This is a genomic window from Thalassospira australica (genome assembly GCF_000763295.1).
Taxonomy (GTDB): domain Bacteria; phylum Pseudomonadota; class Alphaproteobacteria; order Rhodospirillales; family Thalassospiraceae; genus Thalassospira; species Thalassospira australica.
The window spans coordinates 1-57,155 of sequence record NZ_JRJE01000030.1; the positions used below are offsets into that span (position 1 = coordinate 1).

A 57,155-nucleotide genomic window follows, 5' to 3' on the forward strand; every position below is an offset into this window, starting at 1 on the left:
GAACTTTGGTGCGACTTCGGTCGGCACGATGGCCATCCGCCGCTTCCTGCGTCCGGTATGCTATCAGAACATCCCGACGGATGTTCTGCCTGCTGATATCGCCTGATTGCAGCGCGACACAGCATCTGCATGAAAACGAAAAGCCGTCCTTTGGGGCGGCTTTTTGCGTTGGGTGGAGTGGCGGTAGATGCAGGTTACGAGGTGGTGGCCTTGAACATATTTTCATCATGGCGCAGCAGGCTTTGACCAATCGCACCTTGAAGCGCAAGGTCCTTATCCCACGCCAGATGGGTGATTTCAGGGCCGCGGCTAAGTTCCGGAACCTGGGCATCTGCAAGGCCGCGTTTCAGTTCAGGTTCCATCATGTCATAGGCGCGTGCACCAGAACCGGTGATGAAAATCTGCTTTGGGCCCAGAAGGGCGATCAGATTGGCAATGCCATATCCCAGAACCTTGCCAGCGTGTTTAAACAGATCCGTAAGGCCGGTATCTCCATCGCGGGCGCGCGCGACAAGATCCATCATCTGATCTTCGCTGGGATGCAGGCTGTTGGCATCGGGCAGGTCCATCAGGCCACGGGCATCGCGCAAAATGGCATAATCGCCGATATAGGCTTCAAGACAACCGCGTCGTCCGCAATTGCATAGAGGCCCATCGGGTTGGTACTTCATGTGACCAAATTCGGCGGCGGTTCCGAAATCACCATTATAGACATTACCATTCAGTACCAGTCCCATGCCGATGCCATAGCCCAGCATGATCACGGCAAAATCACCGCCGAGATGCAGATTGGTATTTTGCGAAATGGCCGTGGCAATACAGTTGGCATCATTTGACATCTGAACAATGCCGCCAAACCGTTCGCCAAGTGCCTTGTTCAGCGCGATGTTGCGGTGGCGCAGCGCCGGTGACCAGATAATTTCGCCACTGTTGCTGTCGGTCACACCTTGTACAGCGATGCTGATGCCAACCGGTGGATGGGTGGAGAAACCCTTGTGCTCGGCAATGAAATCTTCGATCAAGCTGATCAGAGTCGCGACAAGTTCGCCTTCATCAAGGTCACGGGTATTGATGCAATGTTCGGAGCTGCATTCAATTTCGCCCTTGAAGTTGCCAAGCGCAATTTCAATCAGGTTGATGGTGATCTTTACCCCTATGACGCAGGCCGCATTGGGGACAAGGTCCAACAGAACTTTTGGGCGTCCGCGTGTGGTGCCCTGGCTTGCGTTGGCATTTCCATTGATGCCTTGGCTTTCCTGAACCAGTCCCTGTGACATCAGGTCTGAGGTAAGCGAGGTGACGGTTGCCGGGCTGAGGCCGGTGGCCGTGCCAATATCAATACGCGCGGCAGGGCCATGGACGCGCAAATAACGCAGAATAGCAATCTGTGAGGGCTGGCGTGGGGTTTCGCTGTCGGTGCGGCGGCTCATGAAGTTGGTTTATATCCTTTGGGATGAACAAGGCGGCGGTGAGGCCGCCTTGTTGATATGGGCATTTTTTTTCCCGGCTTGGCAAGTCGATAGCACACCGCGCCTGCGCGCGATTTACAGAAGCCCGCGTGCAGCAAGGTTGGTCATAAGGGCGGTAATGCCAAACTGCCATGGATTGATCACATCAGACCGGTCAACCTGATTAACCAGTTTGCCAAGGGTTGGTGTTGAGATGGTCACAAGGTCGCCCATCTCATGGGTGAAGCCCTTGCCCGCACCGCCGCGATCATCGGTCGGGGCAAACATGGTGCCCAAAAATAGCATAAGGCCATCAGGATACTGGTGGTGTTTGCCAATGGCCTGGCTTACCAGACTTTCAGGAGTGCGGCTGATTTGGCTCATCGAGCTTACCGCATCAAGGTGATAGCCATCAGGCCCGTCAACGGCCATGGCGATATCGGCCGATTTGACTGTTTCCAGCGTGAAATGATCATCAAACAGGCGGATGAAGGGCCCGATTGCGCAGGATCCGTTGTTGTCTTTTGCCTTGCCAAGCAACAGTGCAGAACGACCTTCGACGTCACGCAGATTGACATCATTGCCAAGGGTCGCGCCGACAATCTTGCCTTTGGAGGTTGCGGCAAGAACCACTTCGGGTTCCGGATTGTTCCAGTTTGAAATCGGGTGCAGGCCAACATGGGCGCCGTGACCCATGGCCGACATCACCGGTGATTTTGTGAAAATCTCTGCATCCGGGCCGATACCGACTTCAAGATATTGCGACCATGCGCCTTTTTCGATCAGGATTTCTTTGATGTCGGCGGCTTTTTGCGATCCGGGTTCGATTTGTGACAGATCATCGCCAATAATGCCGGTGATTTCGGCGCGGATTTGATCTGCCTTTGATGCGTCCCCACGTGCCTGTTCTTCGATCACACGTTCCAGCAGGCTGGCGACAAAGGTCACACCACTTGCCTTGATCGCCTGAAGGTCATTGGGGCTTAAAAGGTGCGGGGTGCTATGGTCTGCACCGGGGCGTGACTGTTCAAGGATATCACCAAGCTGGCAAATCGTTGAGAAACGGCTGGGTTTAGACAGTTGTGCGACCAGATCATTGCGTTCAAGAAGCTGGCTGACTGTCGGGGCCAGTGGGCTGATGTCGCGCAGATTTTCACCATCGACCAGAACCGGGGTCGGGCCTGATACCCGTGGGTCCCAGATCCGGCCGATCAGAACGGCGCGATTGCTGTCATTAGGCAGAATGTCATGGATGTCGCTTGGAAAGCCGTTGGTCATGAGGGGGTCTCGCTTGTCTCGCTGTTGGTTGCATCTTCCGGAGCGGTTGGCGCATTGGTCGCACCGGGGCCTGCCAAATGTAAAAGATGTTCGGGCATTTTGCCCAGAATGATCATGCCAAGCACGTCGTCATGTGTGACGTCTTCGGTTCGAACGCTGCCGACCAGTTTGCCATTTTTCATCACATGCAAACGATCAGAAAGATCAAACACATCATGAAGATCGTGGCTGATCAACAAAATACCCAAACCGTCGCGTTTTAGCTGATCAATCAGTTCCCCGACCATTTTGGTTTCGTGCACACCCAGTGCGGCACAGGGTTCATCCATGATCAGGACGCGTGCTTCAAACAACAGAGCACGCGCAATGGCAACCGATTGGCGCTGGCCGCCGGACAATGCCGAAACGGGGGATGTGAACTTTTTGAAGTTCGGATTCAGGCGGTGAAGAACTTCACGCGCCTTATGTTCCATTGCGGCATCATCAAGAAAGCCAAACTTGTCGGTGACTTCACGACCCAGAAACAGGTTCTGGGCCGCATCAAGGTTATCGGCAAGGGCAAGGTTCTGATAGATCGTTTCGATATTATTGTCGCGTGCATCACGCGCATTTTCGATATTGGCATCCTTGCCATCGACAACGATCTGACCGCTATCGGCCTGATAGGCGCCCGAAAGAATCTTGATCAGGGTCGATTTGCCTGCACCGTTGTGGCCCAGAACGCCAACCACTTCGCCGGGATACAGATCGATTGATACGCCATCGACTGCCTTCACCCCGCCAAAGCTGATATGGATGTCGCGCATTTCGACCAGCGGGTTTTTCGTCATGTTGGGATCAGTCATGTCCGGTCTCCTTACGCGGTCGGGTCGCTGTAACGACGGTGGAAATACTTGTCGCTAAAGACGGCCAGAACAAGAACCAGTCCGATAACGATGCTTTGCAAGGATGTATCAACGCCGAGCAGCGCCATGCCACTTTGAAGGCTTTGCATCACAAGTGCACCAATAAGTGCCCCGTATATCGTGCCAACACCCCCTGCAAGCGACGTTCCGCCAATGACAACTGCGGCAATCACGCGCAATTCATCAAGTGTGCCCAGATCATTGCCCGCAGATTGCAGGCGGGCTGATGAAATCGCAGCACTGATGGCGCACAGAACCCCCATCAGGGCAAAAACGGCAACCGTCATGCGTTTGACGTTGATGCCGGCCAGTTCGGCTGCTTGCGGATTGCCACCAATGGCAAAGACATAGCGACCAAACCGGGTGCGTTTGACAACAATGGTCAGAACAATCGCAACCAAAGCCACAATCAGAAGCGGAATCGGAATGCCGTGCGAAATTTCAAGGTTCTCAGGGGTGACTGGAATGCCCTTGTTTTCAAGCAGGCGTTCAGCCGCCCGCGTTGGCAGGTGATAGGCGTTAAGTGTCGCGATTGCGATCAACACCAAACCGGCCTTGATGATGGTGTTGGTATATTCTGCCCAGACCGGTTTGACCGGGAATTCGAACGACAGGCGACGGCGACGGTCCATGATGGCGGCATAGATGATCGCGACAATGGCAATCAAAGCAACGATCCAGCTCCATGTGGCGCCAATTGTGCCTTCGATTCCACCGCCCAGAAGGATAAAGTTGTGATCAAGCGGGGCGACAGTGCGTCCCTGTGTCACCCACCATGCCGCGCCGCGCCAGACCAAAAGCCCGCCCAGCGTGACAATAAATGCGGGGACACCAAGATAACCAACCGCGGCCCCCTGTATTCCGCCGATGACAGCGCCGATCACGATGCCCGCGAGCAGGGTAAGTATCCAGGTCATCGGGTGATTGTAATCAAGGAACTGCGGCAGCAGGTCGGTTTGAACAACCCCCATCAGCATTGCCAGAACGCCAAGAATTGCGCCCACAGACAAGTCGATGTGACGTGTCACAATGATCAGAACCATGCCGCACGCCATAACAGCGACAGAGGCGGTCTGAACCGACAGGTTAAAGATGTTGCGCGGCGTGATAAACCGTCCACCAGAGGCAATATCAAAGCCGACCCAAATGATCAGCAGGACAACGGCAAGGCCAACCAGTCGGCGGTCGACTTCCATTTTCGAAAGCAGTCGTGACATGAAAAAGCTCATAAGGCAGCGGGGCCGACATGCAAACATCTGTGCAATACGGGTGTTGCAGTCGGCCCCGGGTTAAGCAAGGTCGGAGAAAGCAGAAAATGCCTTAGTTACAGGCACTAACCTTGCTGTTCGTCACGCCCTGACAGACAACGTCTTTCGAAACCCAACCCGCATCAATCACAAGATCAAGCTTGTCCTGGGTGATTGCGACCGGGTCGAGGAAGAAGGACTTCATGGTTACGCCGTTCGGGCTTTCCCAATCCTGCGTGCCGCCGACATCATCAAGCGCGGTGCCGTTTGCCAGTTCAACAGCGATCTCGGCTGCGCGTTGTCCCAGAAGACGGGCATCTTTCCAGACCGAAACCGTCTGGGTGCCAAGTGCGACACGGTTCAATGCGGCGTGGTCACCATCCTGACCCGATACCGGAATGCCCTGCATGCCCTGAGCGGAAAGGGCGGCAACAACACCGCCAGCCGTGCCGTCATTCGATGCGACAACCGCATCAACCTTGTTATCAGCAGCGGTCAGGAACTGTTCCATATTGCGCTGTGCGATGGCAGGCTGCCAGCTATCGGTATAAGCTTCGCCAACGACGTTGATGTCGCCAGAGTCGATTGCAGCCTGAAGGATTTCCAACTGGCCTTCATGCAGGATGTTTGCATTGGGATCGGTCGGTGCGCCCTTGATGAAGACATAGTTGCCTTTTGGCTGTTTGGCAAAAACGGCCTCTGCCTGAAGTCGACCGACTTCCTTGTTGTTGAACGTGATGTAATAAGCGTTCGGGTCTTCGATCAGGCGGTCATAACCAACCACCGGAATGCCTTCGTTAAGGGCAAGGCCAACCGCCGGGCCGATAGAAGCCGAATCCTGTGCCAGAACGATCAATGCGTCAGCACCGCGTGCAATCAGGCTTTCGATGTCAGAAAGCTGTTTGGATGGGTTGCTCTGTGCGTCGGCGCTGATGTATTCCGCGCCAGCAGCGTCAAGTGCTGCCTTGATGGCGGCTTCATCGGTTTTCCAGCGTTCTTCCTGGAAGTTCGACCAGCTGACGCCAACAGTCAGATCAGCAGCAAAGGCATTTGCAGACAGCAGAACGGTACCGGCCAACATGGCCGTGGATAGGAGTTTTTTCATAGGTTTCTTCCCTGAATGAGTTGTGTCTTGAGATGACATTTATTTTTGTTGTCGAAAAAATGTTGACGTGAAGAAGGCGTCCTGTCAAATTTTTTTTAGTAGGCGAATTAAAAAATGCGTTCTACACCGTCAATCTACTCTAAATCGCTGTGATTTTCGCTGTTTTGAGATGTTTTCGGTTGGTGCGCTGCAGCATTTAATTTGGTGCTGAAAAATAAGACAAAGAAATGACAGGGAACGTTATGACAGCGACTTATCACGACCTTGACGGGAAATCCGTTCTTGTGACCGGTGGTGCATCCGGGATTGGTGCATCTATTGTGCGTGCCTTTTGCGCGCAGGGGGCCCATGTCGGTTTTTTTGATATCGATGACGCTGCGGCGCAAAAACTGATCGATTCCATTCGCGACAGTCATGGGGTTGCGCCGGTGTACAAGTCGCTGGATCTGCGCAAACAATCGGAAATTCCCGGTGCCGTTCACGAAATTTCGGCCACCATCGGTGCCATTGACGTTCTGGTAAACAATGCCGCACGTGATGACCGCCATACTCCTGAGGAAATCGGGCCCCAACAATGGCGCGATGGCCTGGATGTGAACCTGAGCCACCATTTCTTTTGTGCCCAGGCCGTTGCCGAAGGCATGAAAGAAAAAAGAGCCGGCAGCATCATTAATTTCAGTTCAGTAAGTTATATGATGGGACTGCCGGACCTGGTGACGTATGAAACGGCCAAAGCGGGGATTATCGGTCTGACCCGTGCGCTTGCGCGGGACTGGGGGCAGGACGGTATTCGGGTGAATGCGGTTACGCCGGGCTGTATCATGACCCAGCGTCAGCTTGATCTGTGGATTTCGCCCGCCGATGAAGAACGCATTCAGGGCGAACAATGCGTCAAACGGCGTCTGGTCGGGGATGACGTTGCCCAGATGGTGCTGTTTTTGTCATCTGATGTGTCATCGGCCTGTTCGTCGCAGAACTTCATTGTCGATGGCGGAATTGTCTGATGACTGCCAGTCTGTCAGATTAGGTCTGCCTGTTCTGACAAGCGCCGCCCTGATACCGATGCTGACCCCATGAATTGAGTGCCAATAATATGTCGCCCACCAACCTGCCTGAAACCACCATCATCATTGATGAAAAAGCCAACCCTTATCGTGATTGTATTCAGGGACTTGCCAATCAGCCGATCACGGTGGTCCATTTGCTGCGCGATGCAGTAAATGAAAACCCGACGGTCGCGCGAGATCGTCATTTTTTGGTTCCCGAAGTAAAGGACGTTGTCAGGCGTTTGGTCGAAAACCGTCCACGCATAGCGATCATTGGCGGTGCGCCGGATCACCCGGCCCATCTTCTGGATCGGCCGCAGGCGCTGATGGCAGCACTTCGTATTTGGGAAATGGGCGGGGTGCCGTTTTTGTTTCATGTTCCGGTCATTTGCGATGGCACGGCACAAAACAATATCGGGCAAAGCTATTCGCTGGCATCGCGCAATCACACAGCTGCCGCAGTGAATATCACCTTTGAGGGGCACAGCTATCACGCGGCATATGTTATTGCCGGATGTGACAAGTCCCCCGCTGCGGTGGTTGCCGGACTGGCGGCTGCTGATCATGCGCGCGCCTATCGCGGTGATCAGGCACCGGTCTGGGCTGTGTTTGCCCCGTCGCATGTGCTTAAGGGGGGTGAAATTCCCGAAGGTACGAAACGTCTGCTCGAACAAATTGCGCGGGATGCCGATCAGGCCGGGCATGATGATCTGGGGGCGGATATTCGCGAGAACATGCGCTATATCCTGCAATGCACCTCCGACGAGGCCTTTGCAGGGTTGCTTGAACGCGCCAGATTGCTGGGCCTTATTGATGATGGTCTTGAACGTCGCGTGCTGGATCAATTGGCTGCGGCAACTTGTGATTCAAAAGGCGGCATTTGCGCATTTAACGGGACGGGCAATTCATCACGGACAATGCTGGCGGCCTTTGGCTTGACCCCGCCGGAGCTGGAGCTTTTGACCGATGTGCCGCCCTATGCGGCAGTGGCCGCAGGGATTGATGCCCTGTTTGGTGTCTTCAACAAGCCGGAATATGCCATTGGCAATCTGTTAAAGGCCAATTTTGCCAATTTCGTACGCATCCACAACGCCACCGGGTCAAGCAGCAATATGCTGCTGCATCTACCCTTCATGATGCGATATGCCGGTTTTGATGTGTCGATTGATGATTATCAGGACGTGCGCACCAAAACACCGGTTCCGGAAATCTTTGCCCACAGCCTGACGGAAAACCGCGATACCTTTGTGCTGGCCCAACAAATGGCCGAAGGCAAGAACCGTGGCATGGAAAGCATCTATCGTATTCTGGCTGATCTGGGTGTGGCGATGGATCTGGATGCGCCGACCGTTCTTGGCAAAACATGGGTGGAGAGGATTGAAGGGCTTGAAAACCCGGTTGATCTCTCGCTTGGCGATGCATCGGTTATTCGCGCAACCCCGGTGCGAAGCCGATCCGGCGTGGATGTAATAACCGGCAGTTTCTTTGAAAATTGTGCGGTAAAAACATCGGGCATGAGCGATCATTTGCTGTCGCACTTTGATGATCATGTCTTCATCGTGCGGTATTACGAGAACGAACATGTATGTAATGCTGATTTTGCGTCCCCGGACTTGATCACGCGTTTGATGGAAACAGACGGTGTTGATCCGGAATTGATCGCAGCCGTGGTCCGGAGAAATGGTGGCAATTCCGGTGATATCAAAGACCCCAAGAAGCTGCTTGAAGACGGATATCTGTCGTTTGCCTTTGTTATTGGCGGGCAGGGGCCGGAAGCCTATGGCATGCCCGAAATGTTTTCCCCGTCCCAGAACCTGCGCCATCACCGCATTCTTGAAGCATCGTCAATGCTGATCACCGATGGCCGGTATTCCGGAGTGACCAAAGGGGCGTGTATTGGTCATATGGTGCCCGAAGCCTTTACCGGTGGCGGGATTGGGTATTTACAAGATGGTGATGTGCTGCGGTTGAACCTGACGACGCTGACACTTGATTGGCTGGAACGCGATGCGTTTATAAAGGGTGAGGAAAGGCCATCTGACCCCAAAGACATTGCGGACCGGGCTGCTGTGTTTGAGGCCCGTTTTCAGCGCATGGATGCCCGGCAATGTGACATCGCCGCGAGCAACGTTTTGGATGGCATTGGCAATGCTGCACGGGGCATCGTACCGCGGGCTGTTGATCGACGTGCGGTAAAAGACTGGCGTTAAGCGCAATGTTGTTGTGCTTGCCCTGAAATGAAAACACCCCGGTCTGATCAAGGCCGGGGTGTTTTGTATTTGTTATCGCAGGTGCGGTGGGGTTAGCCCATCCGTTCGGATGCGTAGCTTCCCGGGCTTGGCGGGAAGACAATCGTGCGATTGCCGTTGATGAAGGAACGGTGATGGATATGGGCGTGAACTGCGCGCGCCAGAACCTGGCTTTCAACGTCGCGGCCAATTGACACATAATCCGCCGAATTCTGCGCATGGGTGATGCGCGCAATGTCCTGTTCGATGATCGGGCCTTCATCAAGGTCGGCGGTGACATAATGCGCGGTCGCACCGATCAGTTTCACGCCACGTTCATAGGCCTGGCGATAGGGGTTGGCCCCCTTGAAACTTGGCAGGAATGAATGGTGGATGTTGATTATTTTGCCGCTCATCTTCTTGCACAGGCTGTCTGACAGGACCTGCATGTAGCGCGCCAGAACAATCAGTTCGACGTCATAATCCGCAACAATATCAAGAAGTTTTTGCTCTGCTTCGGGTTTGTTGTCCTTGGTCACGCGAATGTGGTGGAACGGGATGTCGTGATTGACGACAACCTTCTGATAATCAAGGTGGTTGGAGACAACACCGACGATATCAATCGGCAAAGCACCGATTTTCCAGCGATAGAGCAAATCGTTCAGGCAGTGGCCAAAGCGCGACACCATCAGAAGAACTTTCATCTTCTCGGAACTGTCGCGAATTTCATAGGTCATGCCATGTTTGGCTGCCGGGGCTGCAAACCCGTTGATGAGGGTTTCCTGATCAACACCTTCTTCGCTGACGAATGCAACGCGCATGAAAAACAAACCTGTTTCCAGGTCATCGAACTGGGAACTGTCAGTGATGTTGCAACCGTGATCGGCCAAATACGTGGAAATGGCGGCAACGACCCCGCGCTGGGAGTCACACGAAACGGTCAGAACGTAGCTTTTCATCTCGTCTGGCTTTCAAGTTATCTGCACATAAGAATTGCCCGGCCCGTCAATCGAGGCGCGAAACAGGGCCGGGCGGATGGATTAGATATCAACTGTGTTCTCATGTTCCCAGTAGGAAAAATGAGAAACACAAGAATTTTACCCATAACCCCACGTTTGGCGCGGTGGGATGCCCACGAGGTTACTTGACCAACACGCCCACAAGCTTATCAAGAAACACCTCGCAGCGGCCCAATTGATCCAGTTCGATGAACTCGTCTGGTTTGTGGGCCTGTTCGATGCTTCCCGGGCCGCAAACGACGGTCGGGATATCGCCAAGGGCGGAAAAAACGCCTGCTTCTGTGCCGAAGCTGACTTTGCCGGTGGTGTTTGCGCCGGTCAGTGCCATAACAAGTTTGGTGACTTCTTCGTCATCACCGGTGGCAAGGCCGGGCATATCGGAAATAACTTCGATCTCGACCCCGACGTCGTCGTAATTTTCGCGCATCTCGGGCACAAGGGTGTTTTCGATATAATCGTAAATCTGCGCTTTCAGGGCGTCGCGGTCATCATTGGGCAGATTGCGGAACTCGAAATCGACAAAACAATCCTGCGGAATGATATTAAGCTGCGTACCGCCCTTGATAACACCTGTGTGGAAGGTGGTGTGATTTGGCACGAACTCGTCATCATGCGGGCCCTCATCACGGCATTTACGACCAAGCTTGCGAAGGTGGGTGACAAATTCGGATGCAAATTCGACTGCATTCACGCCTTCGGACGGAAGCGATGAATGGCCCGATCGGCCGGTGAAATGTGCGCGTGCAGAAAACTTGCCCTTGTGCTGGGTGATGACCTTCATTTCGGTCGGTTCACCGACAATGCACATGGCCGGTTTGTGGGGCAGGTTCTTTATGGCTTCGACCAGACTGGGCACCCCAAGACATCCGACTTCCTCGTCATAGGTGAACGCCAGATGGATCGGCACACGCAAATCCGCATTCTTGAAGGTTTCAGCCTTGGCCAGAAGACAGGCAAGAAATCCCTTCATGTCGCACGATCCGCGCCCATACAGCCTGTCGTCGCGAATATCGACCTCATAGGGATCAGACGCCCAGTCCTGACCTTCTGTCGGGACCACGTCGCTATGACCCGACAGAATCACACCGCCATGCGCGGCCGGGCCGATTGATGCATAAAGATTGGCCTTTGTCCCGGAAGGATCGCGCACAACAAGGGTGTCATACCCCAGCCCGTCAAGGAATGCTTTTACCTCGTCAATCAGGGCCAGATTTGGCGTCATGCTGACAGACGGGTGGGCAATAAGTTTGCGGCACCATTCGATGGTGGCTTCTGATGGGGAAAGGGCGGCGGTAGTCATTCGACAAATTGTTCCTTGAGGATACGTTCTTCAAGATTGTGTTCCGGATCAAACATCAGCTTGATCTTCATGCTGCGGTCTTCGCGGATCTTCACATGGGAAACATCGCGAACCTCGGTATAGTCGGCCACGGCAGAAACCGGGCGCTTTTCGGGGTTTTCGATCTGAAAGACGACTTCGGCGCCATGGGGCAGAAGTGCTCCGCGCCAACGCCTGGGGCGAAACGGGCTGATCGGTGTCAGGGCCAAAAGGCCGCTTCCCATCGGCAGGATCGGACCATGTGCGGACAGGTTATAGGCCGTGCTACCCGCTGGCGTGCATACAAGGGCGCCGTCACAGACCAGTTCGGCAAGGCGTTCAACGCCATCGACCTTGATGCGCAGCTTGGCGGCCTGACGGGTTTCGCGCAATAGCGACACTTCGTTAATGGCAAGCGCGCACAGGCTTTCGCCCGAAACGGTATGGGCTTCCATCTGAAGGGGATGGAGTTCGACAGTCTGGGCCTCGGCAATGCGATCGGTCAGGTTCATTTCGCGAAATTCGTTCATCAGAAACCCGACAGTGCCCCGGTTCATGCCATAAATTGGCACTTTGCGGCCCATGTAGCGGTGCAGGGTTTCAAGCATGAAGCCATCCCCGCCAAGGGCGACAATCACTTCGGCCTTGTCCGGGGCAATGTGACCGTATCTGTGTTTTAGCCGATACATCGCATCCTGTGCGATTTTGGTTTCGGCTGCAACGAAGGCGATGGAATCAAGCTGCATCTGCGATCCGACGGATAATTGGGGCTGGGCCCACAAGGGCATTGCGAACAATAGAGTACGCTTTGGCTTTAATTGCAAGGGGCTGCATGATGCGCAGCCAAGTTGCCCAATGCAACTCTGGTTTCGGACCTAGCTGGTCGTATGATTGACCTTTGTCTGAAAAGAGGGGAACCTGTTTGAGGCTGGACTCATTAAATTGATTTGAATGGGGCCTGACCCAAAACAACAAAAGCAATTTAGATCGGCTTCATGTCAAAAGAACCTTTTAGTTTCTCGGCTGCTCTTTCGCGAATTTCGCGTCCAGATGATCCTTCTGATGACGCGGTTCTCGAAGTTGACGAACATATGGAGCTGGAGGGCGTTTCCGACAACGCATTGGTCCCCAAAAGGGTGCGTGACCCTGATGCGACCCGGCAAAAGCTTCTTGATGCCGCCTTTGGTGAAATTCGGCGTGCCGGGTTTGGCGGTGCATCAATTAACAACATCCTGGAGAACAGCGGTTCCACCAAGGGGGCGCTGTATCATCACTTTTCCGGGAAGGCCAAACTGGTCAATGCGGTGATTGAGGAATGCCTGCCGGGCTATGTTGATGAAGTTTGGCTTAATGACCTTGAAGATGCCGATGATATCTTGCCCGTCCTGATGGAACAGGTCGACCGCCTTGGCGGTGAGAATGCGCCAAGCCTGCTTGAAGGCGGCTGTCCGCTTGCCCGTCTTGCGTCGGGTGCGGGGGAACTTGATGAAAACCTGCGCAAACGCATTGATGGTGTGTATCGCTACTGGCGCCGCGGATTGGCGTCCCACATCGGCAAGGCGCAATTTAACAAAACCGTGCGCACGGATGTCGAACCATCCGCTGTTGCCGAATTTATTATTGCCGCCTTGCACGGGTTCCTTACGCGCCCGCCCGCCTTGCGCAATCTGGAAACCCAGGATTCATTTGCCCGCGAGTTTGCGCGATATCTGAATAACCTGCGCCCTTAAAACATTTTCCCATTAACGGAATGGCGTGACGTTTTTGCCGAAAATATACACCTACGCATATTAAACAATAAATAAGTGTTGTTTTGATAGTATTGACAAATTTTTGTGTTTGATTAAGTAGTGGGTACAAATTCATAACGTTTAATGTTGGAGACAAGCCCCATGCGTTCTCTTGTACTTTCTGCTGTTGCAGCAGTCGCATTCACCTTCGCAGGTGGCGTCGCACAGGCCGAGCGCCTGACAGAAAAGCCGTTGGTAGATGCCAACTGGGTCGAGGAAAACCTTGATAACCCGTCGCTGGTAGTTGTCGACATTCGTTCGCTGACCAAAGATGGCAGCCCCTATGAGGCGGGTCACATTCCCGGTGCGGTTTATGCCCCCTATGGCAAGTTTGGCTGGCGGGCAAAGGTCGACAATGTTGTTGGCATGCTGCCGCCGGTTGATGTGATCTCCAAACGGATCGGGTCGCTTGGTATCGACAATGACAAGCAGGTCGTTGTTGTCCCGGCAGGCCAAAACAGTTCGGACTTCGGGTCGGCAACCCGTGTGTATTGGACCTTCAAGGTTCTTGGCCATGATGCGGTCACAATTCTCGATGGCGGTCAACGCGCATGGAATGCTGCGGGCAAGTCTGTTTCCCAGGATGCTGTTGCACCAACCACGGTGGCCTTTAACGCGAACTTCCGCCCTGAGCTGGTGGCCTCGGCAGAAGATGTTGCCAAGGCGCGTGAAAATGGTGTCGAGCTGATTGATGCCCGTCCGGAATCGCAGTTCACTGGCAAGGCAAAAAGCGGTGTTGTAGCCCGCCCGGGTGCCATCCCGGGGGCAAAAAACATCTCCCAGTCTGAATTTTACAACGATCAGGACGGTGCCTTTGTCGCCTCTGACGTGATTGAAACGCTTGTTGCTGATGCAGGTGTATCAACGGACGCCAAGGAAATCACCTATTGCAACACCGGTCACTGGGCGTCGGTTGCCTGGTTTGGTCTGTCCGAAGTGATGGGCAACAAGAACACCGCGATGTATGATGGCTCCATGACCGAATGGGCTGCTGATCCGAACCGTGAAATGGTTATTCCTGAATAATCGGGTTTCCTGACGGTATCTTGTCAGTCAGAACAGTTTGAACGGAACCGGCTCACGACCGGTTCCGTTCGCGTTTCCGCAATTGATTTCAGGTTACAGAGCGTCACCATGTCTGAAACGACCCTAAAAGCACGCCCGGAAAGCCCGGGTTTTAATTTCGACAAAGGGCCAGCAGCGATTACTGCCGTCCTGTTTGTTGTTGTCGGCATCGCCATTTCACAAGCTGTTGACCTTAAACAGGCCGTTCTTTACGGGCTGGGCGGGGTGCTTGGCATTGCGCTGTATCATGCTTCGTTCGGTTTTACCGGCGGCTGGCGGCGTTTTTCGGTTGAGAAGCGCGGGCGGGCCCTGCGTGCACAGCTTTTGATGATCGGCGTTGCGGCTGCGGCATTCATTCCGATACTGGCCCTTGGCAATCCGTTGGGTGGGGCGGTTGCCGGTGCGATTGCACCGGTTGGCATGTCGGTTCTGATCGGTGCTTTTTTGTTTGGTCTTGGCATGCAGCTTGGTGGGGGCTGTGGCTCTGGCACGTTGTTCACCGTTGGGGGTGGTAGTGCGCGGATGCTGTTGACGCTGGTGTTCTTTATCATCGGTGCAGTAATCGGTACGGCGCATTTGCCCATGTGGCTTGAACTGCCAAGCCTGCCGCCAATGAGCCTTGGACGTGAATTTGGCATCAGTGGCGGTCTTGTCGTGACCTTTGGCGGGTTGGCGTTGGTGGCGTTGCTGACAATATTCGTCGAAAAGCGTGCTCATGGCGGGCTTGAAGTTGTCTCAAGCGCGCCGCGTGCAGGGATCGCACGATTTATCCACGGCCCATGGCCGCTGGTTTGGACAGGCTTGCTGTTGGCGGGCTTGAACATCGCGACGCTTTTGATCGCGGGACATCCGTGGTCAATTACGTTTGGCTTTGGCCTTTGGGGCGCAAAGATCGCGCAAGTGATCGGTATCCCGGTTGAAACGTGGGAATTCTGGAACTGGGGTGGTCCGGCATATGCGCTGGGCAACTCGGTTTTGCAGGATAATACCTCTGTTATGAATTTCGGCATCGTCATTGGTGCAGCCTTTGCCGCCGCCCTTGCGGGCAAATTTGCGCCAAAGGTATCCGTGCCGGTTGCGTCCCTATTGGCCGCAGCGATTGGCGGGTTGCTTATGGGCTATGGCGCGCGATTGGCATTTGGATGCAACATCGGCGCGTTCTTTAGCGGCATCGCATCAGGCAGTGTGCATGGCTGGTTGTGGTTTGCCCTGGCCTTTGCAGGCAGTTGGGTTGGCATTGCCCTGCGTCCGATCTTTGGAATGGATGGTTTCCGGAAATGAGTGAGAAAAATACAATCCTGTTTGGGGCGGTCTTTTTGGCAGCGAGCGGCGCGGTGGCGCTGGACCATTACAGCCATACGGCAAACATCCCCGCGATTGCCAACCCGGCACCGGCCAAGCAGCCCGCCGCAGGCAGCAATCCTTGTGCTGCCAATCCATGTGCAGCGAATCTCTGCGCGGCGACCCCCTGCGCAGCGAACCCATGTGCAGCGAATCCATGTGCAGCGAATCCATGTGGCGCAGCGAATCCTTGTGCGGCGGTGTCATCCAATCCATGTGGCGCGGGTTACAACCCCTGCGCCGCGGCGAATCCCTGCGCGGCCGTGTCGGGGAATCCTTGTGGGGCCAACCCGTGTGGTGCCGGATACAATCCGTGCAGTGCAGGAAATCCTTGTGCGGCAAATCCATGTGCAGCAGCCCCGATGAGCAGTAATCCTTGTGCTGCGTATAACCCCTGCGCGGGGGCATCGCCGTGTGGCGCGTCACCCTGTGCACCGGCGGCAAGCAACCCTTGTGCGGCCTATAATCCGTGTGCGGCGGCCAATCCCTGTGCTGCATATTGATCGATCAAAGGGTATTGATGTTGATGATGTGAACATGGCCCGGCGTGCAATTCTGCCGGGCTTGTTTGCGTTAAACGCGGGGCTTTAACAAATAACCCGTTTGACAAGCTGATAAAACTCTGCGCATGGTGTCGCTGATATTTGACCGCTACAGAAGCGTAGAGGGAATGAAAGTTCCCTACTGTTGAGTGGTTAACGTAAGAACGCATTGAGGTGTCCAGCTACGCGGATGCTTCCTGAACTGCAAGGCGCAGACCTGATTACTATATTTTACCGGGCGAAGTCCCAGCTGTCTGCAGCCTCCAATTTACGAGTTACCCTTATTTGACCCAGTTTTCCGAACTCGGCCTGGCCGAGCCGGTCCTTCGCGCACTTGCGCAAGAAGGCTATGACGCGCCGACCCCAATTCAGGCGCAGTCCATCCCGTCCCTGCTGGAAGGCAAGGACCTGCTTGGTATCGCTCAGACCGGTACCGGCAAGACGGCAGCATTCGCGTTGCCGATTCTTGATCGTCTTTCCAAAACCGAAGGCCGTACGCCCAAAGGTGCCTGCCGTGTGCTGGTCCTGGCCCCGACGCGCGAACTCGCAGCACAGATCGGTGACAGCTTCCGTGCCTATGGCCGTTTCCTCAATACCCGCGTTGCGGTTGTTGTTGGGGGAGTTGCGCCAGGCCCGCAGATCAAGGCAATCAACCCCGGTGTCGAGGTTCTTGTCGCGACTCCCGGTCGTTTGCTTGACCATGTCGACAGCGGCAAGCTCAGCTTGAAACATGTTGATGTTGTTGTCCTTGATGAGGCCGACCATATGCTTGATCTTGGCTTCTTGCCGCCGATCAAGCGCATCATCAAAATGTTGCCGCGCAATCGCCAGAACCTTTTCTTCTCTGCCACCATGCCTGGCCAGATCGGCCAGTTGGCAGGCGATATGCTGTCAGATCCGGTGAAAGTATCGGTCACGCCGGTTGCCACCACGCAAGAGCGTGTCGAGCAGTCGGTCTACCTGATCGAACGCACCCGCAAGCGTCAGCTTCTGGCAGAGCTTCTGGACAATCCAGTTTTCAAACGCACACTGGTCTTTACCCGCACCAAGCGTGGGGCGGATCGTGTTGCGCGCCATCTTGAAGCCAACAAAATCAGTGCCGCCGCAATTCATGGCAATAAAAGCCAGAATCAGCGCGAGCGTGCCCTGAATGCCTTCAAGGATGGTCAGATCAATGTGCTGGTCGCAACCGACATTGCCGCACGCGGTATTGATGTCGATAGTGTCAGCCACGTTGTGAACTTCGAACTTCCGAACGTTCCGGAAAGCTATGTCCACCGTATTGGCCGTACGGCCCGTGGTGGTGCAAGCGGAACCGCGATTGCGTTCTGTGACGAAGAAGAACGTGGTCTGCTGCGTGATATCGAACGCACCACCCGTCAGTCGATCCCTGTGATTGATCGCCGTGATGCCAAGGCAGCGGCCGCTCAGGAAGCAGAATCTGCCGAGGCCCGTGAAGCCAACCGTGGACGTCGTTCCAACGGTGGTGGTCAGGCGCGCGGCAATGCTGGTCGTGGTGGCGCAGGCGGTAATCGTGGCAATGGCAATGGTCGTGGTGGTCGTAATGATGCACGTGGTGGCAATGCGCCACGCCGTGATCGCGATGATGCCCGCAAGACAAATCAGCGCCGTAACGGCGAAGGTTCAGTCAATGCAAGCAACGATACAGTTTCTGCGGCACCGTCCAACCCGGCATTGGAAAAATCCAAAAGCCGTTACAAGGGCGGACTTAAGTCCAAACCTGTGAATGGTCGTGGCAATGGCAGCGAAACAGGCGCCAGCCACAATGACGGTCGCAAACGTCCCGCCAAAAAGGTTGATTCCAACGGCAATCGCCGGGATCGGCCAAAGGGCGATAATTCAATTTCTTCCGGTTTGTCCTTTATGGGCAGCACCGAGGAACGCCGCGCGAATGGTAACGGGGGCAATGGCGCCCGGACTGCCAAACCGCAAGGCAAGCGCGGCGGTGCAAACCGCAATCGCAATCAACGCGGCGCACAATCTGGCGGGCAGCCAGGCGGTGCGGGTCGCAACAACTCTTCGGGAAAACAGTCGCAGCGTGAACGCGCCTGATTGTTTTCCGAACCCTTATAGGCGCACCCACGCGGGGTGTGTCGTAACGCCAATCAATACTCGATAGGAGATTTAAAGATGGCAACTGGTACCGTTAAATGGTTCAACGCAACTAAAGGTTTTGGTTTCATTCAGCCGGACGAAGGCGGAAATGACGTATTCCTGCACATCAGCGCCGTAGAACGCGCTGGCATGGGTCACCCGCAGGAAGGCGACAAAATCAACTACGAACTGCGTACCGACTCCCGTTCGGGCCGCGTTTCGGCTGATGACCTGACCGCTGCCTAATTCGGCTTGTCCTTCCTTGTGAAGGACACCGTATTAACGAAGCCCCCATCCGCGAAAGCGGGTGGGGGTTTTGTTTTGCCGATAAGTAAATCTTCGTCTGTGTTCATGATGGATTTATGACAACTGCGCGCTAAGCCACGGAAAGCATTCGCTATTTCAAGCTGCGCATGTAGAAGCTTTCTGTGTGTTTACGACATTGTCCGTCTTGCGGTTAAGGAAGCCTTGGTCATGGATGAAGATACGATCAATCAAGAACATTCCGGGGCGGGAAAGGGAACCTCGCCAGTTATTGTTGTGCTTGATCACTATCCGTTTCTGGTTCTGGGCTTGCTTCTTTTTGGGGCGTTTACGACCTCGAGTGCAGCGCCATTGGCCGGGCTGTATGTAGTCGAAGGATTGGGGCAGGCGCCCTGGAAGCTTAGCTTGGTGGCGGTGGTTCAGGTCTGCGTAACGCTTTTGGTCAATCGCAGTTTCGGGCGTGCCATTGACCGAGGTGTTCCGGTCAAGTTTTTGCTGATCACCAGCATCCTGTGCTTTGGCACCGGTATGATAATTCTCGGCCTGTTTCAGGTGTACTGGGTATATCTCAGTATCGTGTCGATCCTGCTTGGCATTGGATCGGGCGCGCTTTCCGTGATGTATTCGTTCGGCCGGTTGTTTGCCGAACAAACCAATCGTGACGTCATCAAATTCAATAGCTTTTTGCGTATGCAGACATCGCTTGGCTGGATGGTTGGTCCGGCTGCATCATTGTCATTTTATGGTGTTTATGGCTTTGCGCTGACCTATTACGTGATTGCCGGGTTGGCGGTGGTCTGGTTCGTTGTGTGTTTGTTGACCATCCCGGCAAGCTTTAAAACCCATCACCCCAATAGCCTGAAGGTTGGCCAGAAGGTGCCGCTGAACATTGGCTTGTTGCAGGCCTGTGTTCCGGTGTTTTTCATTGGTGCTGCCAATGTGGTTTTCTTGTCGGCCATGCCGCTTTATTTCTCAATAGAATTGGGGTTGATGGCGTCTTCGGCCGGATTTGCCTTGACTGTGAAATGCTTTGTTGAGGTCATTGTGATCTATTTCTGTGCATCGCTGATCAAACGAATTGGCGAGCGTAAAGGTATGCTGTTGGCCGCTATTTTGGGTGTGATATTCTTTGGTCTGATCTATCACGCGACCCGGCTTTCCGATGTGTTGGTGCTGGGGGTGCTTGATGGTATCTACTATGGCATCTTTGCCGGGATCAGCATGACGTTTGTGCAGAACTTTGCACCCGAGCAGCCCGGTGTCGCGACCAGCTACTATGTCAGCACCTTGTTTGTCGGCGGGCTTGTTGGCAATCTTCTGACCGGCCTTGTTGCCAGTGCATTTGATTTTCAGACGACGGTTCTGATGGCGTGCGCTTTTGCCTTTGTCGGAAGTTTGGTTTTGATCGTCATGCGCGATGCAAAACCAAATATGGTGCAGCCCCGTGCATCATGACATCTTGACTTTCAATCTGTCCCGGCGATGATCGCGCCATGAATGATAATACTGAAAATACCCGTCCGCGTTTGCTGGTTGATGCCGATGCCTGTCCGGTAAAGGTGGAATGTGAACGTGTGGCTGAGCGCCACCGGATCGAGATGGTTTTGGTGTCAAACGGTGGCATTCGTCCGTCGCCCAATCCATTGATCAGCATCGTGATTGTTCCGCCGGAACCCGATGCGGCTGATGACTGGATTGCCGAAAATGCGCGGGCGCGTGACGTGATTATTACCAATGACATTCCATTGGCATCGCGGGGGCTTGAGATTGGCGCAAGGGTGCTTAAGGCCAATGGGCAGGAATTTACCGAGGCCAATATTGGCAATGCCCTGGCGGGCCGTGAAATCGCCGCCCACATGCGCGAAGTCACTGGCGAGCAGGGCCGCAATGCCGCCTTTACCCAAAAAGACCGTTCGAAATTTTCCAGTGCACTTGAAGTGCTGGTTCAGGCTGTTTTGCGTGGCTGAGCTTGGTGGCTGTGTCGCCCCAAAAGAAGCAGGCCGTCAGACATATTTCAGTCTGACGGCCTGCACACAGGTCCTGATTTGATGAAGAAATAATTCTCACAAATCAGGCTTCCCCCCTGCGTATGTCATCCTAGCGGAAAGGCCCGGCGGTGTTCCGCACGGGCCAGTCGTGTGATGTGGCTTAGAACGGATAGTGGCGTTTGCCGCTTTGAACCGTGATCCAGCGCATTTCGGTGAATTCATCAATCGATGCCTGCGAGCCAAACCGACCATAACCGGATGATTTTACACCCCCAAACGGCATTTGGGCTTCATCCTGAACCGTTGGGCTATTGATGTGGCAGATGCCGCTTTCGATGCGTTTGGCGACATCCATCGCACGCGGAATGTTGGTTGAGAAGACTGCTGAGGACAGGCCATATTCGCTGTCATTGGCGATGCGGACAGCTTCGTCTTCGTCGCCGGCACGGATAACCACACAAATCGGGCCAAAGCTTTCTTCGGAATAGATCTTCATGGCCGGGGTGACGTGGTCAAGAAGGGTCGCATCCATCAGAACGCCGTCCTTGGCCTTGCCGGAACCGGCAACCAGTTTGGCGCCCTTGGATACGGCATCTTCGACAAGTTCTTCGATACGGTTGACCGCTTCGACATTCACAACACCGCCAAGGATGTGTTCTGCCTTGGCCGGATCACCAGCGGTCAATGTCTTGGCCTTGGCCGCCAGCTTGGCGACGAAATCGTCGGCCACGGCATTGTCAACGATCAGGCGTTCGGTCGACATGCAAATCTGCCCCTGATTCATATAGGCACCAAAGGCCGCACCATTGACGGCCTCATCAAGGTCGGCATCATCAAGAACAAGGAACGGTGCCTTGCCGCCCAGCTCAAGCAGAACAGGTTTCAGGTGTTCGGCACCAAGCTTGGCGATGATACGGCCCACACGGGTTGAGCCGGTAAAGTTGATGCGACGTACGGCCGGATGGGCAATCAGGGTTTCAACAATTTCCGGGGCATCTTCCGGGGCGTTGGTGACAACATTGACAACGCCTTCGGGGGCGCCGGCCTCTACCAGGCATTCCCCGATCAGACGATGCAGTGCCGGGCACAGTTCGGACGCCTTGAGGACCACGGTGTTACCACATGCAAGAGGCATGGCAATCGCACGCGTGCCAAGGATCACCGGAGCGTTCCACGGCGCAATGCCCAAAACCACACCAACCGGCTGGCGAATGCCCATCGCCATCAGGCCGGGGGTGTCGGACGGGATGATGTCGCCCTGTATCTGGGTTGTCATGCCACCGGCTTCGCGCAGCATGTTGGCGGCAAGATGGGCGTTAAAACCACCCCACATGCGCGTGCTGCCGGTTTCATCAAGAACCAACTGGCCGAACTGATCGCCTTTGGCTTCCATGATGTCTGCGGCCGCAAGCAGGATTTTACGGCGCGCGCCCGGACCCATTTTTGACCATTCCGGAAAGGCTGCAGCTGCGGCGTCTGCGGCCTTTCGGGCGTCTGCTGCATTGGCAGCAGCGGCAACCGTGGCGGTTTCACCGGTGACCGGGTTTTTGCGTTCAAACGTGCGGTTGTTTGACGCATTTACGTCCTGGTTGTCGATCAGCAGTTTGGCATCGTTCATGGCGTTTCTCCTGAGTTTCTCGTGGTCTGCTGTGAGGTGACGAAAGGCTGCATGTTATGCCGCCCCAAGACCAAGGAAGGCCTTTTGCACAGCAGGGTCGGATTGCAGGGCCTTGGCAGTATCCTGCCCGGTAATAGACCCGTTTTCGATCAGATATCCCCAGTCTGATATGGCAAGGGACTGATGGGCGTTCTGTTCGACCAGAAGCACACCAACCCCGGTTTTTCGAATGGCCGCAAGGGCCTTGAACAAATCCCCGGTCATGATGGGCGACAAGCCAAGGGATGGCTCATCAAGCAGCAGAATATCGGGATTGGACATCAACGCACGACCAATTGCGACCATCTGCTGTTCGCCGCCACTCATGGTACGCGCCGCCTGATCAAGACGTTCAGCCAGTTTGGGGAAAAGATCAATCACGCTTTCAAGGTTTTGTTTTTCAGCCACCCGCGCGCGTTTGGCAAAGGCACCAAGTTGAAGGTTCTCGCGTACCGTCAGCTCGCCAAAAATGCCGCGACCTTCGGGGACAAGGGCAAGTCCCGCCTCGACAATCTTATGGGCGGAAAGGGCGGTCAAATTGCTGCCTGACAGGTTGATTTGCGTGTCGTCATGGACCGGAACCAAACCGGCACAGGCCTTAAGCAGGCTGCTTTTACCTGCCCCGTTTGCGCCGAGCATGACGACAATTTCACCGCGATCAACGCGGACATCAACCCCGCGCAGAGCTGCGTGTTTGCCATAGGAAACCGACAGGTTTTTGATATCAAGCATGACTGTCTCCCAGATAGGCGCGCACAACCTCGGGGTCGGATAAAACGTCGTCGGGCGTGCCATCAGCGATCTTTGCCCCGGCATTCATCACAACACAGCGATCACACAGGCTGCGAATGGCATCCATGACATGTTCAACCATGATGATGGTCAACCCTTCGTTCTTAAGTTTGCGCACAAGGGTGATGCCGTCCTGAAGTTCTGACGGGTTGAGGCCAGCCAACCATTCATCAAGCAAAAGAAGCTTTGGCTGCAGGGCCAATGCCCGACCAAGTTCCAGACGTTTCTGATCAATATAGGTCAGATCCCCGGCGGGCGTGTGGGCCTGATTGGCAAGGCCGATGCGTTCAAGCAACGCAAGGGCCTCAGCTTGCGCAGCATCGCCCCAAAGCGGTTTGGTGCGATAGGCAAGACCGGCTTCGATGTTTTCAATGCAATCAAGATCGGGCAGTACGCGGACCAGTTGGAAGGTGCGTGCAATGCCGGAATGACTGATCTTGTGGGCCGGAAGATTGGTGATGTCCTTGCCACTGATGACAACCTTGCCCTCATTGGCCTGAAGGGCACCTGAAATCAGGTTCATCACTGTGGTCTTGCCCGATCCGTTGGGGCCAAGCAGACCAAGGATTTCGCCGCGATGGACGTCGAACTGCATCTGATTGACGGCAATCAACCCGCCAAAGGCCTTGTGCAGACCTGAAATCGACAGAAGGATTTCGGTATTCATGCTGCGTTCCCCCCTGATTTGGCGTTTTGATCGGTTGCAAGCGCGCGCTTTTTCGGGGCGCGATACTTTTCATACAGACCAACAACCCCGCCAGGCAGAAGATAGACAATCACCATAAATACGCAGCCCAAAAGGATACTGAAATGGTTCGGGAAGTTTGCGGTCAGCACTTCAAACAAAAGGGTCAGCGGAATGACACCCAAAAGCGGCCCCAACAAGCGACGCGGCCCGCCCAGAAGTGCCATGATGACAACCTGGAATGACAGCATCGGGTTAAAGGCAATCACCGGATCGATATAGGTCCAGCGTGGGGCCATGATGGCACCGGTCAGTGTCATGAAAAGGGCAGACAGGACAAACAGCGCGACTTTCACACGGGTGACATCAATGCCGCAATGCTTGGCGACGGTTTCGTCTTCGCCAATGATGCGCAACGCAAAGCCAAGGCGCGAACGCCCCAAAATAAATCCGGTCAGAAGCAACACCGCAAACAGGGCGAGCAACTGCCAGTAAATGTCATTCTGGGTGATGTCCAAAAAGACATAGCGCCCCATTTCGCGGGTGACATTGACCTCGTACCAACTGACCACCTGGCGCACCAGTTCGGTCAAACCAAAGGTAAAGATCACGAAATACACACCTGCAAGACGCAATGTGGAAAAGCCAACCAAAAGGGCAATCACGGTTCCGGCAAGCCCGGCACAAATCAGCACCATCGGGAACGGCAATACTTCGCCAAGGACCGCCACCGTATAGGCACCAATGCCAAAGAACACGACAGTCGCAAGCGAGATATAGCGCGTCGGGCCGGAAAACATCGACCATGCGGTTGCAAGAACGGCAAAGCTGACAACACTGATGGCAAGCGACATATAGTAGCTGTCAACAAGGCTTGGCAGGAAGGCAAGGGCTGCAAAGATGACCGCCCCGATGGCGACAGGCTTGATGAAATCAGGTTTCAGGATGCTCATGACGTGGCCCTCCCGAACAGGCCGGATGGCTTGATCAGCAGCACCAGCAGGAAGATCACATAGGTCACGGCAATGGTCAGGCCCGGATCGACATAGGTCGCGACCAGACTTTCAGCGACACCAAGGATCAGGCCAGCAATCAATGCGCCCAGTATATTGCCAACCCCGCCCATGATGACAACGATCAGTGCCTTCATGGTAAAGACAACACCCATCGAGGTGGAAAATGTCAGGAACATGCTGACCAGAACGCCACCAACGGCTGCCATCGCGCCACCAAGGGCAAAGGCAAAGCAGGATGCGAAATTGACATCAATCGCAACAAGGCGGGCCGATGTCGGATCAACTGCAACCGCACGCAGTGCCGTTCCGATACGTGTCCGGGTCAGGATCAGATAGAATCCAAGCCCGATGACAAGTGCAAAACCAAGCGCAACAAGACGATTGGCCGCAATGGTCGCCCCAAAGACATTCACCGCGTTATTGAGAAAATCATAGCTGTAATAATTGCCGCCAAACCAGACCAGCAACACACCCTGAACGATGAACAGCAGGCCAAAGGTGGCCAGAATGCTGTCAACTTCAAGCATGCCACGGTTCTTTGCGCGCGCGACCAGCGGGGTCAGCAGGATGCGATAGATGACCCAGTTCAGCACAAAGGATGCGGGAATAATAATCAAAAGACCAAGGATCGGATTGATCCCAAGGGCGGTCATGAAAACAAAGGCAATAAAGGATGCAACAATCACCAGCTCACCATAGGCAAGGTTCATGATGCGCGATACACCGTATTGCAGGGTCAGCCCCATGGCGACAAGTGCATACATGCCGCCAAGGGTGATCCCGGAAAAGATTGCGTAACTTAACATTTATTTTTTCCCAAGATGGGCGTTTCCGGGGATCGCGGTTGATGGTAACGCGATCCCCGGTCTGTCTGATCAGGCGCGATTAGTTCGCGGCCTTCCATTCAGGTTTCGGGAAGACAAGTTCTTTGGCACCTTCCATGTCGGTCGGTGCAAGGCCAACAAACTTGCCGTCCTGCCACTGACCAACACGCCAGAAAGTCTGATCGCCGGGCTTGTAGGTGCCAAGGATGGTGTCAAATCCGCCTTTGGCCAGTTCGGCATTGATGGCTTCGCGGTCGGTTGATCCTGCGCGTTCAATTGCCTGCTGCAGGGACTGCAAGGTCGCCCAATTGACGATAGACGCCCAACGATCCGGCTCACGTTCGGCAAAGGCAACGTGACGTTCAATATAGTCGGCGATTTCGGGATCGTCCTCGCTCGCGCCACCAAGGCTGACAACACCTTCGGCATTATCGCCGAAGCGATTTTTATACAGCGGGAAGGCCGTGCCGACACCGGCATAGAAAACCTTGGGGTTAAAGCCAAGAACACGTGACTGTTCTGTCAAGCCAAGGGTGCCCGGCGGGTAGGAGAAGGCAACAAAGGTATCTGCATCAAGCGATTTGATGTCATTGACGATGGTGGCCAGATCCTGGGAGCCCAGCGGATAGGTCTTGTCATAAACAAGATCAAAACCACGGTCTTCAAGGGCTTCGCGGCCCGCTTTTGACAGTTCGATGCCAAACCCGTCGGCCACGGCAATCATTGCGACCTTGTCGTTGATCTTGCCGTCGTCTTTCAGGCCTTCAAGGAAGTCTGCCATTGCAACGGCATATTGTTCACCCGTGCCAAGCAACCAATAGGAATTCTTCCAGCGTTTGGACAGTTGCGGTGCCTTGTCGGTTACGGCTGTGCCGGCAAGATGGGCGTACCCTGCACGATCAAGGATCGGTGCCACGGCAAGGTTAAGGCCCGTGCCCCACGGCGACAGGATGAAATCAACCTTGTCCTGATTGATCAGGCGTTCAATCGCCCGAACGGCTTCTTCGGAGCTGGAGCGGTCATCATATTCGACAACTTCAATCGGGAGCTGCTTGTCGCCGACCTGAAGGCCGCCAGCGTCGTTGATTTCCTTTACCCACATTTCATAGTTGGGAATGGTGCTGGTGGCTGCACCCGGTGCGCCCGGGCCGGTTTTCGAAATGGCATAACCAATGCGATATGTTTCCTGCGCATTGGCGCCAAACAGCGTTGCGGTGCTCATAACCGCGGTTGTTGCCGCAGCAATGGTCGCAAGACGCAGTTTTGCTGAGATTTGCATAGTTTTCCTCCTGATCTCTTGTGCAGAGACGGTTTTCCCGTTTGTGCGTAATTTCAGGAGCTTAGGCAAAGAGATACTGTTGTTTACTTCGCGCTGCAAAGTAAATCTCCGACGCATCCTCCTGCCCATTATTTCGCATGTGCAAAATAACAGGAACGCATTCTTGTGTTGTGTTGTTGTTTTTGACGGTTTCTTTGACCGTGACACTAGTAAGCGATGGAACGTCGCCAATGTAAAGATAGCGAAATTGACATTTTAAGACGAAAAATTGTACTTTTATACGTATAACCATTTGGAATATTTTCGCGATAAAAAGGCATGTCTATGCAACCCCCTCAACACATTCCGGTTTCCAGCCCGGCGACCCTTGCCGATAACCCGTTTGATGATCTGGTTCCGGTTACCGCACAGGCGATGATGGATCGCTTCGATCATCCGCTGTCTGTTCAGAACTGGGTGATGAATGATCCGGGGCGGCGTGACCGATGCTATGCTGTTTTGTTGCTAAGTGGTCGGGCGCAAGTCGGTTTGCGTCAGGGTACGATTGAATGCAAGGCGCCTGCGCTTGTCTGGTTGCCGCTTGGCGAAACCCGCCGGTTCAGTGTGACGGCGGGGGCAGAAGGGTATCTTCTGTCCGTGACGGATGATCTGGTGGCACGCCATTGCGGCGACAGCGCAGGTGTTGCAGGTGGGGAATTGCCGCTGCGTTTTGCAGCAGACACTGTTCACAATGTGACCCCGGCCGAGCAAAGCGAAAATCTGTTTTTGCTGACACGCAGCTTTGAAGCAATCCGGGCAGAGTTGATGCAAAACGCGCTGGGGGCCAGTTTGGTTGTCGGGGCGCATCTGCAGATTATTCTGACACTGGTATTGCGTCTGGCCGAAGGCGTGATGGAACAGCGAGACAAACATGGTCCCGGTTCGATTACCTTTCAGCGGTTTTTACAGGTTCTTGAGCTTCATTTCCGTGAACATTGGAACATTGCCGATTATGCGACCGCGCTTGGGGTCAGTGAAAGGCGTTTGGGATCGGCTGTAATGCGTGCGACCGGCAAGCCGCCCCTGACCGTTGTTCATGAACGTGTCCTGCGCGAAGCCTGCAGGCGTCTTGAACAATCACCGCTGGGGGTCGCGCAGGTTGCCTATGGCCTTGGCTTTCGGGACCCGGCCTATTTCAGCCGGTTCTTCAAGCGTTACATGGGGGAGGCACCCGGCGGGTATCGACGCCTGCGCCGTGCGGCGGAACGGGTACGCGACGATACGTTTGCCGCCTGGCCATAAACCTGAGTTCTGGCCCTGGGGCGCTTCTGCCTTGTTTCATATTAGGGCAAGATTGTCGCGAAAATGTATCAGACGCTCACGCGGTGTTTATCGGCTGCGGCCATTGCGCTGCCTTTTTTTGATCTTAATTGTCACTTCTGATCATAATGACATCTATTTGCAGACAGGATCGATATTTTGCGAAAAGGCACAACCCTTATTCTTGGCTTGGTGGCCGTTCTTGTGCTGCCGTTCGGCATCAGCCTTGCGGAAGATCCGCCAAGTGAAAAGGCCAAGGATCGCTATACGTGGCGAACAGCCCCGCGCCATGCATCGGGTGTTGCCCCTGATCCCAAGGTGCATGCCGATCAGGCTATCGTCATGGTCATGGCGGCCGATACGTTTGGCTGGCGTGGATATTTCGCCGTGCACCCGTGGATCATTTTCAAGCGTGCCGGTGAAACCAGCTATACCCGTTATGACGTTGTTGGCTGGGGTGGTGGCAACGTCGTGCGCCGGAACTATGCGCTTCCCGATGGATTGTGGTTCGGCTCAAGGCCAGAGGTTCTTGCAGATCATCGCGGCGCGGCGGCAAGTGCCCTGATTGATCAGGTCGAAGCCGCCATTCAAACCTATCCGTTCGCGCGCGAATACCGCAGCTATCCGGGGCCCAACAGCAATACCTTCATTGCCCATATCGGGCGTGAGGTTCCCGCACTTGATCTTGATATGCCCGCCAACGCAATCGGCAAGGATTACCGCCCGATTACAAACCCGGTCGGCTTGTCATCAAGCGGGCAGGGCGTGCAGGCCAACCTTTTGGGGGTGTTGGGGATGTCCGTCGGGCTGGAAGAGGGGATTGAGCTTAATCTTCTCGGGCTGAATTTCGGGATTGATTTCAATCGTCCCGCCCTTCGTTTGCCGTCAGTCGGCCGGCTTGGCATGGATAGTGTCGAGCAGGTCACGGCCAAAGATTTGGCAAATGATAATGCCGCCAAGGCCGAAAGTGCAGAGGCCAAACTTAAACCAAGCAGCTAAACAGATTGCCTGTTGTTCCGGTCTTGTCGTTAAAACAAGAAAACGCCACCGCGAAAGGTGGCGTTTTTGTTTTGGGATATCTTGATCAGGCTGCCTGTCCCCATAGCGGAAACGGATCGGCAAGATTGGCATAACGTTCAGGATCGAAGCGCACCGCAAGGGCGTCGTCATCATCGATCAGGCAGTCCGAAAGCCGCGCGCGAAGGGCGGCCTCGTTAATATCCTGACCGATAAAAACGATTTCCTGACGACGGTCGGCAAAGACCGGGTCCCATTTTGACAGAACCATATCGCGCCACGCCGGATTGTCAGGCCATTGTTCGCGCGGAACCGCGCACCACCAGGTGCCAAGCGCCTCGGTCTTGACCGCCGCACCCGCCTGACTGATTTCCCCGACCCAGTTTGGACGGGTCGCCAGCCAGAAATGCCCCTTTGCGCGCAGAACACCGGGCCATTCGCTATTGATGAAGGCATGAAAACGTTCCGGATGAAATGGCAGGGAGGTCCGGAAAGTAAAGCTTTTGATGCCGTATTCCTCGGTTTCGGGCACATGATCGGCAAAACCATAAAGCTCTTTGGCCCACAACGGATGATTTTGGGCGCGTTCAAAATCAAAACGACCGGTATTAAGGATTTGGTCGGGCGCAACGACACTGTTGCTGGTTTCGATCACTTCGGCATCGGTGTTAAGCGCCTTGATAATCGCCAGGACGGATTTGCGTTCGTCATCAGAAATCAGATCAAGTTTATTCATCACAATGACATCGGCGAACTCGATCTGATCGACCAGTAAATCGACGATGCTGCGATTATCCGCATTCCCCAGGCTTTCGCCCCGGTCTGTCAACATGTCGGTAGAGCTGTAATCGGCAATCATCCGTGCGGCATCCACCATGGTGACCATGGTGTCGAGTTGGGCAATATCGCCAAGCGACTGACCATTTTCATCACGAAAATCAAAGGTGGCCGCAACAGGAAGCGGTTCGGATATGCCGGTCGATTCAATCAGAAGGTAATCAAAACGATTCTGCTCGGCCAGACGGCGGACCTCGGCCAGAAGGTCATCACGCAGTGTGCAGCAGATGCAGCCATTGGTCATTTCAACCAGTTTTTCATCGGTTTGGGAAAGCGCTGACCCGCCATTTCGTACAAGGTCTGCGTCGATATTGACCTCGCTCATATCATTGACGATCACTGCAACCCGCAATCCGCGCTGGTTGTTCAGGATATGGTTCAAAAGGGTGGTCTTGCCCGCGCCAAGAAAGCCGGACAGAACAGTAACGGGAAGACGCTTCATCAATCGACCTCTGCTAACTACAACGATAAATGTAATGTTATAACGTAACATTACATTTATCGTTGGGACGAGATGAACGCAAACAAAAACTGTCTACCGGCGATGGTTGCGGGGGCGGTCTTAGCCATTCAGGTGCCAGATGGCCGCATTCAGAAGGCAGGCAAAGCCGACCCATGCGACATATGGCAGCAACAGCACTCCGGCGAGGCGATCCAACCGGAAGAAGACGATGGTGTTGATCACAATCAAAGTCAGCAGGGCGATGATATTTATCAGCCCGAGTATCGGCGATTGCGCGCCAAAGAACAGGAACGACCACAAAAGGTTCAGGGCCAGTTGCGCGCCATAGATCGCAAATGGACCCTTGGCATTTTTAAGTCCGCGTTTAAGCCAGACGCGCCAGCCGCTAAAGGCGATCATGAAATAGATCGCCGTCCAGACCGGGGCAAATAACCAGTTGGGCGGATTGAAGAACGGCTTTTCCAGTGTGGCGTACCAGTCATTGACACTGGTCGCCGTAACCGCACCGCCAAACGCCGATATGCTCAGGCACAAGACAATAAAGGCAATCAGCGCGAAAACACGGGTGCGGTGGTTTGTTTTTGGCGGGGTAAAGTCGTTGGTGCTGTTTATCATGGCGAAATTAAATCCCGGGCGATCATTTGGTGACGTCTTCGATGCTGTCGATAAGCGCATCGAAATAGGGGTTCCAGGTCAGTCGCCCGTGATATTTACCCGGTTCGCTATAGCCCCAGCTGCTGCGCCAGATTGTTGATAGATCATTGGGAAGTGTTACGTCTTCCTGACCGTTTTCAACAAACACAAAGCTTCCCTTCTCACCGTAATATGGGTTGTCGGGCGAAAACAGTACGCTCAGATGTGAGAAATTGCTGATTTGCTGATCGGGAAGGTTGCTGTTGCGGGTTTCAACCCTTGGATCGCTACTCGGTGCTTTGGTGTCATCATACCAGACAAAACGGGACACGGGATTGGGAAACCTGGTTTCAAAGGAACGGAGCGTTTCGATCGGATCAAGGACACTGTCATCAGCGCTCATGGTGATCAGGGCAGGGCGATCAAAAGGTTGGGTATCAAGGCTGTCGCGGGCATCGCTGACGCTGCGGTAATAAAGTTCGGATGCCTTGGTCGATAGTGACTGGTAGTTGATGACATTGACCTCGGGATCAACATCAATCCAGTCCCACAGATGTTTGACCACCGGGGCAAGGAACAGCAGATCGCTGTCAGGTTCAATGCCCGGCGAAAACAGCAACAATCCGGCAATTTCGGGGTTTTGGGCCGCATAGCTGGTGACAAGGTTGCCACCGGTGGAAAAACCACCCAGCCAGACTTCGTCTACTTCGCGTTCCAGAAGGGCGACCTGATGGGCAACAGATCGCTTCCAGTCGGCATAGTCGGGCAGGTTAAGGTCCGCTGGCCGTGTTCCGTGACCGGGCAACAACATCGAACGCGCAAGCCAGCCATTTTTGGCCATTTCGGTTGCAATATCATGGAAATACCAAGGACTTGATCCAAGACCATGGACAAGCAACACACCACGCGACGGTTCATCATCGGTGGCGGTTTTGGGCCGGACCTCAAACGGACTGTTGCGCGTGATTTCCATTTCATGATCATCGGTCAGAAATACCCGATGGGTCGCAATCCAGTCGCGGGTTTCTGATACGTAATCATCAAACTGGTCCTGCATGTAGGGCGGGATGTCTGGTGATTGCTGATAAAGCGCGTTCTCGGGCGGAAACGCACAAGCAACCAAGGTAATCGCGGGGACAAGGGCCAACAGGGTGGTGCGTAACGGACGCATGCAATCTCCTTTGGCCTGGGCCAAGCGGGGCGTGATCAGGATTAGATGGATGTAAATACCTGAAATGGTTACGTCAAATCCGAACTCAGCGATCACATTGTCGAGTTTAAATTCTGAAGCAGCGGGAAAACATAATGCTGCCCTGCATTCAACAAACGCAGGGCAGCATGGGAAGGTTCAAGATCAGTTGCCGTTTTTGGCGGTCTGACCAAACAGTATTTTTTTACCTTCCTCGGTAACGGCCGGACGTGACGTGTATGGTTCGGCTGCCTTGTAGGCTGCTACCGTGGCCGGTCGGGACTTGATGGTTTCAAACCAGCGTTTCAGGTTCGGGAACTCATTGAGGTCCTGTTGTTGTTTTTCGTGGCTGACAACCCACGGATAGGACGCCATATCGGCAATGGTGTAGGCATCACCGGCAATGAAGTCACGGCCTTCAAGGCGCTTGTTGAGCACGCCATAAAGACGGTTGGTTTCGTTGACGTACCGGGTGATGGCATAGGGAATTTTTTCCGGAGCATAGGTGCCGAAATGATGGTTCTGACCGGCCATCGGACCAAGACCGCCCATCTGCCAGAACAGCCATTCCATCACCGTTTTCTTGGCACGCACATCAGTCGGCAGGAACTTGCCGGTTTTCTCTGCGAGATATTGCAAGATCGCACCGGATTCAAAAACGGTGATGGCATCGCCGCCATCCGCAGGGGCATGGTCAATGATCGCGGGCATCCGGTTATTGGGCGAGAAGGCAAGGAAGTCCGGCTTGAACTGGTCACCCGCACTGATGTCGACCGGGAAGATTTTATAATCCAGTCCGGTTTCTTCGAGAAACAGCGTGATTTTATGACCGTTGGGGGTGGGCCAGTAGTAAAGATCAATCATGGACCAAGGGCTCCTTAATGCTTTTTGATGGCGATTTCGATAATCGAAGCTTGCCAATTGACGCGTTATCGGTCAATTTAAAACGATCATTCCAAAATGCAATAGCAGGTCACGCTTTTGTGTAAGCCTGATGGCCTGTAAGGAGATGCACCATGATCCGTTTTTACTTCCACCCCACGCCAAACCCGCAGAAAATCTCGATGATGCTTGAGGCGTCCGGCCTTGACTACGAAGTCGTGCCTGTTGATAGCCGTAAGGGCGAGCAGCATGATCCGAAATTCCGTTTGATCAATCCGAATGGAAAACTGCCAGCCATCGTTGATACGGACGGTCCAGGTGGCAAAGAAGTACGCGTGTTTGATTCCAACGCGATCCTGCTGTATCTCGCAGAAAAATCCGGCAAGTTCTTGGGAAAAGCAGAAGACCGTGGCGAGTTCCTGTCGTGGTTGATGTTTGTTGCAACCGGGATTGGTCCTTATTCAGGGCAGGCCGTGCATTTCCAGCATGTGGCACCAGACGGCAACGACTATGGCAAACGGCGTTATAGCAACGAAGCTGCCCGTCATTATCAGGTGCTTGAAGACCATATGGAAGGTCGCGCCTTTATCGTCGGTGACGAGTTGACGATTGTTGATATTTCAGCCTGGGGCTGGATCGACAAGGCTCCGTTCGTGCACAAGAACCCGGATGTCTGGGACAAATATCCCAACATCAAACGCTGGTTCGATGCAGTCAATGCTCTGCCTGCTGCCAACAGTGCCCGTGAAGTCGGCAAAGACCACGCATTCAAAACCGAAATGGACGAAGACGCCAAACGCGCAATGTTCCCGTCCAATTACGCCTAAGGGAGGCGGCAACCTCATTCGGAAGTTCGATCTTGCTTCTGGTGCTCTTATAGAGTGCAATGGCTGTTGGGGGAGACAACCATAAAAAGCAGTAAGCGAAACTTTTGAATGAGGTTGTCTGCATGAACGAGCTTGAAGTTAGTGACGGCAAGGTCGTAAGAATTTGGTGGTTGTTGACTTGGCGGTTTAACGCCGGAGCGTTTGTTGGCTGGGCCGTGCTGGCAGCGCTTCTGGGGTTTCTGACCGAATTTATGAATTTATCGCTTGGGCGTGTCATTCTTGACCCTCAGTTTGTTGTTTGGCTGGGGAGCGCACTTTGGTCATTCTTCTGGTTCTTCATCGTGATTAGGATGATGCTCAAGAAGAGGTATAACGGTTTTCGATTGGCCATTATTGCCGATGAGCCCGCGACGGCAGAGCAACCGGAAGCGTCACAGGGGCAACCATAATCAATAGTTGGTTCTGACTGTGACGCGGTCCAGAAACAAAAACACCCCGGCTGATATGGCCGGGGTGTTTTTTATTCAGGTTGGTCGTTGGCAATCAGTCGCTGGTTCTTGCGCCAAATTGCTTGTTGAACTGCAGCACCAGCAAGGTGACAACGGCCCCGGAAAGCAAGTACGCACCAACGCCCGGAAGACCGAACTTATCGCAAAGATACAGCGCAATCAGCGGTGCGAAACCGGCACCAAGCAACCATGCAAGGTCAGACGTCAAAGCCGATCCGGTATAGCGGTACTCGCGTTTGAAGTTCGATGCCAGCGTACCGGCCGCCTGACCAAAGCACAGGCCCAGCACGGCAAAGCCACCCAGAACAATCATGCCTTCATTGATGATGTTATAGGTGTATAGAAGCGGGGTCAGAACCGCACCCAGCAGAATGATTCCGGCACTATAGCCAAGCAAACGGCGACGGCCGAGCTGATCGGCAATGAAGCCCGATGCGATAATGCCAAAGGCGCACAAAACTGCACCGACACCCTGTGTCAACAGGAACTGGCCCGGATTGCCGTTGGCATAAAGGTAAACCCAGCTGAGCGCAAAGACGGTGACCAGATGGAACAGCGCGTAGCTGACCATCGGAACCAGCGCGCCTAGCACAACGGTGCGGCCATTGTGTTTGAGCGTGTCCATGACCCGTGCTGCTTCAAGTTCATTCTTTTCAAGCAGATGGCCAAATTCTGATGTTGCCACCAGACGCAGGCGGGCAAACAGCGCAACCACGTTAATCGCAAAGGCAACAAAGAACGCATAGCGCCAGCCAAAGGCAAGGAAGTCATCCGCATGCAGCGTGAGGATCAGATAGGCAAACAGCGAGGACGCCAGCATAAAGCCAAGCGGTGCGCCCAACTGCGGGATCATCGCGTACCAGCCCTTGCGGTTATCCGGCGCGTTAAGTGCCAGCAAGGAGGAAAGGCCATCCCAGGCACCACCCCATGCCAAACCCTGCAGGAAGCGGAAGGCACACAACAGGTAAATGGCAAGAACGCCAGCGGACTCAAAGCTTGGCAGGAAGGCCATCGCGGCGGTGGAACCGCCAAGCAGGAACATGGCAATCGTCAGCTTTACACCGCGCCCGTGTGCACGGTCGACTGTCATAAAGACAAGCGACCCGACAGGGCGGGCGATAAAGGCCAAGGAGAAAATGGCAAAGGAATACATCGTTCCCACCAATGCGGTTTCACCCGGAAACAGCAATTGCGGGAAGACCAGCACCGATGCGATGCAATAGACGAAAAAGTCAAAAAATTCTGATGTCCGGCCAATAATCACGCCAAGCGCGATTTGTCCCGGATCGTTGGTGGCGTCGGCATTGTGATGCCGTGCGTCGCGTTCCAAACCCGAAGAGGTGGCGGTCGCGTAGTTTTCTGTCGTTTGGTTCACGCCGTTCTCCCTAATTCACTTGTCGGACCTTTTGGGTCCTCACTGCTTTTGATTGGATCACAAATCCGGTTCGAAGAACGATACGACTTTGGATCGAGTCTGATTATAAACATGTGAATTGCGAACGTCAGTGTCAATTATCGTTCTGCAGCGCACAACGTTAAGTTTACATTGGGATGATAATTATCATTAAGACCCTGCTATGCGCGGCGGTTACCTTGACATTGCTGCATTGCAGCTATAGCAATTCCCGCGAATTTCCGATTTGGCATTTTTTTGAAAAAAAATTGCTTTCTTTGTGCCCTTTCCGTGGATGTCTGGAATTTTAATTCCTATATGCGGGTGCGGCGGGGTACGACGCGTGGCGATCTTTGGTGGGTCGCTGTGCGGCTCGCAGGCATATGGTTGTCTGTGAGAACATCTTCCAGTGACTGAGGAAGTATGAAGCGCATGCTTTCAAAACTTGTACGTGGCGTCGCATTGACCTCAATGTTCTCGCTTCTGGCCGGTTGCAACCTTGTTGTGATCGATCCGTCGGGTGATATTGCCTCTCAGCAGGCCGACCTTATTATCGTATCAACCATCCTGATGCTGCTGATCATTGTTCCGGTCATGGCATTGACGGTTTTCTTTGCCTGGAAATACCGGCAGGGAAACAAGGATGCGGAATATGATCCCGAATGGCATCATTCCACCAAATTGGAAGTTGTCATCTGGTCTGCCCCGCTGGTGATCATTATTGCCCTTGGCGCGATTACGTGGGTTACGACCCATACGCTTGATCCGTATCGTCCGCTCGACCGTATTGATGCTGAACGTCCACTGCCAAAAGATCATGAGCCGATGGTGATTGAAGTCGTTTCTCTCGATTGGAAATGGCTGTTCCTGTATCCGGAACAGGGCATTGCGACTGTCAACGAACTCGCAGCTCCGGTCGATACGCCAATCCAGTTCAAAATCACCTCTTCGGGGATCATGAATTCGTTCTTCATTCCGGCTCTTGCGGGCCAGATTTATTCGATGGCGGGGATGGAAACAAAACTCCATGCCGTAATCAATGAAGAAGGTGTTTTTGACGGGTTCTCGGGGAACTACAGCGGTGAGGGGTTCTCTCATATGCGCTTTAAGTTCCACGGGCTGAGCCAGGACGGGTTTGATGCCTGGGTCGATAATGTGAAGGCCGATGAAAACCTTTTGGGGCGTTCGCAATATCTTGAGCTTGAAAAACCCAGCATCAAGGAACCGGTTCGGTACTTCAGCTCGGTGGATCCAGAACTTTACAACGCGATCCTCAACATGTGCGTTGACCAGTCGAAAATGTGCATGAACGAGATGATGCATATTGACGAAAATGGTGGCGGCGGTCTGGCCGGTATCAATAACGTCATGTCCTTGACCTATGACGTGCCGCAGATGCGTGGCAGTCAGCAATTGCCCGAAAGCAAGTCCTACGTTGCGACGCTTTGCACTGCACCGGAAGGTGGCCTGGCTGGTGAACTTGCGAACCTGCCGTTGTTTGACAATGAACAGGTCTCGCGTGCCATGAGTGTTGCGCCGTCAGGTGTTTCAACAGGGTTCTGAAGCAGTGCCGGTTGGTAAAAGCCAACCGGCCCTTCGCAGTTTTGGCATCGGCTACGGTGCCTGTCTGCATTTGAAAGAAGAGTAATCCGATGTTCTCCAATCCGGACCTTTTACACTTTATATTTGGCCGGCTATCCCTCGACTCCTTCCCGTTTCTCCATGATCCGATCATTCTTGTGACGCTTCTTGGGGTTGTTGTGGGTGGCATCGCTGTTGTTGGTGGTATTTCCTATTTCCGTCTGTGGGGATACCTCTGGCGCGAGTGGATCACGTCGATCGATCATAAAAAGATCGGCATCATGTACATTATTTTGGCAATCATCATGCTGCTGCGTGGCTTTGCCGATGCACTGATGATGCGTGCCCAGCAGGCCATTGCCTTTAATGGTGCCGAAGGTTTCTTGCCGCCACACCATTATGACCAGATCTTCACCGCGCACGGCGTGATCATGATCTTCTTTGTGGCGATGCCGCTGGTGACCGGTCTGATGAACTTTGTTGTTCCGCTGCAGATCGGCGCGCGTGACGTTGCCTTCCCGTTCCTGAACAATTTCAGCTTCTGGATGACCACATGTGGTGCCGCGCTGATCATGGCGTCGCTGTTTGTCGGCGAATTCGCAATGACCGGTTGGCTGGCCTATCCGCCGCTGTCAGACATTGTCTACAGTCCGGGGGTCGGGGTTGATTACTATATCTGGGCCTTGCAGATTGCCGGTGTCGGTACGTTGCTGTCGGGGGTTAACCTGATTGTGACCATCGTCAAGATGCGCGCACCGGGCATGTCCATGATGAAAATGCCGGTCTTTACCTGGACCTCGCTTTGCACCAACATCCTGATTGTTGCAGCCTTCCCGGTTCTGACCGCTGTTCTGGTTCTGCTTGGTCTTGACCGCTATGCGGACACCAACTTCTTCACCAACGATCTTGGCGGTAACGCCATGATGTACATTAACCTGATCTGGATCTGGGGCCACCCGGAGGTGTACATCCTGATCCTGCCAGCGTTTGGTGTGTTCTCCGAAGTTGTGTCGACCTTCTGCCGCAAGCGTCTGTTTGGTTATAGCTCGATGGTTTATGCCACCGTGGTTATTACCATCCTGTCCTATATCGTGTGGCTGCACCACTTCTTCACCATGGGGTCCGGGGCAAGTGTGAATGCCTTCTTTGGCATTACCACCATGATCATCTCGATCCCGACCGGTGCGAAAGTCTTCAACTGGCTGTTCACCATGTATAAGGGCCGCATCAGCTTTGATGTTCCGATGCTGTGGACCATTGGCTTTATGCTGACCTTTGTGATTGGTGGCATGACCGGTGTGATGCTTGCCGTTCCGCCTGCGGACTTCGTGCTTCATAACAGCCTGTTCCTGATCGCGCACTTCCACAATGTGATTATCGGTGGTGTGGTGTTCGGGATGTTTGCCGGGATCGTTTACTGGTTCCCGAAAGCGTTCGGCTTCAAGCTTGACGAGTTCTGGGGCAAGATGTCCTTCTGGCTCTGGACCATTGGTTTCTACTTTGCTTTCATGCCGCTTTATGTGCTTGGCCTGATGGGCGTCACCCGCCGTATGAGCCAGTTTGACGATCCGTCGCTGCAAATCTGGTTCATCATTGCGGCGTTTGGTGCGCTTCTGATTGCCGGTGGTATCGGGTCCTTCATCATGTCGATTGTTGTTGCGGTGATCAAACGCGACAAACTGCGTGATGAAACCGGTGACCCGTGGGGTGGTCGTACGCTGGAATGGTCGACCTCGTCGCCGCCGCCAGCCTACAACTTCGCCTTCACCCCGGTTGTCCACGAACTGGACGCCTGGGATGACATGAAGAAACGCGGTTTCGTCCGTCCGACGTCGGGCTTCCTGGATATCCATATGCCGAAAAATACCGGCGCTGGATTTATCCTGGCTGCGATCTCGCTCGTTCTTGGCTTTGCCCTTGTTTGGCACATCTGGTGGCTTGTTGCGGCAAGCTTCATCGTGCTGATCGTCGGTGCAATTGCCCATACCTTCAACTATGACCGCGATTATCACATCCCGGCATCCGAAGTTGTGGCGACCGAAGAAGAACGTACTGCCCTTCTGGCAAAACAGCAGGCGTAAAGGAATGACAATGGCGAATACAACTGCCTCTCAGACCGAAGCGCCGGTCTTTTACCTGAAAGAAGAGCATCACCCGGAAACGGGTACGATGCTCGGTTTCTGGATCTATCTGATGAGCGATTGCCTCATCTTTGCGATCCTGTTTGCAACCTATGCCGTTCTTGGTCAGAACTATGCAGCGGGTCCTTCGCCGGCTGATCTGTTTGATCTGGAACTGGTGGCGATCAACACGTCGATGTTGCTGTTTTCCTCGATCACCTATGGCTTTGCCATGCTGGCGATGGAAAAGGGCAGCATCAAGGGAACGCAGATTTGGCTGGCGATTACCGGCCTGTTTGGCGTCGCGTTCGTGGGGCTGGAAATCTATGAGTTCCATCACCTCTGGAGCCTGGGGGCGACCCCGATGCGCAGTGGTTTCCTCTCGGCGTTCTATACGCTGGTGGCGACCCACGGCCTGCATGTGACCTTTGGCATCATCTGGCTTGTGACCCTGATGGTTCAGGTCGCCCAGCGTGGCCTGATCGTTGAGAACAAGCGTCGTCTGATGTGCCTGTCGATGTTCTGGCACTTCCTTGACGTGATCTGGATTGGTGTCTTCTCCGTTGTTTACCTGCTGGGAGTTCTGGGATGAGCGCACATTCACACGCACATGATGACCATCATGATGGCGGGGCGTCGCATGGCACCTATAAAAGCTATGTGATCGGGTTCGTTCTGTCGGTCATTCTGACCGCGATCCCGTTCTGGCTTGTCATGGACGGTGTTCTGGACAGCAAGGTTGCAACCGCCCTTTGGGTGATGGGCCTTGGTGTGATTCAGATCATTGTTCACATGGTCTATTTCCTGCACATGAACACCAAATCCGAAGGCGGGTGGAACATGCTGGCACTGATCTTTACCCTTGTGATCGTGGCCATCGCCATCGCCGGGTCGCTGTGGGTAATGTATCACCTTAACACCAACATGATGCCGCAGATGGATCACGATATGATCCCAAGCTTCGGCTAGTCTGGCTTGATATTTAAAGGGGGCGCGATACTTACACAGGTATCGCGCCCTTTTTGTTTGATGCAGAACTTGCTTTTGAAAGACATCGGGATGACCGACCACAGCGTTCCTGAAACAGCAGCCGATACTCATAAAACCGGGCCTTCAATGAAGACCCGAATTGTTGTCTTGGTTTTGGCAGCAGCCCTGTTTTCGGGGTTCTGTGCCCTTGGTTACTGGCAGGTGGAACGGCGGGCCTGGAAACTTGATCTGATTGAACGGGTTGATGCGCGCGTTCATGGTGATGCGGTGACCGCCCCCATGCGCGATGACTGGGAAAATGTCAGCCGCGCACGTGATGAATATCGCAAGGTCAGTGTGACCGGCACCTATCGCCATGACCTTGAAAGTCAGGTCTATACTGCCACCGATTACGGGGCAGGCTACTGGGTGATGACGCCGCTCCTGCGGGGGGATGGCACCATCATCATGATCAATCGCGGTTTTGTTCCGATCGAACAACGTAGCCCCGATACCCGCCCGAACGGCATGGTTGAAGGCGAAGTAACCGTGACCGGGCTTCTTCGCATCAATGAACCGGTCGGCACCTTCATGCGCGATAATGTGCCCGAAGATAACCGGTGGTATTCACGGGATGTCCATGCAATGGCGGCCAAACGGGGATTGAATGCGACAAATGTCGCACCCTATTTCATCGACGGAGATGGTGCGGAAAACCCGACCAAACTTCCGTTGGGCGGATTGACCAAAATCCGTTTCCCCAACAATCATCTGTCGTATGCGCTGACATGGTTTGGCATGGCGCTGCTGACCCTTGTTGCTGCATGGATTGTTCTGCGGCCGCGTAAACACGCAGGCAGTGGCGATTAGTCCAGTGTTGATTGATCAGGCCATGGAATGTCCTTGCGCATGGTCGCGCCACTCCAATTGATGATATTGGGTGTGTGTTTGCCTGCATAATGCGCCTTGAACACCGCATTCAGATTGGGTGGGCGATAAAGAACGCGTTCAAGCGATCCTTCGGCTGAATTGTCATGCATTACACCGGTCGTGATGTTCCAGCGCTCCAGCGCGCTGACATGGATCGCTTCATTGATCGTTTCAAGACCATCGGGGATGATGTTGCGGCGATCATATTTCGGGCATTTAAGTCGAAGTTTGTCGAGATAGGTTTTCTCTTCCGGTGCGATCTGATTGATCAGGCGCTGATAAGGATAGATATGTGACGTAAAGTACATCTTGGTCCGGCTTTCATATCCGCGTCCATCTATGGCAGGCGAAAGTTGTGCCTTTAGCGACGTGGTATCAAGCTTTAGGCCTGTATGCTTGCTAACGCGTTTTGCCATCCAATCAAGCGTGATATCTGCCAAACCGCAATCGTCGTAAGACCCGCCAACATTGCTGTGTACGCCTGAGAACCAAACCTGTTCGACTATTTGTTTGGCAGGCAATTTGGCGCCCTTTTTCTTGACCCAAAGAGTTGGCGAAAACGCACTGCGCTTTTCGTCAATCGCCATCGCATGCAACGCAACGCGAATGTGCGCGCCCAGTTCCACGTCATGAAAGTGATAGTTTTTCGGGATTTTCCAGCGGCCCCAGTCGCCGGGAATACCCAGTGAACCGACGGTATCCCACACAGCGACACATTCGATGGGAACATCTTTCTGGGCCTTGACCGGCAAGGCTTCGACGCGGGCTTTCTTTTCCTCGGATGACAGGTCCGAGCCGACAATACGTGCAACGTCCTTTTGAAGCGGATGCCCCAGATAAGATGGTGTAAGAAGTCCGCATAAACCGATCAATCCGGCCAGACTACGCGCGGTGAATGCCCCGCGCGAAAATCCGAAAATGTAGATTTCGTCGTCCTGCCGGTAATTGTTTGCCAAGAAGCGATAGCCATCAATAACGTTTTCTTGCAACCCGCAGCCAAAGGCACCGCCAACGAACTTGTTGACGAACCCCCCGGTGCCAACGCCCCGATCATAGAATACGACCTGTGAAACATCCCCGGCGCTGCTTGGGACTGCACGCAAAAGTTTGACGACATTGGTCGGTTCGGGCGTGTTGGCCGGTTCCTGCCAGGTGCCGTCGAAAAACACGATCAGTCTGCGGTTGGTCATCTAAAGTCCCCTGTGTGTGATCTGTAGCCCCGCAATCGTTTTTGGTCCATGTCGGAATAATTATACAACCCAAAGGCGATTTTATTAAGGGATATCGAATGAACCGGGGTGCTGCTGGTTTGCGCGGGGTTGGATCAGGCGACTGACATCCTCCTGCCATATAGCTGTCAGGAACCTGTGGGGCGGGCGATTTACATTGTTGGGAAACAAGGGGAAATTGCCGTCGCAAACTGCACATAAAGACACGCGCAACCCCAGGGAGCCCTTTGAATGCCATCAGGCCGAAATTTGACCTTTTATCACGCGGTGCCATCACGAAGCGGCACAGTGCATTGGATGTTGCATGAACTGGGCATTCCGTTTGATGTCAAGCTTCTCGACATTCGCGCAGGGGCGGGGCAAACGCCGGAATATCTTGCGCTCAATCCACTCGGCAAAGTGCCAACCATCGTACATGGTGACACGGTCGTGACAGAGGCAGCCGCGATTTGCTGTTATCTTGCTGATTTGGTTCCAGCGGCCGGGTTGGCCCCGGCGTTTGATGATCCTAAACGCGGGGAATACCTGCGCTGGTTGTTCTTTTCTCCGTCCACCATTGAGCCGGCCCTTATTGACCGGGCGCGTCAGTATGAGGCGGAAGACAGCAGTCAGAATTCCTATCGCGACTGGGAAACGCTGTTGTCCATTCTGATTGATGTTGTTGGTAAATCAGACCCGTGGTTGTTGGGGCAGAACTTCACGACCGTTGATATTGTGATGGGATCGACCATCCGGTTTGGCTGCATGTTTGGTCTTCTGCCAAAAGATCCCGTGTTTGATGCCTATATCGCCCGCATTGATGCGCGCCCGGCCTATCAACGCGCCCAGGAGATTGATGCACCGCATTTTGCCGCCGCGATGGCCGGTTGATCGCATCAAGGCAATTGTATGATGAATAAAAGGGCCGGTTCCTGGGATTTGGAACCGGCCCTTTGATGATTTAATGGCTTTGGACGACGGCCTTAGGCATTGGTGTGATCAATGACTTCGCCGCGTGCCGGATAGTCTTTGGCAATGACGAAATCAAGCGCACCGAGAAGTTCTGCAAAATGCGGGCGGGCAAACGGCATGGTCTGGACCGATGCGTAATACAGTGTGCCATCCGCACGCACGATGAACAGGCCAGGTTCAGAAAACAATGCCGGTTCTTCGTGGCCGGTCGAGGTTTTGCCTTTTGACGTCGAGATATAAAGACCCCATTCGCGGGCTTTTTCCAAGCTCAGGCCATAGCCAAGATCAAGGTTCGGAAGTTTCCATGTCTCTTTGGATTCAAGTGCGCGTTCTTCGGTGTCCGAAGATACGGCAACTACATTGACACCGCGTTTGGCAAAATCGTCGATCTTGGCTTCAAGGTCCTGAAGCTGCTTGCTGCACATCGGGCAGTGCATGCCACGGAAAAACACGATCATGGTGAAGTTTTCCGGTTTCTGATCGGCAAGCGACCAAGTACCGCCGCCAACAAGCGGGAAGGAAAGGGACGGGACTTTCTGGCGCGGCATAAGCGGGGTAATTGCGGACATTTTGTTCCTCATGAATTGGGTAGGGTTTAATTGAAATTAATTATGGAATGATCATTCCATAAAGCAATAGCAAACTTTGCTCATCACTGAACTGTGATGACGTGCATCTGTCGGCAGATTTCAGTTAAGCGCGTTTGGCGACGATAAAGCGTGAACCGGTGCTGGCGGGATAGGTACCGGTTTCGATCACATCAAATCCGGCGGCATGAAGCATGCCTTCAAGATCTGCATAATTCAAAAAATGGACCTTTGGTGCCTTACCAAGTTTCTGCATGACCCAGATCAGCGGTTTGAGATAGGCCATCTTTTCGCCAAGGCATGGAGTTTTGGTAATCAACAAGCCGCCCGGATGCAAAAGGCCATAAAGCAATGATACAGCTTTTTCGGGCGCATCAATCAAATGCAGAATGTTAAAACCAAGTATCGCGTGATAACGCTCTGGCCTGGATGTGAGCTGGTCAATCGTTGCCTTGGAGAAGGTAACATTTTCGACCGCTTGTTCTTTGGCCTTGCCTTGGGCGATTTCGATCATGCGCCCGGAAATATCCGTCGCGCTTAGGTGGCTGACATAAGGCGCAAGTTTAAGTGCCGTGGTGCCTGTGCCGCATCCGAATTCCAGAACGTGCTGATCATTGGAAAGATGGGCGCGCGTCCGATCAAGTGTTTGCGCATAGGCCGCTTCGTTGCCGATAGGCTTGCGGGCGTATTTGTCGGCGGCAGAGTCCCAGAACGTGTCGCTGCGCTTCATGATATATCCGGATTTTGCACCCGACCTGCGGGCATTTGTGTGATTGCGCTACTATCAGTGGATGCAGGAATGTGCGCAACCAAAAAACGGATGGTTACATGCCCTGCACAAAAGAAACCTTGGCGGTGTGGTTGTCCGGTGACCTTGCTTTAATCAAGGGCTGCCAGAATGGTATCGGTATAGTCTTGCAGGGTTTCCGTATCGGCACCGCGGCGCGACATCAGTTGTACCCCCTGGAACGATCCGGCAAGGAACCGTGCAAGTGCGCGGACATTTTTGTCCTTTGAAATCGTACCCTGTTGCATCGCACGTTTGAGGGCTGCTGCAAAAATATCCTCCGCCCTGCGGAAAGCCTGATGGGCGATGGCAGCGGTTTCCGGATCATGCGGTGCCAGTTCCATGCCAGAATTCACCATCAGGCACCCCTTGTGGCGGCCTTCGACACTGCCGGTTTTAGCAGTATCGCGAAATGTTTTTTCAATTGCGCCGCGGCCGTCTTCGATATTGCGTAAATCGGCAAAACGTTCGGCGCTGATTTTCTGGCTGTAATGGTCAAGAACACGCAGAAACAGTGCCTTTTTATCACCAAAGCTTGCATACATGCTGGCACGGTTCAGCCCGGTCTGATCCACCAGATCCTGAATGGAGGTGGCTTCAAACCCTTTGCTCCAGAAGATGTTCATTGCGTTATCCAGAACGCTTTCTTCATCAAATGCGCGTGGCCGTGGCATCAGCAGTTCCTTTGGTAAGTCCCGGACATTGGAACGAGTGTTCTATAACTAAAGCAAAGATGGAGGGCTTTGAGAGAAAAATCAATCAAAGAGGTTTCACAACATCGTGCCCTGTTCGTGGGCGTGTGGTTTTACCGCCGTGTCAGGGTGACAAAGCTGTAATCTGGGCCGTCCGGATTGCTGATTTTTTCGCGCGCAGTTTCCGACCATTCATCTGCGGGAAGCGGATCAAGGAACGTGTCGCCGTCGATGTCGTCATGGACTTCGGTAAGTTCATAACGTGTCGTATGGGGCATGGCGAGATGGTAAATCTGCGCGCCACCGGCGATGATCACTTCGTTGACGCCATCTTTTGCGGCAATTTCATCGCCGAGTTTGATCGCACTTTCAATAGTGTGACAAACCCTCAAATTGTCATGATCAAACGACCAGCCCGTATCGCGGGTCACCACAATTGTTGTGCGTTTGGGCAGGGGGCGGCCAATGGCCTCAAATGTAACCCGTCCCATGATCATCGGCTTGCCAAGGGTGAGTGCCTTGAACCTTTTCAGGTCTTCGGGCAATTCCCACGGCATCCAGCCATCCTTGCCAATCGCGCCGTTCTGTGCGGCGGCAACCACGGCCACCCGTTCGATTTTTGTAGCGATCATTACACAGCAACCTTGCCCGCAATATGCGGATGCGGGTCATAGCCGGTCAGTTCGAAATCCTCGAACTTGAAATCAAAGATCGACTTGACGTCAGGATTGATTTTCATGGTTGGCAGCGGGCGTGTTTCACGCGAGAGCTGCAATTCCACCTGTTCAAGATGGTTGGTGTAAAGATGGGCATCGCCAAGGGTATGAACAAAGTCGCCAACACCCAAATCACAGACCTGCGCTATCATCATGGTCAGAAGCGCATAGGATGCGATGTTAAATGGCACGCCCAGGAAGATATCCGCACTGCGTTGATAAAGCTGACAGGACAGTTTGCCATCGGCGACATAGAACTGGAACAGGCAATGGCACGGCGGCAGCGCCATGTTTGGCACATCAGCTACATTCCAGGCCGACACAATCAGGCGCCGTGAATCAGGATTGTTTTTAATCTGATCAATCAGGCCGCTGATCTGGTCAATGGTTTGCCCATTGGCACCCTGCCAAGACCGCCACTGGCCACCATAAACCGGACCAAGGTCGCCATTTTCATCGGCCCATTCATTCCAGATGCGAACCCCATTGTCCTGCAGATATTTGACATTGGTGTCGCCATCCAGGAACCACAGCAATTCATGAATGATCGATTTCAGATGCAGCTTCTTGGTGGTGACCAGCGGGAAACCTTCGGACAGATCAAAACGCATCTGATGACCGAAAACCGATATGGTTCCGGTGCCGGTGCGGTCTTCCTTGCGCGTGCCGGTGTCGCGCACCAAACGCATCAGATCAAGATATTGCTGCATGCTGTGTCCTGCTTTTTGGAATCGTGTTTGTCGCAGCATAGTCAGGTCGGAACGCAGGGGCAAGCGGTGCAGCGGGCCTTTGAAAGCTGCGCCAAACCGTGATGTGAATTGCAAAAACTTTTTCCCGTTTCCCCTTGTGAACCGGGGGGCGTTTGCCCTATATAGGGGCTGTCGGGGCAACCCGACTACGGCGCTAAACTGCGTGACAGAATAGGCTTTACGGACCCGGGGGCGGTACCCGGCGGCTCCACCAAATTTATCGGTTGTCCGACTCAGGCAATCTTCGTGGGGCCGAAATAGGATCGACGTGAGCAGTAAAAGTCAATGTGGGCGCTCGGCATGGTACCACCGCATCGGGCCAATGTTTGTAAATGCAAACGACAACAATGCTCCGGTTGCTGTTGCTGCGTAAGCGGTACTAGCACCAAAGCGAAATTCCGATTGCCGGGAGCGGTAATTTGGTGGGGGACGGGGCACCTAGCAACAGAACGCCCCACTCTTGTATTTATTCCCCGCTTCGTTATGAATAGAGTCATTAAATGACATGCCAAGATGTAATTGGCATGCGATGATGCCATATGACAATGACGGGACGCACCGGACTGTGCCGGTGGTTTCGCCAGACACAGGATTACTGATGCAAGAACCGGAAGAATTCCGCTACGATCTTATGGTCGACCAGGCGTTACGAGGCGTGGTGAAAGATATCCTCGCGCGTGTGGCCGAAGAGGGCCTTTTCGGCGAGCATCACTATTACATCACCTTCCAGACCAACCATCCCGGTGTTGTGCTTCCTGAAAGCCAGCGCAAAGCGCACCCGGACAACATCACCGTTGTCCTGCAGCACCGTTTCTGGGACCTGAAGTCGGAAGATGATCATTTTTCGGTCGGAATGAGCTTTGATGGGATGCCGACCACGTTGGTTGTGCCGTTTGATGCCATGCTGGCCTTTGTCGATCCGTCCGCCAACTTCATGCTGACCTTTAGCGTCGAAGAAGAAATGGAAGACGACGATTTCGACTATGACGAAGACGACGATCTTGATGCGGACCTGATGGGCGATGATGACGGCGCACCGACACTGGTGGCGGAGCCATCCAAAGCCCGCAAAAAGCCCAAGCCTGACGCCGGTGAGACCGGCGAAGTCATCGCACTTGATGCGTTTCGCAAGAAATAGGTTTTGTCAGAATGTATAAAAGGGTGGATTTGGTCCGCCCTTTTTCTTTGCCCGATGCCAGTCCTTCCCGCGGACGGTGCCGGTGATATAACCCGTACCCCTAATGTATCGTGGATATTTGGCGCGAATGGCGCTAAAACCAGCCACACAAAGAACAAACCCACCTTGTTTTTGAGAGAGACGAGAACCTTTCCATGAGTGATTTTGTCTATAAACCCATGTTTGATCAGGGTAAGGACACCACGCCTTACCGCAAGATCGGGGATGACGGTGTTTCGACCGTTGACGTCAATGGCGAGACCTATTTGAAAGTCGAGCCAGAAGCGATCGAGAAACTGACCCTTCAGGCGTTTTTTGATTGCTCGCACCTGCTGCGTCCGGGGCACCTCGAACAGTTGCGCAAAATCCTTGATGATGAAGAAGCCACCGCCAACGACAAGTTCGTTGCGATGGATCTTTTGAAAAACGCCTCGATCGCGTCGGGCGGCGTTTTGCCGATGTGTCAGGATACCGGGACGGCAATCGTCATGGGCAAGCGCGGTGGCAAAGTCATCACCGATGGTTCTGACGAAGAAGCGCTGTCAAAAGGCATTTGGCAAGCGTATCAGAAGCACAATCTGCGTTTCTCGCAGGTATCCCCGCAGAACATGTTCGATGAAAAGAACACCGGGTCCAACCTGCCGGCACAGATTGACCTCTATGCGACCAAGGGCGATGAATACAAATTCATGTTCATGGCCAAGGGCGGCGGGTCAGCCAACAAGACCTTCCTGTTCCAGCAAACCAAAGCACTTCTGAACCCCGAAAGCCTGCGCAAGTTTCTGGATGAAAAAATCCGCACGCTGGGTACTTCGGCATGTCCGCCATACCATCTGGCGGTTGTCATTGGCGGTACATCGGCAGAAGCCTGCCTTAAGACCGTGAAAATGGCGTCCGCTCGTTATTACGATACCCTGCCGACCGAAGGCGGTGATCACGGTCAGGCCTATCGCGATCTTGAATGGGAACAGAAGATCCTTGAGATGACCCGCGAAATGGGCATCGGCGCGCAGTTCGGTGGCAAGTATTTCTGCCATGACGTGCGTGTGATCCGCCTGCCGCGTCATGGTGCAAGCTGTCCGGTCGGGCTTGGTGTGTCGTGCTCTGCTGACCGTCAGATTCTGGGCAAGATCACCAAGGACGGTATTTTCATCGAGGATCTTGAACATGATCCGGCGAAATATCTGCCGCAGGTCACCGACGAGCATCTTGATGACGAAGTGGTCAAGGTTGACCTGAACCGTCCGATGGATGAAATCCGCAAGCAGCTGTCGCAATATTCGGTGAAAACCCGTCTGTCGCTGACAGGCACCGTGATTGTGGCCCGTGATATCGCGCATGCCAAAATCAAGGAACGCCTTGATGCTGGCGAAGAGATGCCGGAATACCTTAAAAACCATCCGGTCTATTATGCAGGTCCGGCGAAAACGCCCGAAGGCATGCCGTCCGGATCATTCGGCCCGACGACAGCAGGGCGGATGGATGCCTATGTCGAACAGTTCCAGGCCGCAGGCGGTTCGTTCGTCATGCTGGCAAAGGGCAACCGTTCAAAGGCCGTCAAGGATGCGTGTAACAAGTATGGCGGGTTCTATCTTGGTTCTATCGGTGGTCCGGCCGCACGCTTGGCGCAGGATTGCATCAAGAAGGTCGAAGTCCACGAATATCCGGAACTGGGCATGGAAGCCGTCTGGAAGATCGAAGTTGAAGACTTCCCGGCCTTCATCGTGATTGATGACAAGGGCAACGATTTCTTTGCCGAATTTGGCATCTGATTACGCCACATAATCCAGCAAATGCAAACGGCGCAGGGCGAAACCTTGCGCCGTTTTTTGTGCGCATATCTGACCCGTGGTCAAGGGACTTGCGTCAATGAGGGGTACATGGTCTGATTTGGGCAAAATCAACCCTTTAACGGATAACCTGTTATGTCTGAAACTTCCGCGCTGTCTGCCACCGCTGCGACGGAAAGCCGACTGGTTGGTGTGACCTCCGCCCTTGCGACGGTCTGCATCTGGGCCGGTTGGCTGATTGCCACCCGTTATGCCATGACATCGAGCTTCACCGCTGTTGATATTGGTCTTATGCGTTTTGGCGTGCCTTTTGTCCTGCTTGCCCCGGTTTGGATTAAAAAAGGCATTTGGCCCAAGGGCCTTTCGATGACCAATGGCTTGTTGATGATCATTGGGTCGGGGGCGTTTTATACCCTGATGGTTGCCAGTGCGCTTCAATTTGTCCCGGCCAGTCACGTTGGCATTCTTCTGCCTGGTGTGATGGCGGTTTGGGCCGTTTTGATTGCAATGCTGTTGTTTGGTGAACGTCCGGGCAAGGTCCGCATTATTGGTTATGCGGCGGTGATTATAGGCGTTCTTTCACTGATTGCCCTGAAACCGGCTGGTGTGATCAGCGATGATATGCTGATGGGCTATGGGCTTGTATCGGCAGGTGCTTTCATGTGGGCGTGCTATACGCACGCAATGCGCCAAAGCGGCCTTGGCGCACTTGAGGCGGCATCTTTTGTCGGATTCTGGTCATTTGTCATCATGGCGATCATTGCGCTGTTTACCGGAACGACCCTTGGTGACGCGCCAACAGGCGACATCATGATGTTGCTGACCGCACAAGGATTGCTGGCCGGGTGTGTTGCCGTGATCACCTATGGGCTTGCCGTGCGCCATATCGGATCAACCGGGGCATCTGCCTTTGGCGCGATGACACCCGCCCTTACCGCCCTTGGTGGTGTGGTCCTGTTGGGGGAGCCGGGCAATGTTGCGCTGGTTCTGGCTGTCGTTCTGGTGATATTGGGTGTCATGACCGCGTCTGGCGTGTTTCGCCGTGTTCGGATATAGACCAAACCTGGTTGTAACCCGGCGTTGCTAGCCCGTCAGATGGGCGGTGCGCCGGGCAATCAATCGGGCCAGAGACGGACCCAAAGCCAGCACCATGAAAAATCGTGTCGCTTGAAGCACGAGGATAAAAGACAGATCGACATTGGTGCTGGCGGCAATGATGGCGACCGAATCAAGCCCACCGGGGCTTGTCGCCAAGTAGGCGGTCAAAGGATCCACATCCAGAAATATTACCAGAAGCCCTGAAATTCCCGCACAGAATCCAATCAGCACAAAGATTGATAACAGGACTTTGGGCAGGGCATGTGCTGCATAGCGCAAGATGGGCGGTGTAAACTTCAGCCCGATCACCCAGCCGATCACCGCATATGTCAGACCCAAAAACCATTCCGGCAATACGACATCCAAAACACCGCCGAGATGCAGGGCCATGGTAACAATGATTGGCACCAAAAGCGGCCCGGACGGCAGGCGGGATTTCTGCCCGACAAAACAGCAAACACCCGCCAGTCCCAGCGTTACGGCAAAGCCAGCCGGATCGAAGGCCGGGAACCAGTCATAGGGCGTCATGGCATTGGCAACATCCGGGTCCACCCAAAAATTTGCAACGCTTGAGGCAACGCCGACAACGATCACCACGCGGACATATTGCATAAAGGCGACAAGCCGGGCATCGGCCCCGAATGTTTCAGCCATAATGACCATGGCCGATGCCGCGCCGGGGGATGATCCCCAGATACCAGCTGTTCCGGGCAACACCTGTTTGATGCACAAGATCCAGCCAAGAAAGCTGCTGGCGAGAAGGGTGATGCCTGTCACGCCAAGGATCAGCGGCCAGTCAGAGGCAAAGGATGCCAATATGCCGACCGTCATTGATCCGCCGATCATCACCCCCAGAACCGATTGTGCGCCAAGATAAAGGGGTGCGGGGGCCGAAATGGTCGCGCCGTTCGTGGCCATCAGAATGCCAATGACCATTGGCCCGACCAAAAGCGAGGCCGGAACCTGCCAGTGATGCAGCAAGACGGAAAATACCAGTGAAACCGATATCATCATCAACCACTGGACGGATTTGGGCAATCGGCCAAGGCGTTCTTTGCGGTGCGGGGCAAGTGTTTGTGACTGTTCGGATGACACGATTGTGGCCTTTGTCGGGGTGTGGCTTTCCATCGCGGGTGGCGCGACGTGCGGGCAATTCGGGTGCGACGAATTTGATTGGGGTCGCTTGGGTGGGGCCCCAATTATAACCTTATAATCGTTGTGAAATCGAGGAATTGCATGCAGTGACTGGTTGGCGTCGCGTTATCGATCCATTCAGCTTGGAGCGTACCGGCAAGTTATGTATGACTGACCTGTGTGTGAGCCGTAAAAAAAGGAATACTGACGTGAGCACCGATCCAGTCACATTTCAGTTCGATGGGGATGAGCATGCGGCCCTGACGATTGTTCTGGCCCACGGTGCGGGTGCCCCGATGGACAGCACGTTCATGAATGAGATGGTTGCGGCCCTTACGCGCCATGAATTTCGTGTTGCGCGGTTTGAATTTCCCTATATGGCCAAACGGCGGGAGGATGGCAAAAAGCGTGGACCCGATCGTGCACCGGTTCTTCTGGACTATTACGGCGCGGTTGTTGAGCAACTCGGTGACCGAGAAAAGCTGATCATTGGTGGCAAATCGATGGGTGGACGCATCGCCAGCATGGTTGCAGATGAGCTTGGGGTGGCGGGGCTTGTGTGCCTTGGTTACCCGTTTCATCCGCCAGGAAAGCCAGAAAACCTGCGCACAGAACATCTTGAAACGTTAAGAACGCCGACGCTTATTTGTCATGGCACCCGTGATCCTTTTGGCAAACCAGATGAGATTGCCGGTTATGCCTTGTCTGAAGCAATCGATCTTCATTGGGTCGAAGACGGTGAACATGATTTCAAGCCACGTAAAAAATCCGGCCGCACGCAGGGCCAGAACATCGCAGATGCCGCAACCGCGATTGATCAATTTGCAAAAGACCATGTGAAATAAAGACAGGATGACCCGAAATTCGCGTCATCCTGCTAGGTCATATGTAAAATAGCCCGCGTTGGTGGCGCGAGGGATCAGGCCATAATGCCTTCGCCGGATTCTGCGAACTGTGCAGCATATTCCGGGGCCAGTTCGGCTGTCGGACTGACGACATCAATACGCACACCATTGGGATCAAGCAGGGCGAAATGACGCTGCCCCCATGGTTCATCACGCAGATCAACCGCAATTTCAAATCCTGCGTCGCGGAGTTCTTCGGCGGCGTCGCGTGCTTCTTCGACTTCAAGGCACAAAACACTTCCTTCGCCCATGGTTGGGGCATGGAAGAGTTCAGTTTGGGTTTCATGGTTTGGCTTCATGATGCCAAGCTGTACGGATGGCACATCTGGCCAGACAAGATGGCAATACCAGTCGCCGTCAAACACCGGCGTAAAGCCGAGTTTCTTATAAAAGGCCCGGCTTTGGGCAAATTTATCGGTAATGATGATCTGGAAGGAATTGGTGACTTTCATCGTCATGCTCCTGACAATTGGGTGAAATCCTGCCCCGACTTCGCAATGGTTGCATATCCCTCCTGACAGGAGCCTGTCAGGAGCGTTATGATAATTTTCGGGGCAGGATGACGAAGGAGCGATCATGAGACGGGCAGACCGATTATTTCGCCTTGTTCAAATTTTGCGACGGCGGAAACTTTGCCGGGCATGCGATTTGGCCGAGGAGCTTGAAGTTTCCGAACGTACAATTTACCGCGATATTCGCGACCTTGCAGCGTCCGGTGTTCCGGTCGAAGGCGAGGCCGGGGTGGGGTATATTCTGCGCGATGGGTATGACTTGCCGCCGCTGATGTTTGATGCCGACGAGATCGAAGCACTGGTTGTTGCAGCGCGTATGGTGCAAAGCTGGACCGATCCTCAGATGGCGCGCGCTGCGGGCGATGCGCTTACCAAGATCGAGGCCGTTTTGCCGGAAAAAATGCGGGGGTTGGTCGCAGGCGTGCCGATTGCTGTGGCAGAGATCGCCCAGGAACCGATCACCATTTCCATGCCCGATCTTCGACGCGCAATCCGTCAACGCAATGTGATTGATATTGATTACACAGATGCCAAAGGCGACAACACCAGGCGACGGGTTTGGCCATTGGGAATGTTGTTTTTCGGCAGTACATGGCTGTTGGCAAGTTGGTGTGAACTGCGCGAAGCCTTTCGCGTTTTTCGTGCAGATCGTATTGCACATATGGACATATCGACGGCGAGTTACCGACCTGTTCCCGGGCGGTCACTGCGCGATTATCTGATTTCAGAAGGTGTTGAAGGCGAAATTTTAAACGGCATTGGTCGCTGATAGCTTGAAGAAGACAGCATCAAACCTGATGCGCCCAATGGTTGTTTTGCAAATGCGTCTCACTTCGTGAAAGTTTATGTCACATATACAATCAGGTATGTTCCGTAAGGTGTTTTCTGTGTAATGTTTTATGATTACCCAGAATGCGTTAGGTTTCTGATCCGTGGCAATCAGTCGTTTTTGGCACGCTTTTGCCGATACATTTAAAATTCGTACAGACAAGCCAGAACTGGTGCGTGCGCAGGTTAATGCCCTGTCGCGACAGATTCCTGTTCTTTATATGCTGTTGCTGGCCAATGCGGTGGCCCTTGCTTATACCCATTATGGTGTGGCGCCCGATTGGATGACGGTATATGCGGTGTTTGTTCTTGCTGTCATCTGTGTGGTGCGTGGTGTTACCTGGCACCGTGCGCGGTTTGATATTGATGACATTGATGCCTGCATAAAACGCTTGCGCCGTATCAGGGTTCTTGCCTTTTTAATTGCAGTTATTTTCACCCTTTGGGCGATCACGATGTTTGGCTATGGCGATCCGTTTCAACGGGGTCATGTCGCCTATTTTATCTCGATCACAGTTGTTGGCTGCATCTTCTGTCTGGTGAATTTTCCGCCAGCAGCCCTTTTGGTGGTTGCCATCGTGTTGGGGACTTTTGTCCTGTTTTTCGGGTTCAGCGGCAATGAAGTTTATGTCGCGATTGCCGTGAATATGGCGCTTGTATCCTTGATGATCGTGCAGATCATCCGAAGCTTTTACGCCAATTTTGCCGGTCTGATACAAACCCAGAATGATCTTGAAAAACAGCATGACGCGATGATCGATTTATCGCGCCAGAACGAGGCACTGGCGCTGATTGACCCGTTGACGGGGCTTTCAAATCGACGCGCGTTCTTTTCTATCCTTGAGGATACGGTGAATGCGGCCCGTGAAACCGACAGATTTGCCGTGGCGATGATCGATCTTGACGGGTTCAAACCGGTCAATGATGTCCATGGGCATCCATCGGGGGATGAGTTGTTGCAGCAGGCTGGTGAACGGCTGCGCAAGATCCTTGGGTCTGAAACGCTGCTGGCACGGTTGGGCGGTGATGAATTTGGTGTGCTTCTCAAGGGATACGATGATTCCCTGGCATTGCTTGAATTGGGGAATCGGCTTTGTGATGAGCTGAACCGACCCTTTGTGCTTGGCGGGGTGACGGTACAGGTTTCTGCGTCGCTTGGGTTTGCGTCATTCCCGACGGTGGCGCGCAGTCCGATTGGCTTGTTTGAGCGGGCTGACTTTGCGCTTTACCATGCCAAGAAAAATGCACGTGGGGAGGCCGTTTTGTTTGCCGCCCATCACGAAACCCTGATCCGCCATGATTCCCAGATTGAGCAGGCCTTGCGCAAGGCGGATCTGGCCGACGAACTCAGCCTGCACTATCAACCGGTCTTTGATATCCGTTCCCGTCATGTCAATTCCGTCGAGGCGCTTGCGCGTTGGGACAGCGTTTTCATGGGGCGGGTTTCCCCCGCCACGTTTTTCCCGGTTGCTGAAAAGACCGGGCAGGTAGGGGTCTTGACGCGGGTTCTGTTTGAAAAGCTGCTGATCGATATGGAAAGCTGGCCGCATCAGGTTCCGGTATCCTTTAACCTTTCCGCCCGTGATATCGTGCTGTCAGATACTGTCGAGTGGCTGATTGACGAGATCAAGCGCCACAAAATTGATCCGGGCCGACTGACGTTCGAAGTGACTGAAACTGCATTCCTGCGCGATTTCGAGGCGGCACGTACCAGCATCCGTTACCTGCGTGAACACGGGGCGCGGATTGCGATGGATGATTTCGGGATTGGCTATTCAAGTTTGCGCTATGTGCACGAACTTGAATTTGATGTTCTTAAGGTCGATCGCAGTTTTATTGCGCCTTTGCCCGTCAATGAACGCAGTCGCCGGATTGTCAAAACAGTGATCGACATGTGCCAGAACCTTGGGATCGATTGCGTTCTTGAAGGTATCGAAACTGATCGCCAGCGTGATGCCCTGACGGCGTTGGGTGGCCATTTGATGCAAGGCTATTTCTTTGCCAGACCAAGCCGTGACGTCAAATTTGAAGCCTTGGCCGGGTCCCTGAAAAATTAGAGCTTTGGCATATCATCCATCTTTTGGGATGAAAACGGATAAGCCACGACTCGGTTAATATTCCCGCAACCAGATGGCGTTACTCTGTGTGGCGCGGGACCAATATTTGGACAAGACTGTGCAATCGCCGGTCCCGAACTTAGACGGGAACGGGGCCGTTAGCCATGTCGTCACAGACTCAGATGTCGCAAACTACCGCGCTGGTTATGGCAGGCGAGATTGATCTTGCCCCTGAAATCCGCACGCGCCTGCGCAATCTGATTGACAGTCTTCCCGATCAACCCGCCCGCCTTCGGGTTCTTGGGCATGTTTTACTTGATCTTGGTCTTGGGGAACTTGCAC

General features: G+C 53.8%; 53 protein-coding genes and 1 other RNA gene (1 of these 54 running past the window's edge). 27 read left to right on the forward strand and 27 right to left on the reverse strand.

Annotation, left to right across the window (positions count from 1 at the left end):
- Window positions 1-194 precede the first annotated feature (194 nt).
- The 5 genes from JF44_RS0112445 to xylF form a co-directional block, all read right to left on the reverse strand.
- Window positions 195-1,430, reverse strand: a complete 1,236-nt coding sequence (locus JF44_RS0112445) for an ROK family transcriptional regulator (RefSeq protein ID WP_033069336.1) — start codon at window positions 1,428-1,430, stop codon at window positions 195-197.
- A gap of 114 nt (window positions 1,431-1,544) precedes the next feature.
- Window positions 1,545-2,726 (reverse strand): fumarylacetoacetate hydrolase family protein, encoded by a 1,182-nt coding sequence (locus tag JF44_RS0112450; protein WP_033069337.1) that lies wholly within the window; start codon window positions 2,724-2,726, stop codon window positions 1,545-1,547.
- Window positions 2,723-3,571 (reverse strand): ATP-binding cassette domain-containing protein, encoded by an 849-nt coding sequence (locus JF44_RS0112455; protein ID WP_202901509.1) that lies wholly within the window; start codon window positions 3,569-3,571, stop codon window positions 2,723-2,725. Before JF44_RS0112455 ends, JF44_RS0112450 begins: the two co-directional genes overlap by 4 nt.
- Before the next feature lie 11 nt (window positions 3,572-3,582).
- Complete coding sequence (locus JF44_RS0112460; protein WP_238318440.1) at window positions 3,583-4,848, reverse strand: sugar ABC transporter permease; 1,266 nt, start codon at window positions 4,846-4,848, stop codon at window positions 3,583-3,585.
- A 103-nt stretch (window positions 4,849-4,951) separates the two neighbouring features.
- Entirely contained in the window at window positions 4,952-5,983 is a 1,032-nt protein-coding gene (gene xylF, locus JF44_RS0112465; protein WP_033069338.1) for a D-xylose ABC transporter substrate-binding protein, read from the reverse strand.
- 242 nt (window positions 5,984-6,225) lie between these two features.
- On the opposite strand from xylF, the gene JF44_RS0112470 reads away from it, so the two are divergent.
- A complete protein-coding gene (locus JF44_RS0112470; RefSeq protein WP_033069430.1) occupies window positions 6,226-6,987 on the forward strand; it encodes an SDR family NAD(P)-dependent oxidoreductase in 762 nt (253 codons plus the stop codon).
- An 89-nt stretch (window positions 6,988-7,076) separates the two neighbouring features.
- Window positions 7,077-9,239: a dihydroxy-acid dehydratase domain-containing protein gene (locus JF44_RS0112475; protein ID WP_052065848.1), complete on the forward strand. Its 2,163-nt coding sequence runs from the start codon at window positions 7,077-7,079 to the stop codon at window positions 9,237-9,239.
- A gap of 92 nt (window positions 9,240-9,331) precedes the next feature.
- On the opposite strand, the gene purU is transcribed toward JF44_RS0112475, so the two are convergent.
- The 3 genes from purU to JF44_RS0112490 form a co-directional block, all read right to left on the reverse strand.
- Window positions 9,332-10,216: a formyltetrahydrofolate deformylase gene (gene purU, locus JF44_RS0112480; RefSeq protein ID WP_033069339.1), complete on the reverse strand. Its 885-nt coding sequence runs from the start codon at window positions 10,214-10,216 to the stop codon at window positions 9,332-9,334.
- Window positions 10,217-10,397: 181 nt separating this feature from the next.
- Window positions 10,398-11,576 carry an acetylornithine deacetylase gene (argE, locus tag JF44_RS0112485; protein WP_052065849.1) on the reverse strand — a complete coding sequence of 393 codons (1,179 nt, stop codon included), beginning with the start codon at window positions 11,574-11,576 and terminating at the stop codon, window positions 10,398-10,400.
- Window positions 11,573-12,340 carry an NAD kinase gene (locus JF44_RS0112490; protein ID WP_033069340.1) on the reverse strand — a complete coding sequence of 256 codons (768 nt, stop codon included), beginning with the start codon at window positions 12,338-12,340 and terminating at the stop codon, window positions 11,573-11,575. The genes argE and JF44_RS0112490 overlap by 4 nt, the downstream gene beginning before the upstream one ends.
- Window positions 12,341-12,589: 249 nt before the next feature.
- Here JF44_RS0112490 and JF44_RS0112495 point away from each other — a divergent pair, with 249 nt between their 5' ends.
- From JF44_RS0112495 to JF44_RS0112530, 7 genes are all read left to right on the forward strand, one after another.
- Entirely contained in the window at window positions 12,590-13,324 is a 735-nt protein-coding gene (locus tag JF44_RS0112495; RefSeq protein WP_033069341.1) for a TetR/AcrR family transcriptional regulator, read from the forward strand.
- 162 nt (window positions 13,325-13,486) lie between these two features.
- Complete coding sequence (locus JF44_RS0112500; RefSeq protein ID WP_033069433.1) at window positions 13,487-14,410, forward strand: sulfurtransferase; 924 nt, start codon at window positions 13,487-13,489, stop codon at window positions 14,408-14,410.
- 108 nt (window positions 14,411-14,518) lie between these two features.
- Window positions 14,519-15,730, forward strand: coding sequence for a YeeE/YedE family protein (locus tag JF44_RS0112505; protein WP_033069342.1), 1,212 nt, complete (start codon window positions 14,519-14,521; stop codon window positions 15,728-15,730).
- Window positions 15,731-16,617: 887 nt separating this feature from the next.
- Window positions 16,618-18,405, forward strand: coding sequence for a DEAD/DEAH box helicase (locus tag JF44_RS0112515; RefSeq protein ID WP_033069343.1), 1,788 nt, complete (start codon window positions 16,618-16,620; stop codon window positions 18,403-18,405).
- Between the two features lie 78 nt (window positions 18,406-18,483).
- On the forward strand, window positions 18,484-18,693 hold the full coding sequence (locus JF44_RS0112520; protein ID WP_008892034.1) for a cold-shock protein: 210 nt from the start codon (window positions 18,484-18,486) through the stop codon (window positions 18,691-18,693).
- A gap of 228 nt (window positions 18,694-18,921) precedes the next feature.
- Entirely contained in the window at window positions 18,922-20,166 is a 1,245-nt protein-coding gene (locus JF44_RS0112525; protein WP_052065855.1) for an MFS transporter, read from the forward strand.
- 38 nt (window positions 20,167-20,204) lie between these two features.
- Window positions 20,205-20,678: a YaiI/YqxD family protein gene (locus JF44_RS0112530; RefSeq protein WP_033069344.1), complete on the forward strand. Its 474-nt coding sequence runs from the start codon at window positions 20,205-20,207 to the stop codon at window positions 20,676-20,678.
- A gap of 181 nt (window positions 20,679-20,859) precedes the next feature.
- Here JF44_RS0112530 and JF44_RS0112535 read toward each other — a convergent pair whose 3' ends face one another.
- The 6 genes from JF44_RS0112535 to JF44_RS0112560 all read right to left on the reverse strand — a co-directional run bounded on the left by JF44_RS0112535 (window position 20,860) and on the right by JF44_RS0112560 (window position 26,952).
- A complete protein-coding gene (locus tag JF44_RS0112535; RefSeq protein WP_033069345.1) occupies window positions 20,860-22,317 on the reverse strand; it encodes an aldehyde dehydrogenase in 1,458 nt (485 codons plus the stop codon).
- Window positions 22,318-22,371: 54 nt separating this feature from the next.
- Complete coding sequence (locus tag JF44_RS0112540) at window positions 22,372-23,088, reverse strand: ABC transporter ATP-binding protein (protein WP_033069346.1); 717 nt, start codon at window positions 23,086-23,088, stop codon at window positions 22,372-22,374.
- Window positions 23,081-23,815: an ABC transporter ATP-binding protein gene (locus JF44_RS0112545; RefSeq protein WP_033069347.1), complete on the reverse strand. Its 735-nt coding sequence runs from the start codon at window positions 23,813-23,815 to the stop codon at window positions 23,081-23,083. Before JF44_RS0112545 ends, JF44_RS0112540 begins: the two co-directional genes overlap by 8 nt.
- Entirely contained in the window at window positions 23,812-24,786 is a 975-nt protein-coding gene (locus JF44_RS0112550) for a branched-chain amino acid ABC transporter permease (RefSeq protein WP_033069348.1), read from the reverse strand. The genes JF44_RS0112545 and JF44_RS0112550 overlap by 4 nt, the downstream gene beginning before the upstream one ends.
- Window positions 24,783-25,655 (reverse strand): branched-chain amino acid ABC transporter permease, encoded by an 873-nt coding sequence (locus tag JF44_RS0112555; RefSeq protein ID WP_033069349.1) that lies wholly within the window; start codon window positions 25,653-25,655, stop codon window positions 24,783-24,785. Before JF44_RS0112555 ends, JF44_RS0112550 begins: the two co-directional genes overlap by 4 nt.
- Before the next feature lie 79 nt (window positions 25,656-25,734).
- On the reverse strand, window positions 25,735-26,952 hold the full coding sequence (locus tag JF44_RS0112560) for an amino acid ABC transporter substrate-binding protein (RefSeq protein WP_081944440.1): 1,218 nt from the start codon (window positions 26,950-26,952) through the stop codon (window positions 25,735-25,737).
- 324 nt (window positions 26,953-27,276) lie between these two features.
- Between JF44_RS0112560 and JF44_RS0112570 the strand changes: the two genes are divergently transcribed.
- Together JF44_RS0112570 and JF44_RS0112575 are read left to right on the forward strand one after the other, a co-directional pair.
- Window positions 27,277-28,233, forward strand: a complete 957-nt coding sequence (locus JF44_RS0112570) for a helix-turn-helix domain-containing protein (RefSeq protein WP_052065858.1) — start codon at window positions 27,277-27,279, stop codon at window positions 28,231-28,233.
- A gap of 177 nt (window positions 28,234-28,410) precedes the next feature.
- Entirely contained in the window at window positions 28,411-29,250 is an 840-nt protein-coding gene (locus JF44_RS0112575) for a DUF3750 domain-containing protein (RefSeq protein WP_052065860.1), read from the forward strand.
- 85 nt (window positions 29,251-29,335) lie between these two features.
- Here the strand turns inward: JF44_RS0112575 and zigA are convergent, their stop codons facing one another.
- The 4 genes from zigA to JF44_RS0112595 all read right to left on the reverse strand — a co-directional run bounded on the left by zigA (window position 29,336) and on the right by JF44_RS0112595 (window position 33,254).
- On the reverse strand, window positions 29,336-30,547 hold the full coding sequence (gene zigA, locus JF44_RS0112580; RefSeq protein ID WP_033069351.1) for a zinc metallochaperone GTPase ZigA: 1,212 nt from the start codon (window positions 30,545-30,547) through the stop codon (window positions 29,336-29,338).
- Between the two features lie 120 nt (window positions 30,548-30,667).
- Window positions 30,668-31,183: a TspO/MBR family protein gene (locus JF44_RS0112585; protein WP_081944441.1), complete on the reverse strand. Its 516-nt coding sequence runs from the start codon at window positions 31,181-31,183 to the stop codon at window positions 30,668-30,670.
- 22 nt (window positions 31,184-31,205) lie between these two features.
- Window positions 31,206-32,372 carry an alpha/beta hydrolase gene (locus JF44_RS0112590; RefSeq protein WP_033069439.1) on the reverse strand — a complete coding sequence of 389 codons (1,167 nt, stop codon included), beginning with the start codon at window positions 32,370-32,372 and terminating at the stop codon, window positions 31,206-31,208.
- A gap of 183 nt (window positions 32,373-32,555) precedes the next feature.
- The gene (locus JF44_RS0112595) at window positions 32,556-33,254 is read right to left on the reverse strand and encodes a glutathione binding-like protein (RefSeq protein WP_033069352.1); all 699 of its coding nucleotides are present in this window, start codon (window positions 33,252-33,254) and stop codon (window positions 32,556-32,558) included.
- 152 nt (window positions 33,255-33,406) lie between these two features.
- Between JF44_RS0112595 and JF44_RS0112600 the strand changes: the two genes are divergently transcribed.
- Together JF44_RS0112600 and JF44_RS0112605 are read left to right on the forward strand one after the other, a co-directional pair.
- Window positions 33,407-34,099: a glutathione S-transferase family protein gene (locus JF44_RS0112600; protein ID WP_033069353.1), complete on the forward strand. Its 693-nt coding sequence runs from the start codon at window positions 33,407-33,409 to the stop codon at window positions 34,097-34,099.
- 122 nt (window positions 34,100-34,221) lie between these two features.
- Window positions 34,222-34,548 carry a hypothetical protein gene (locus tag JF44_RS0112605; protein ID WP_033069354.1) on the forward strand — a complete coding sequence of 109 codons (327 nt, stop codon included), beginning with the start codon at window positions 34,222-34,224 and terminating at the stop codon, window positions 34,546-34,548.
- Between the two features lie 94 nt (window positions 34,549-34,642).
- Here the strand turns inward: JF44_RS0112605 and JF44_RS0112610 are convergent, their stop codons facing one another.
- A complete protein-coding gene (locus tag JF44_RS0112610; protein ID WP_033069355.1) occupies window positions 34,643-35,983 on the reverse strand; it encodes an MFS transporter in 1,341 nt (446 codons plus the stop codon).
- A gap of 450 nt (window positions 35,984-36,433) precedes the next feature.
- Here JF44_RS0112610 and cyoA point away from each other — a divergent pair, with 450 nt between their 5' ends.
- The 5 genes from cyoA (at window position 36,434) to JF44_RS0112635 (ending at window position 41,541) form a co-directional block, all read left to right on the forward strand.
- A complete protein-coding gene (gene cyoA, locus JF44_RS0112615) occupies window positions 36,434-37,564 on the forward strand; it encodes a ubiquinol oxidase subunit II (RefSeq protein ID WP_052065882.1) in 1,131 nt (376 codons plus the stop codon).
- Window positions 37,565-37,653: 89 nt separating this feature from the next.
- A complete protein-coding gene (cyoB, locus tag JF44_RS0112620) occupies window positions 37,654-39,663 on the forward strand; it encodes a cytochrome o ubiquinol oxidase subunit I (protein WP_033069357.1) in 2,010 nt (669 codons plus the stop codon).
- A 10-nt stretch (window positions 39,664-39,673) separates the two neighbouring features.
- Window positions 39,674-40,294 (forward strand): cytochrome o ubiquinol oxidase subunit III, encoded by a 621-nt coding sequence (gene cyoC, locus JF44_RS0112625; RefSeq protein ID WP_033069358.1) that lies wholly within the window; start codon window positions 39,674-39,676, stop codon window positions 40,292-40,294.
- Window positions 40,291-40,671 carry a cytochrome o ubiquinol oxidase subunit IV gene (locus JF44_RS0112630; RefSeq protein WP_033069359.1) on the forward strand — a complete coding sequence of 127 codons (381 nt, stop codon included), beginning with the start codon at window positions 40,291-40,293 and terminating at the stop codon, window positions 40,669-40,671. The genes cyoC and JF44_RS0112630 overlap by 4 nt, the downstream gene beginning before the upstream one ends.
- A 90-nt stretch (window positions 40,672-40,761) precedes the next feature.
- Window positions 40,762-41,541, forward strand: coding sequence for an SURF1 family protein (locus tag JF44_RS0112635; protein WP_238318441.1), 780 nt, complete (start codon window positions 40,762-40,764; stop codon window positions 41,539-41,541).
- Here the strand turns inward: JF44_RS0112635 and JF44_RS0112640 are convergent.
- Window positions 41,538-42,791 (reverse strand): DUF2235 domain-containing protein, encoded by a 1,254-nt coding sequence (locus JF44_RS0112640; protein WP_033069360.1) that lies wholly within the window; start codon window positions 42,789-42,791, stop codon window positions 41,538-41,540. The two genes, JF44_RS0112635 and JF44_RS0112640, sit on opposite strands and share 4 nt — an antisense overlap.
- A 270-nt stretch (window positions 42,792-43,061) precedes the next feature.
- Here JF44_RS0112640 and JF44_RS0112645 point away from each other — a divergent pair, with 270 nt between their 5' ends.
- Window positions 43,062-43,700 carry a glutathione S-transferase family protein gene (locus JF44_RS0112645; RefSeq protein WP_033069361.1) on the forward strand — a complete coding sequence of 213 codons (639 nt, stop codon included), beginning with the start codon at window positions 43,062-43,064 and terminating at the stop codon, window positions 43,698-43,700.
- 92 nt (window positions 43,701-43,792) lie between these two features.
- Here the strand turns inward: JF44_RS0112645 and JF44_RS0112650 are convergent, their stop codons facing one another.
- From JF44_RS0112650 to JF44_RS0112670, 5 genes are all read right to left on the reverse strand, one after another.
- Entirely contained in the window at window positions 43,793-44,350 is a 558-nt protein-coding gene (locus JF44_RS0112650; protein WP_033069362.1) for a peroxiredoxin-like family protein, read from the reverse strand.
- Window positions 44,351-44,474: 124 nt separating this feature from the next.
- A complete protein-coding gene (locus JF44_RS0112655) occupies window positions 44,475-45,098 on the reverse strand; it encodes a class I SAM-dependent methyltransferase (RefSeq protein ID WP_033069363.1) in 624 nt (207 codons plus the stop codon).
- Between the two features lie 149 nt (window positions 45,099-45,247).
- Window positions 45,248-45,829, reverse strand: coding sequence for a TetR/AcrR family transcriptional regulator (locus JF44_RS0112660; protein ID WP_033069364.1), 582 nt, complete (start codon window positions 45,827-45,829; stop codon window positions 45,248-45,250).
- 131 nt (window positions 45,830-45,960) lie between these two features.
- Entirely contained in the window at window positions 45,961-46,479 is a 519-nt protein-coding gene (locus JF44_RS0112665; RefSeq protein WP_033069365.1) for a dihydrofolate reductase, read from the reverse strand.
- Window positions 46,479-47,273 (reverse strand): thymidylate synthase, encoded by a 795-nt coding sequence (locus JF44_RS0112670; RefSeq protein ID WP_033069366.1) that lies wholly within the window; start codon window positions 47,271-47,273, stop codon window positions 46,479-46,481. The genes JF44_RS0112665 and JF44_RS0112670 overlap by 1 nt, the downstream gene beginning before the upstream one ends.
- A gap of 130 nt (window positions 47,274-47,403) precedes the next feature.
- Between JF44_RS0112670 and ssrA the strand changes: the two genes are divergently transcribed.
- The 4 genes from ssrA (at window position 47,404) to JF44_RS0112685 (ending at window position 51,335) form a co-directional block, all read left to right on the forward strand.
- Window positions 47,404-47,771: a transfer-messenger RNA gene (gene ssrA, locus JF44_RS20190) on the forward strand.
- Between the two features lie 139 nt (window positions 47,772-47,910).
- On the forward strand, window positions 47,911-48,450 hold the full coding sequence (locus tag JF44_RS0112675; RefSeq protein WP_033069441.1) for an SspB family protein: 540 nt from the start codon (window positions 47,911-47,913) through the stop codon (window positions 48,448-48,450).
- Window positions 48,451-48,644: 194 nt separating this feature from the next.
- Complete coding sequence (locus tag JF44_RS0112680) at window positions 48,645-50,261, forward strand: fumarate hydratase (protein WP_033069367.1); 1,617 nt, start codon at window positions 48,645-48,647, stop codon at window positions 50,259-50,261.
- A gap of 153 nt (window positions 50,262-50,414) precedes the next feature.
- Window positions 50,415-51,335, forward strand: a complete 921-nt coding sequence (locus JF44_RS0112685) for a DMT family transporter (RefSeq protein WP_033069368.1) — start codon at window positions 50,415-50,417, stop codon at window positions 51,333-51,335.
- A gap of 27 nt (window positions 51,336-51,362) precedes the next feature.
- On the opposite strand, the gene JF44_RS0112690 is transcribed toward JF44_RS0112685, so the two are convergent.
- Entirely contained in the window at window positions 51,363-52,472 is a 1,110-nt protein-coding gene (locus JF44_RS0112690) for an AbrB family transcriptional regulator (RefSeq protein WP_052065883.1), read from the reverse strand.
- 248 nt (window positions 52,473-52,720) lie between these two features.
- Between JF44_RS0112690 and JF44_RS0112695 the strand changes: the two genes are divergently transcribed.
- Entirely contained in the window at window positions 52,721-53,356 is a 636-nt protein-coding gene (locus tag JF44_RS0112695; RefSeq protein ID WP_033069443.1) for an alpha/beta family hydrolase, read from the forward strand.
- 74 nt (window positions 53,357-53,430) lie between these two features.
- Here JF44_RS0112695 and JF44_RS0112700 read toward each other — a convergent pair whose 3' ends face one another.
- The gene (locus tag JF44_RS0112700) at window positions 53,431-53,868 is read right to left on the reverse strand and encodes a VOC family protein (RefSeq protein ID WP_033069444.1); all 438 of its coding nucleotides are present in this window, start codon (window positions 53,866-53,868) and stop codon (window positions 53,431-53,433) included.
- Window positions 53,869-53,992: 124 nt separating this feature from the next.
- Here JF44_RS0112700 and JF44_RS0112705 point away from each other — a divergent pair, with 124 nt between their 5' ends.
- The 3 genes from JF44_RS0112705 to JF44_RS0112715 all read left to right on the forward strand — a co-directional run.
- Window positions 53,993-54,697, forward strand: coding sequence for a helix-turn-helix transcriptional regulator (locus JF44_RS0112705; protein WP_033069369.1), 705 nt, complete (start codon window positions 53,993-53,995; stop codon window positions 54,695-54,697).
- A 163-nt stretch (window positions 54,698-54,860) separates the two neighbouring features.
- Window positions 54,861-56,813, forward strand: a complete 1,953-nt coding sequence (locus JF44_RS0112710; RefSeq protein WP_033069370.1) for a putative bifunctional diguanylate cyclase/phosphodiesterase — start codon at window positions 54,861-54,863, stop codon at window positions 56,811-56,813.
- A 164-nt stretch (window positions 56,814-56,977) separates the two neighbouring features.
- Window positions 56,978-57,155, forward strand: the beginning of a protein-coding gene (locus tag JF44_RS0112715) for a hypothetical protein (RefSeq protein WP_033069371.1). 443 nt of this gene lie beyond the right edge of the window; 178 of the gene's 621 nt are visible here — the first part of the coding sequence; the start codon lies at window positions 56,978-56,980; the stop codon falls past the right edge of the window.

What these genes read in the sequence shown, in the direction of transcription:
- JF44_RS0112445 (WP_033069336.1), bottom strand. Translation starts at nt 1,430, where the DNA reads ATGAGCCGCCGCACCGACAGCGAAACCCCACGCCAGCCCTCACAGATT.
- JF44_RS0112450 (WP_033069337.1), bottom strand. Translation starts at nt 2,726, where the DNA reads ATGACCAACGGCTTTCCAAGCGACATCCATGACATTCTGCCTAATGAC.
- JF44_RS0112455 (WP_202901509.1), bottom strand. Translation starts at nt 3,571, where the DNA reads ATGACTGATCCCAACATGACGAAAAACCCGCTGGTCGAAATGCGCGAC.
- JF44_RS0112460 (WP_238318440.1), bottom strand. Translation starts at nt 4,848, where the DNA reads ATGTCACGACTGCTTTCGAAAATGGAAGTCGACCGCCGACTGGTTGGC.
- xylF (WP_033069338.1), bottom strand. Translation starts at nt 5,983, where the DNA reads ATGAAAAAACTCCTATCCACGGCCATGTTGGCCGGTACCGTTCTGCTG.
- JF44_RS0112470 (WP_033069430.1), top strand. Translation starts at nt 6,226, where the DNA reads ATGACAGCGACTTATCACGACCTTGACGGGAAATCCGTTCTTGTGACC.
- JF44_RS0112475 (WP_052065848.1), top strand. Translation starts at nt 7,077, where the DNA reads ATGTCGCCCACCAACCTGCCTGAAACCACCATCATCATTGATGAAAAA.
- purU (WP_033069339.1), bottom strand. Translation starts at nt 10,216, where the DNA reads ATGAAAAGCTACGTTCTGACCGTTTCGTGTGACTCCCAGCGCGGGGTC.
- argE (WP_052065849.1), bottom strand. Translation starts at nt 11,576, where the DNA reads ATGACTACCGCCGCCCTTTCCCCATCAGAAGCCACCATCGAATGGTGC.
- JF44_RS0112490 (WP_033069340.1), bottom strand. Translation starts at nt 12,340, where the DNA reads ATGCAGCTTGATTCCATCGCCTTCGTTGCAGCCGAAACCAAAATCGCA.
- JF44_RS0112495 (WP_033069341.1), top strand. Translation starts at nt 12,590, where the DNA reads ATGTCAAAAGAACCTTTTAGTTTCTCGGCTGCTCTTTCGCGAATTTCG.
- JF44_RS0112500 (WP_033069433.1), top strand. Translation starts at nt 13,487, where the DNA reads ATGCGTTCTCTTGTACTTTCTGCTGTTGCAGCAGTCGCATTCACCTTC.
- JF44_RS0112505 (WP_033069342.1), top strand. Translation starts at nt 14,519, where the DNA reads ATGTCTGAAACGACCCTAAAAGCACGCCCGGAAAGCCCGGGTTTTAAT.
- JF44_RS0112520 (WP_008892034.1), top strand. Translation starts at nt 18,484, where the DNA reads ATGGCAACTGGTACCGTTAAATGGTTCAACGCAACTAAAGGTTTTGGT.
- JF44_RS0112525 (WP_052065855.1), top strand. Translation starts at nt 18,922, where the DNA reads ATGGATGAAGATACGATCAATCAAGAACATTCCGGGGCGGGAAAGGGA.
- JF44_RS0112530 (WP_033069344.1), top strand. Translation starts at nt 20,205, where the DNA reads ATGAATGATAATACTGAAAATACCCGTCCGCGTTTGCTGGTTGATGCC.
- JF44_RS0112535 (WP_033069345.1), bottom strand. Translation starts at nt 22,317, where the DNA reads ATGAACGATGCCAAACTGCTGATCGACAACCAGGACGTAAATGCGTCA.
- JF44_RS0112540 (WP_033069346.1), bottom strand. Translation starts at nt 23,088, where the DNA reads ATGCTTGATATCAAAAACCTGTCGGTTTCCTATGGCAAACACGCAGCT.
- JF44_RS0112545 (WP_033069347.1), bottom strand. Translation starts at nt 23,815, where the DNA reads ATGAATACCGAAATCCTTCTGTCGATTTCAGGTCTGCACAAGGCCTTT.
- JF44_RS0112550 (WP_033069348.1), bottom strand. Translation starts at nt 24,786, where the DNA reads ATGAGCATCCTGAAACCTGATTTCATCAAGCCTGTCGCCATCGGGGCG.
- JF44_RS0112555 (WP_033069349.1), bottom strand. Translation starts at nt 25,655, where the DNA reads ATGTTAAGTTACGCAATCTTTTCCGGGATCACCCTTGGCGGCATGTAT.
- JF44_RS0112560 (WP_081944440.1), bottom strand. Translation starts at nt 26,952, where the DNA reads ATGCAAATCTCAGCAAAACTGCGTCTTGCGACCATTGCTGCGGCAACA.
- JF44_RS0112570 (WP_052065858.1), top strand. Translation starts at nt 27,277, where the DNA reads ATGCAACCCCCTCAACACATTCCGGTTTCCAGCCCGGCGACCCTTGCC.
- zigA (WP_033069351.1), bottom strand. Translation starts at nt 30,547, where the DNA reads ATGAAGCGTCTTCCCGTTACTGTTCTGTCCGGCTTTCTTGGCGCGGGC.
- JF44_RS0112585 (WP_081944441.1), bottom strand. Translation starts at nt 31,183, where the DNA reads ATGATAAACAGCACCAACGACTTTACCCCGCCAAAAACAAACCACCGC.
- JF44_RS0112590 (WP_033069439.1), bottom strand. Translation starts at nt 32,372, where the DNA reads ATGCGTCCGTTACGCACCACCCTGTTGGCCCTTGTCCCCGCGATTACC.
- JF44_RS0112595 (WP_033069352.1), bottom strand. Translation starts at nt 33,254, where the DNA reads ATGATTGATCTTTACTACTGGCCCACCCCCAACGGTCATAAAATCACG.
- JF44_RS0112600 (WP_033069353.1), top strand. Translation starts at nt 33,407, where the DNA reads ATGATCCGTTTTTACTTCCACCCCACGCCAAACCCGCAGAAAATCTCG.
- JF44_RS0112605 (WP_033069354.1), top strand. Translation starts at nt 34,222, where the DNA reads ATGAACGAGCTTGAAGTTAGTGACGGCAAGGTCGTAAGAATTTGGTGG.
- cyoA (WP_052065882.1), top strand. Translation starts at nt 36,434, where the DNA reads ATGCTTTCAAAACTTGTACGTGGCGTCGCATTGACCTCAATGTTCTCG.
- cyoB (WP_033069357.1), top strand. Translation starts at nt 37,654, where the DNA reads ATGTTCTCCAATCCGGACCTTTTACACTTTATATTTGGCCGGCTATCC.
- cyoC (WP_033069358.1), top strand. Translation starts at nt 39,674, where the DNA reads ATGGCGAATACAACTGCCTCTCAGACCGAAGCGCCGGTCTTTTACCTG.
- JF44_RS0112630 (WP_033069359.1), top strand. Translation starts at nt 40,291, where the DNA reads ATGAGCGCACATTCACACGCACATGATGACCATCATGATGGCGGGGCG.
- JF44_RS0112635 (WP_238318441.1), top strand. Translation starts at nt 40,762, where the DNA reads ATGACCGACCACAGCGTTCCTGAAACAGCAGCCGATACTCATAAAACC.
- JF44_RS0112640 (WP_033069360.1), bottom strand. Translation starts at nt 42,791, where the DNA reads ATGACCAACCGCAGACTGATCGTGTTTTTCGACGGCACCTGGCAGGAA.
- JF44_RS0112645 (WP_033069361.1), top strand. Translation starts at nt 43,062, where the DNA reads ATGCCATCAGGCCGAAATTTGACCTTTTATCACGCGGTGCCATCACGA.
- JF44_RS0112650 (WP_033069362.1), bottom strand. Translation starts at nt 44,350, where the DNA reads ATGTCCGCAATTACCCCGCTTATGCCGCGCCAGAAAGTCCCGTCCCTT.
- JF44_RS0112655 (WP_033069363.1), bottom strand. Translation starts at nt 45,098, where the DNA reads ATGAAGCGCAGCGACACGTTCTGGGACTCTGCCGCCGACAAATACGCC.
- JF44_RS0112660 (WP_033069364.1), bottom strand. Translation starts at nt 45,829, where the DNA reads ATGCCACGGCCACGCGCATTTGATGAAGAAAGCGTTCTGGATAACGCA.
- JF44_RS0112665 (WP_033069365.1), bottom strand. Translation starts at nt 46,479, where the DNA reads ATGATCGCTACAAAAATCGAACGGGTGGCCGTGGTTGCCGCCGCACAG.
- JF44_RS0112670 (WP_033069366.1), bottom strand. Translation starts at nt 47,273, where the DNA reads ATGCAGCAATATCTTGATCTGATGCGTTTGGTGCGCGACACCGGCACG.
- JF44_RS0112675 (WP_033069441.1), top strand. Translation starts at nt 47,911, where the DNA reads ATGCAAGAACCGGAAGAATTCCGCTACGATCTTATGGTCGACCAGGCG.
- JF44_RS0112680 (WP_033069367.1), top strand. Translation starts at nt 48,645, where the DNA reads ATGAGTGATTTTGTCTATAAACCCATGTTTGATCAGGGTAAGGACACC.
- JF44_RS0112685 (WP_033069368.1), top strand. Translation starts at nt 50,415, where the DNA reads ATGTCTGAAACTTCCGCGCTGTCTGCCACCGCTGCGACGGAAAGCCGA.
- JF44_RS0112700 (WP_033069444.1), bottom strand. Translation starts at nt 53,868, where the DNA reads ATGAAAGTCACCAATTCCTTCCAGATCATCATTACCGATAAATTTGCC.
- JF44_RS0112705 (WP_033069369.1), top strand. Translation starts at nt 53,993, where the DNA reads ATGAGACGGGCAGACCGATTATTTCGCCTTGTTCAAATTTTGCGACGG.